The organism is Pseudarthrobacter sp. SORGH_AS 212 (assembly GCF_030818145.1).
In the GTDB taxonomy this organism is placed as follows: Bacteria; Actinomycetota; Actinomycetes; order Actinomycetales; family Micrococcaceae; genus Arthrobacter.
The window spans coordinates 4239176-4296228 of sequence record NZ_JAUTAA010000001.1 but is presented as its reverse complement, the minus strand read 5'-3'; the positions used below and the strand labels follow the sequence as shown (position 1 = coordinate 4296228).

At 64.6% G+C, this 57053-nt stretch carries 55 protein-coding genes (2 of these 55 running past the window's edge); 30 read left to right on the top strand and 25 right to left on the bottom strand.

Annotation, left to right across the window (positions count from 1 at the left end; all coding sequences use genetic code 11):
* The 3 genes in view from QE394_RS19760 to QE394_RS19750 are tightly spaced (at most 11 nt apart) and all read right to left on the bottom strand, a layout consistent with a single transcriptional unit that may run on beyond the window.
* On the bottom strand, positions 1-123 hold the 5' end (the start) of the coding sequence (locus tag QE394_RS19760) for an energy-coupling factor transporter transmembrane protein EcfT (protein ID WP_349035329.1). The gene continues 516 nt to the left of window position 1, outside the view; the window shows 123 of its 639 coding nt (coding positions 1-123); its start codon is at positions 121-123; the stop codon falls past the left edge of the window.
* Positions 120-866, bottom strand: a complete 747-nt coding sequence (locus tag QE394_RS19755; RefSeq protein ID WP_349035328.1) for an ABC transporter ATP-binding protein — start codon at positions 864-866, stop codon at positions 120-122. Before QE394_RS19755 ends, QE394_RS19760 begins: the two co-directional genes overlap by 4 nt.
* Before the next feature lie 11 nt (positions 867-877).
* The gene (locus QE394_RS19750) at positions 878-1528 is read right to left on the bottom strand and encodes a biotin transporter BioY (RefSeq protein ID WP_349035327.1); all 651 of its coding nucleotides are present in this window, start codon (positions 1526-1528) and stop codon (positions 878-880) included.
* Between the two features lie 354 nt (positions 1529-1882).
* On the opposite strand from QE394_RS19750, the gene QE394_RS19745 reads away from it, so the two are divergent.
* Positions 1883-2989, top strand: a complete 1107-nt coding sequence (locus QE394_RS19745; RefSeq protein ID WP_349035326.1) for an IS110 family transposase — start codon at positions 1883-1885, stop codon at positions 2987-2989.
* Positions 2990-3288: 299 nt separating this feature from the next.
* Here QE394_RS19745 and QE394_RS19740 read toward each other — a convergent pair whose 3' ends face one another.
* The gene (locus QE394_RS19740) at positions 3289-4068 is read right to left on the bottom strand and encodes an isocitrate lyase/phosphoenolpyruvate mutase family protein (RefSeq protein ID WP_261619778.1); all 780 of its coding nucleotides are present in this window, start codon (positions 4066-4068) and stop codon (positions 3289-3291) included.
* A 151-nt stretch (positions 4069-4219) separates the two neighbouring features.
* On the opposite strand from QE394_RS19740, the gene QE394_RS19735 reads away from it, so the two are divergent.
* The 7 genes from QE394_RS19735 to QE394_RS19705 all read left to right on the top strand — a co-directional run bounded on the left by QE394_RS19735 (position 4220) and on the right by QE394_RS19705 (position 11915).
* Positions 4220-4777, top strand: coding sequence for a GNAT family protein (locus tag QE394_RS19735; protein ID WP_261619779.1), 558 nt, complete (start codon positions 4220-4222; stop codon positions 4775-4777).
* 53 nt (positions 4778-4830) lie between these two features.
* Positions 4831-4998: a hypothetical protein gene (locus tag QE394_RS19730; RefSeq protein WP_235501487.1), complete on the top strand. Its 168-nt coding sequence runs from the start codon at positions 4831-4833 to the stop codon at positions 4996-4998.
* A 45-nt stretch (positions 4999-5043) separates the two neighbouring features.
* Complete coding sequence (locus QE394_RS19725) at positions 5044-6108, top strand: spore photoproduct lyase family protein (protein ID WP_349035325.1); 1065 nt, start codon at positions 5044-5046, stop codon at positions 6106-6108.
* Positions 6109-6251: 143 nt separating this feature from the next.
* The gene (locus tag QE394_RS19720) at positions 6252-7850 is read left to right on the top strand and encodes an ABC-F family ATP-binding cassette domain-containing protein (RefSeq protein WP_056079041.1); all 1599 of its coding nucleotides are present in this window, start codon (positions 6252-6254) and stop codon (positions 7848-7850) included.
* 759 nt (positions 7851-8609) lie between these two features.
* On the top strand, positions 8610-10352 hold the full coding sequence (locus QE394_RS19715) for an IS30 family transposase (RefSeq protein ID WP_349035324.1): 1743 nt from the start codon (positions 8610-8612) through the stop codon (positions 10350-10352).
* Positions 10353-10411: 59 nt separating this feature from the next.
* Positions 10412-10876 carry a hypothetical protein gene (locus tag QE394_RS19710; protein ID WP_349035323.1) on the top strand — a complete coding sequence of 155 codons (465 nt, stop codon included), beginning with the start codon at positions 10412-10414 and terminating at the stop codon, positions 10874-10876.
* Between the two features lie 433 nt (positions 10877-11309).
* Positions 11310-11915 carry an SRPBCC family protein gene (locus QE394_RS19705; RefSeq protein ID WP_349035322.1) on the top strand — a complete coding sequence of 202 codons (606 nt, stop codon included), beginning with the start codon at positions 11310-11312 and terminating at the stop codon, positions 11913-11915.
* Positions 11916-12667: 752 nt separating this feature from the next.
* Here the strand turns inward: QE394_RS19705 and QE394_RS19700 are convergent.
* Positions 12668-13195 carry a hypothetical protein gene (locus QE394_RS19700; RefSeq protein WP_349035321.1) on the bottom strand — a complete coding sequence of 176 codons (528 nt, stop codon included), beginning with the start codon at positions 13193-13195 and terminating at the stop codon, positions 12668-12670.
* A 2252-nt stretch (positions 13196-15447) separates the two neighbouring features.
* On the opposite strand from QE394_RS19700, the gene QE394_RS19695 reads away from it, so the two are divergent.
* On the top strand, positions 15448-15711 hold the full coding sequence (locus QE394_RS19695; protein WP_349035320.1) for a hypothetical protein: 264 nt from the start codon (positions 15448-15450) through the stop codon (positions 15709-15711).
* Between the two features lie 92 nt (positions 15712-15803).
* Positions 15804-16511, top strand: coding sequence for a hypothetical protein (locus QE394_RS19690; RefSeq protein ID WP_349035319.1), 708 nt, complete (start codon positions 15804-15806; stop codon positions 16509-16511).
* Positions 16512-16759: 248 nt separating this feature from the next.
* On the opposite strand, the gene QE394_RS19685 is transcribed toward QE394_RS19690, so the two are convergent.
* On the bottom strand, positions 16760-16993 hold the full coding sequence (locus QE394_RS19685; protein ID WP_156368381.1) for a hypothetical protein: 234 nt from the start codon (positions 16991-16993) through the stop codon (positions 16760-16762).
* Positions 16994-17204: 211 nt separating this feature from the next.
* Complete coding sequence (locus QE394_RS19680) at positions 17205-17960, bottom strand: alpha/beta fold hydrolase (protein WP_349035318.1); 756 nt, start codon at positions 17958-17960, stop codon at positions 17205-17207.
* Positions 17961-18033: 73 nt separating this feature from the next.
* On the opposite strand from QE394_RS19680, the gene QE394_RS19675 reads away from it, so the two are divergent.
* Positions 18034-18732, top strand: a complete 699-nt coding sequence (locus QE394_RS19675; protein ID WP_349035317.1) for a YafY family protein — start codon at positions 18034-18036, stop codon at positions 18730-18732.
* Between the two features lie 39 nt (positions 18733-18771).
* Here the strand turns inward: QE394_RS19675 and QE394_RS19670 are convergent, their stop codons facing one another.
* Genes QE394_RS19670 through QE394_RS19655 form a run of 4 tightly spaced genes read right to left on the bottom strand, consistent with a single transcriptional unit; the run spans position 18772 to position 20822 of the window.
* The gene (locus QE394_RS19670; protein WP_349035316.1) at positions 18772-19248 is read right to left on the bottom strand and encodes a YbaK/EbsC family protein; all 477 of its coding nucleotides are present in this window, start codon (positions 19246-19248) and stop codon (positions 18772-18774) included.
* A gap of 3 nt (positions 19249-19251) precedes the next feature.
* Complete coding sequence (locus tag QE394_RS19665; protein ID WP_349035315.1) at positions 19252-20124, bottom strand: SURF1 family protein; 873 nt, start codon at positions 20122-20124, stop codon at positions 19252-19254.
* On the bottom strand, positions 20125-20391 hold the full coding sequence (locus tag QE394_RS19660) for a hypothetical protein (RefSeq protein ID WP_261620362.1): 267 nt from the start codon (positions 20389-20391) through the stop codon (positions 20125-20127).
* A complete protein-coding gene (locus tag QE394_RS19655) occupies positions 20388-20822 on the bottom strand; it encodes a DUF3099 domain-containing protein (protein WP_349035314.1) in 435 nt (144 codons plus the stop codon). Before QE394_RS19655 ends, QE394_RS19660 begins: the two co-directional genes overlap by 4 nt.
* Before the next feature lie 152 nt (positions 20823-20974).
* Here QE394_RS19655 and QE394_RS19650 point away from each other — a divergent pair, with 152 nt between their 5' ends.
* Together QE394_RS19650 and QE394_RS19645 are read left to right on the top strand one after the other, a co-directional pair.
* Positions 20975-21700 carry a beta-ketoacyl-ACP reductase gene (locus QE394_RS19650; protein ID WP_056079076.1) on the top strand — a complete coding sequence of 242 codons (726 nt, stop codon included), beginning with the start codon at positions 20975-20977 and terminating at the stop codon, positions 21698-21700.
* 136 nt (positions 21701-21836) lie between these two features.
* Complete coding sequence (locus tag QE394_RS19645; RefSeq protein ID WP_056079079.1) at positions 21837-22589, top strand: SDR family oxidoreductase; 753 nt, start codon at positions 21837-21839, stop codon at positions 22587-22589.
* A gap of 72 nt (positions 22590-22661) precedes the next feature.
* On the opposite strand, the gene serB is transcribed toward QE394_RS19645, so the two are convergent.
* Positions 22662-23555 (bottom strand): phosphoserine phosphatase SerB, encoded by an 894-nt coding sequence (gene serB / locus QE394_RS19640; protein WP_268157664.1) that lies wholly within the window; start codon positions 23553-23555, stop codon positions 22662-22664.
* A gap of 155 nt (positions 23556-23710) precedes the next feature.
* Here serB and QE394_RS19635 point away from each other — a divergent pair, with 155 nt between their 5' ends.
* The 5 genes from QE394_RS19635 (at position 23711) to QE394_RS19615 (ending at position 27744) form a co-directional block, all read left to right on the top strand.
* The gene (locus QE394_RS19635) at positions 23711-24496 is read left to right on the top strand and encodes an ABC transporter ATP-binding protein (RefSeq protein ID WP_261620360.1); all 786 of its coding nucleotides are present in this window, start codon (positions 23711-23713) and stop codon (positions 24494-24496) included.
* A 21-nt stretch (positions 24497-24517) separates the two neighbouring features.
* Entirely contained in the window at positions 24518-25303 is a 786-nt protein-coding gene (locus QE394_RS19630) for a sulfite exporter TauE/SafE family protein (protein WP_056079089.1), read from the top strand.
* Positions 25304-25310: 7 nt separating this feature from the next.
* Positions 25311-26120, top strand: a complete 810-nt coding sequence (locus tag QE394_RS19625) for an RNA methyltransferase (protein WP_261620359.1) — start codon at positions 25311-25313, stop codon at positions 26118-26120.
* Between the two features lie 170 nt (positions 26121-26290).
* Complete coding sequence (locus tag QE394_RS19620) at positions 26291-26548, top strand: type B 50S ribosomal protein L31 (RefSeq protein ID WP_056079094.1); 258 nt, start codon at positions 26291-26293, stop codon at positions 26546-26548.
* A gap of 98 nt (positions 26549-26646) precedes the next feature.
* Complete coding sequence (locus QE394_RS19615; protein ID WP_349035313.1) at positions 26647-27744, top strand: biotin/lipoate A/B protein ligase family protein; 1098 nt, start codon at positions 26647-26649, stop codon at positions 27742-27744.
* A 67-nt stretch (positions 27745-27811) separates the two neighbouring features.
* On the opposite strand, the gene pepN is transcribed toward QE394_RS19615, so the two are convergent.
* The gene (gene pepN, locus QE394_RS19610; protein ID WP_349035312.1) at positions 27812-30460 is read right to left on the bottom strand and encodes an aminopeptidase N; all 2649 of its coding nucleotides are present in this window, start codon (positions 30458-30460) and stop codon (positions 27812-27814) included.
* Between the two features lie 52 nt (positions 30461-30512).
* Positions 30513-31556, bottom strand: coding sequence for a putative sulfate exporter family transporter (locus QE394_RS19605; protein ID WP_056079104.1), 1044 nt, complete (start codon positions 31554-31556; stop codon positions 30513-30515).
* Between the two features lie 113 nt (positions 31557-31669).
* On the opposite strand from QE394_RS19605, the gene QE394_RS19600 reads away from it, so the two are divergent.
* The 3 genes from QE394_RS19600 to QE394_RS19590 are packed head-to-tail and all read left to right on the top strand — an operon-like array spanning position 31670 to position 35058.
* Positions 31670-33226 carry a circularly permuted type 2 ATP-grasp protein gene (locus QE394_RS19600; RefSeq protein ID WP_015937077.1) on the top strand — a complete coding sequence of 519 codons (1557 nt, stop codon included), beginning with the start codon at positions 31670-31672 and terminating at the stop codon, positions 33224-33226.
* A 57-nt stretch (positions 33227-33283) separates the two neighbouring features.
* Positions 33284-34210 carry an alpha-E domain-containing protein gene (locus QE394_RS19595; RefSeq protein WP_056079109.1) on the top strand — a complete coding sequence of 309 codons (927 nt, stop codon included), beginning with the start codon at positions 33284-33286 and terminating at the stop codon, positions 34208-34210.
* A complete protein-coding gene (locus QE394_RS19590; protein ID WP_056079112.1) occupies positions 34207-35058 on the top strand; it encodes a transglutaminase family protein in 852 nt (283 codons plus the stop codon). The genes QE394_RS19595 and QE394_RS19590 overlap by 4 nt, the downstream gene beginning before the upstream one ends.
* 36 nt (positions 35059-35094) lie before the next feature.
* On the opposite strand, the gene QE394_RS19585 is transcribed toward QE394_RS19590, so the two are convergent.
* The 3 genes from QE394_RS19585 to glgC all read right to left on the bottom strand — a co-directional run bounded on the left by QE394_RS19585 (position 35095) and on the right by glgC (position 38537).
* Positions 35095-35562, bottom strand: coding sequence for a pyridoxamine 5'-phosphate oxidase family protein (locus QE394_RS19585; protein WP_056079115.1), 468 nt, complete (start codon positions 35560-35562; stop codon positions 35095-35097).
* Positions 35563-35580: 18 nt separating this feature from the next.
* Positions 35581-37032, bottom strand: a complete 1452-nt coding sequence (locus QE394_RS19580) for an SDR family NAD(P)-dependent oxidoreductase (protein ID WP_056079119.1) — start codon at positions 37030-37032, stop codon at positions 35581-35583.
* Between the two features lie 98 nt (positions 37033-37130).
* Positions 37131-38537 (bottom strand): glucose-1-phosphate adenylyltransferase, encoded by a 1407-nt coding sequence (gene glgC / locus QE394_RS19575; RefSeq protein WP_056079122.1) that lies wholly within the window; start codon positions 38535-38537, stop codon positions 37131-37133.
* Positions 38538-38639: 102 nt separating this feature from the next.
* Between glgC and glgA the strand changes: the two genes are divergently transcribed.
* Positions 38640-39845, top strand: a complete 1206-nt coding sequence (gene glgA / locus QE394_RS19570; protein WP_349035311.1) for a glycogen synthase — start codon at positions 38640-38642, stop codon at positions 39843-39845.
* Positions 39846-39960: 115 nt separating this feature from the next.
* On the opposite strand, the gene QE394_RS19565 is transcribed toward glgA, so the two are convergent.
* Both QE394_RS19565 and QE394_RS19560 read right to left on the bottom strand, forming a co-directional pair.
* Positions 39961-42075 (bottom strand): acyl-CoA dehydrogenase, encoded by a 2115-nt coding sequence (locus tag QE394_RS19565; RefSeq protein WP_349035310.1) that lies wholly within the window; start codon positions 42073-42075, stop codon positions 39961-39963.
* Between the two features lies 1 nt (position 42076).
* On the bottom strand, positions 42077-42859 hold the full coding sequence (locus QE394_RS19560) for a TetR/AcrR family transcriptional regulator (RefSeq protein ID WP_261620374.1): 783 nt from the start codon (positions 42857-42859) through the stop codon (positions 42077-42079).
* Between QE394_RS19560 and QE394_RS19555 the strand changes: the two genes are divergently transcribed.
* The 3 genes from QE394_RS19555 to QE394_RS19545 are packed head-to-tail and all read left to right on the top strand — an operon-like array spanning position 42858 to position 46576.
* Positions 42858-44219: an acetyl-CoA C-acetyltransferase gene (locus QE394_RS19555; protein WP_261620355.1), complete on the top strand. Its 1362-nt coding sequence runs from the start codon at positions 42858-42860 to the stop codon at positions 44217-44219. The two genes, QE394_RS19560 and QE394_RS19555, sit on opposite strands and share 2 nt — an antisense overlap.
* A gap of 9 nt (positions 44220-44228) precedes the next feature.
* Complete coding sequence (locus tag QE394_RS19550; RefSeq protein WP_349035309.1) at positions 44229-45569, top strand: 3-oxoacyl-ACP reductase; 1341 nt, start codon at positions 44229-44231, stop codon at positions 45567-45569.
* Positions 45569-46576 carry a MaoC/PaaZ C-terminal domain-containing protein gene (locus QE394_RS19545; RefSeq protein ID WP_349035308.1) on the top strand — a complete coding sequence of 336 codons (1008 nt, stop codon included), beginning with the start codon at positions 45569-45571 and terminating at the stop codon, positions 46574-46576. Before QE394_RS19550 ends, QE394_RS19545 begins: the two co-directional genes overlap by 1 nt.
* A gap of 9 nt (positions 46577-46585) precedes the next feature.
* On the opposite strand, the gene QE394_RS19540 is transcribed toward QE394_RS19545, so the two are convergent.
* The 5 genes from QE394_RS19540 to QE394_RS19520 form a co-directional block, all read right to left on the bottom strand.
* Positions 46586-47704 carry an FUSC family protein gene (locus QE394_RS19540; protein ID WP_349035307.1) on the bottom strand — a complete coding sequence of 373 codons (1119 nt, stop codon included), beginning with the start codon at positions 47702-47704 and terminating at the stop codon, positions 46586-46588.
* A 72-nt stretch (positions 47705-47776) separates the two neighbouring features.
* The gene (locus tag QE394_RS19535; RefSeq protein WP_349035306.1) at positions 47777-48886 is read right to left on the bottom strand and encodes a serine hydrolase domain-containing protein; all 1110 of its coding nucleotides are present in this window, start codon (positions 48884-48886) and stop codon (positions 47777-47779) included.
* Positions 48887-48916: 30 nt separating this feature from the next.
* On the bottom strand, positions 48917-50002 hold the full coding sequence (locus QE394_RS19530; RefSeq protein WP_349035305.1) for a glutathione S-transferase family protein: 1086 nt from the start codon (positions 50000-50002) through the stop codon (positions 48917-48919).
* Between the two features lie 9 nt (positions 50003-50011).
* The gene (locus QE394_RS19525; protein WP_261620350.1) at positions 50012-50752 is read right to left on the bottom strand and encodes a M50 family metallopeptidase; all 741 of its coding nucleotides are present in this window, start codon (positions 50750-50752) and stop codon (positions 50012-50014) included.
* A gap of 150 nt (positions 50753-50902) precedes the next feature.
* Positions 50903-51205, bottom strand: coding sequence for a DUF4193 domain-containing protein (locus tag QE394_RS19520; RefSeq protein WP_015937093.1), 303 nt, complete (start codon positions 51203-51205; stop codon positions 50903-50905).
* A 206-nt stretch (positions 51206-51411) separates the two neighbouring features.
* On the opposite strand from QE394_RS19520, the gene QE394_RS19515 reads away from it, so the two are divergent.
* The 5 genes from QE394_RS19515 to QE394_RS19495 all read left to right on the top strand — a co-directional run bounded on the left by QE394_RS19515 (position 51412) and on the right by QE394_RS19495 (position 55421).
* Entirely contained in the window at positions 51412-52557 is a 1146-nt protein-coding gene (locus QE394_RS19515) for a glycosyltransferase family 9 protein (protein WP_349035304.1), read from the top strand.
* Positions 52558-52574: 17 nt separating this feature from the next.
* Complete coding sequence (locus QE394_RS19510) at positions 52575-53528, top strand: glycosyltransferase family 9 protein (protein WP_349035442.1); 954 nt, start codon at positions 52575-52577, stop codon at positions 53526-53528.
* A 57-nt stretch (positions 53529-53585) separates the two neighbouring features.
* A complete protein-coding gene (locus QE394_RS19505) occupies positions 53586-53822 on the top strand; it encodes a hypothetical protein (RefSeq protein WP_349035303.1) in 237 nt (78 codons plus the stop codon).
* A gap of 163 nt (positions 53823-53985) precedes the next feature.
* Positions 53986-54486, top strand: a complete 501-nt coding sequence (locus QE394_RS19500; protein WP_349035302.1) for a DUF805 domain-containing protein — start codon at positions 53986-53988, stop codon at positions 54484-54486.
* 122 nt (positions 54487-54608) lie between these two features.
* Positions 54609-55421, top strand: coding sequence for an alpha/beta hydrolase (locus QE394_RS19495; RefSeq protein ID WP_082497376.1), 813 nt, complete (start codon positions 54609-54611; stop codon positions 55419-55421).
* Positions 55422-55424: 3 nt separating this feature from the next.
* Here the strand turns inward: QE394_RS19495 and uvrA are convergent, their stop codons facing one another.
* Positions 55425-57053: the 3' portion of an excinuclease ABC subunit UvrA gene (gene uvrA, locus QE394_RS19490; protein ID WP_349035301.1), read on the bottom strand. The gene runs 903 nt beyond the window's last position; the window shows 1629 of its 2532 coding nt (coding positions 904-2532); its start codon lies off the right edge, out of view; it ends in the stop codon at positions 55425-55427.

Sequence of the window (57053 nt, the reverse complement as noted above, 5' to 3'; positions counted from 1 at the left end):
GACAACCAGGAACGATGCCAGGCCGCAGGCGAACACCAGCAGGAATTTGAGGGCCAGGGGCGACCGGTGGATGAAGGAGTTGCCCGGCACATAGTTGGCCAGCAGGAACCCGTGGCCCCTCATGGCGTGCCCGGACCGGTGGCCGGGCCGGTGGGGTGCCGCATGCCGTCCAGGCACAGGGCACGGTAGAAGGCGACGGCGTCTGCCGGAGCGCCGTCGAACGCCACCGTTCCGTTCTCGATCACCAGGACCCGGTCCATGTCCAGGGCCAGCTCGAGGTCATGGGTGGACATGATGACCTGCTGCTCCAGTCCTCCAAGGGTATGGCGCAGCAGTTCCCGGTTCCTGAGATCCAGGAGCGTGGACGGTTCGTCCAGGACCAGCACCGAGGGGTTGACGGCCAGGACCGCCGCGAGTGCCATCAACTGGCGTTCCCCGCCGGAGAGTTCGTAGATGCTTTGGTCGGCCAGGGGCAGCAGGCCGAGGTGGTCGAGTGCGGCTTCGGCCATGGCTTGCCGTTCGCGGCCGTTCCGGACAGAGCGGCGCAGCGACAGCTCAACGTCCTCCCGGCCGGTGGGCATGACCAGCTGGGAAAGCGGGTCGGTGAAGACGAAGCCGACGCTCCGGCGGACTTTCCGGACCGCGCGGACTGTATCGTCGCCGTCGACCGCTACTTTGCCCGCCGTTGGCTGAATGAGTCCGTTTACCAGGCGCAGCAGCGTGGACTTGCCGGAACCGTTGGCGCCGATGACGCCCACGCGACGTTCCGCCAGGCGGAGGTTCACCCCGTCGAGGAGGACCTTGGGCGTGGGGGAGTGGTCAGTTTCTACGGTGACCGTTACCTGGTCAAAGGCGACAACTGGCACTGACGTTCTTCCTAGGCCTTGGCGCGCTGGACAGGCGACTGGCTGCGGCGCGAGCGGCGGACCAGAATGTCCGGGAAGGCGCGGTGCAGGGCGACGGCGATCCCGGCGGCGAGGACGTTCTTGATGATGTCCCCCGGGTAGAAGACGACGTCGCTCAGGAAGGCCTGGCCAAGGGTGGTTTTGGCGTTGATCGCGATGCCGGCGACACCCAGGGTGTGGACGGTGACGATGCTGGTTACCGTGGCCGCGAGGAAGAACCACAGCGCGCGGGCCTTGGTGGTGCGGCGGATCACCACCGTTGCCAGCCAGCCGACAAGTGCGGCAGCTATGGGAAAAGCGATGATGTAGCCCGCGGACGGGCCGGCAAGGATGCCCAAGCCGCTGCGGCCCTGGCTGAAGATGGGCAGCCCGGCAAGGCCCAGGAGGGTGTAGAGGCCGACGGCGGCGAAGCCCCTTCCGGGTCCGAGCACGAGCCCGGTCAGCATGACGGCGAGGGTCTGGAAGGTGATGGGGACGCCAAAGCCGTTCACCGCCAGGCCCGGCACGAGCGCGGCGCCGGCCACCAGTGCGGCGAAGACGCCGATGAGTCCAAGGTCGGTGGCGTTCCAGCGGCGGCGCCCTGATGGAAGGTCTGAGGTGACGGCAGTGTCGGTGTTGCTCATGGCGGTCCTGTCGGGGTTGTACAAGCGGAATCTAATGTACAGCCGACGTTACTTGGACGGAACAGGGCCCATTTTGTAGGGGACCTACTAAGCGGCAGGCCCGGAGATTGGGGGCAAGGCACAACGGCGGGCGCAACCGGCTGGTTGGCTCGCCGTTGCGGAGGGACGGCATCTGGCATGCCGTCTCTCCCGCCCTTCCCTCGCTAGACAATATGAGCGCGGGGGCCGCTGGCGTAGGACTGGAACCTCGGGGTTCAAAGCGGTTCGTGGGTTACCAGCCCCTCGGGTCTTTCCGCAGTTGACTGCGGGGTGTGGACTGGCAGAGCCACATTTGAACGTTTGGAGGTTCCAGCCATGAATAAGCGTACTTACGTCGGTTTGGATGTCCATGCACGCAGTGTGAAAGGCTGTGCGATAGACCGGGAAACCGGGGAGATTCTGAGACAGACCCTGGCGGCCAACGATGCCGGGATTGCCGAGTGGGTGACCGGTCTGCCTGGTCCGATGCTGGTGGTTTATGAGGCTGGCCCCACCGGGTTCGGGTTAGCCCGCCTGCTCACAGATGCCGGGATCGAGTGCCTGGTCGCGGCGCCTTCAAAGCTGCAACGGCCTGCCGGGGACCGAGTAAAGACTGACGCCCGCGATGCCGAGCATCTGGCCCGTTTAGCCATACTCGGACAAATCACCGCCGTGCGGGTCCCTGGCAGCGCTGACGAAGCTGCCCGGGATTTAGTGCGGGCACGCGAGGACATCCGTGCGGATCTTATGAGGGCCAGACACCGGGTCTCCAAACTGTTGCTGCGTCATGGTCTGGTCTACTCTGCCGGGAAGGCCTGGACCGGAGCTCACCTCATCTGGCTGCACCGGCAACACTTCGAGAACCCGGCCCTTCAAACGGCCTACGAGGCCAGTCTCGAAGCGGCCGAACTGACCTTGGACCGCAGGAACCGTCTGGACGCGAAGATCACCGCACTGGCCGCGACCGAGCGCTACGCGCCAGTGGTCCGGGCGTTGATGTGTTTGCGTGGAATCTCCGTGCTCACCGCCTTTGGCTTGGCAGTGGAAATTGGTGACTGGACCCGATTCACCGGCAGCACCATCGGCGCCTATCTGGGACTGGTGCCTTCCGAGCATTCCTCCGGAGCTTCGAGGTCCTTGGGCGGCATCACTAAAACGGGCAACACCCACGCCCGCCGCCTGCTGGTCGAGGCCGCATGGCACCACCACCGGCCCTATCACAACGTCAGCCGTGAGATGCGTGCCCGCTGGGATGCAGCCGACGAACGCTCCAGGGTCCGTGGTCACCAAGGCAACCAACGCCTGCACTACAAATGGGATCAGTTCGAAGCCCGTCACAAGCGTCGAATTATTGCCAACGTCGCCGTCGCCCGGGAACTGGCCGGCTGGTGCTGGTCCCTTGCTTCAGCGGTCCAACAGGAACAGCCATGGACGGATGAATAGACGTGTGCCGTTCCCGGCCCCGGCCTGAGGGCTCGGCAGCGTGGAGGAGACCCGCGATTGACCTATGGACAACCGGCCCATAACCGGTGACGCCCGACGTTGCTAGACCAGCGGCACCCCTCCAGCCGAACACCTTGTCCTGCGGTACCAACCCGCGCATATCAGTCTGACAGCGCCCCCTCGTCGATCAAGACGCGCCAGCCACCTCTACGGACCCCGAACGAACACAAACGAGCGGTCCACGACAAACCAGCCGCGGACCGCTCACCCTTGCCCTCTTGACAAGCAACCCCTACATATCAGTTCAGCGCCGGAGTATCAGTGGGAATGACACCGGCTCCGTACAGATCCGTGGCAAGGTCGCGCAGTGCCCGGAGTGCCACCCTTTGGGTGAAGGGGCCGTACGACACCCTCGCCACGCCAAGTTCCTGGAGTTGGGCTGCCGGGAGCGCACCGGGGGCGCCAATAATGGACAGCTTTCCGCGGCCGAGGCCGTCGACGAGGGGTTCGATGACGTCCCGGGTCAGGGCGCCAGGGACAAAGACCAATGCCGCACCGGCGTCGAGGAAGGCACGGCCCCGGGCAATGGCATCCTCGATGCTGTCCTGTACGGGCCGGTCCCCGCCGCGGACCAGCGCATCCGTGCGGGCATTGAGCTGGAAGGGGACGCCTTCCGCCTCGGCGGCACGGACGATCGCCGCTACGCGGGAGACTGCTTCATCGAACGGCCGTAGCCTGTCCTCGACGTTGGCACCGGCAATACCGAGTCCGATGGCCCGCCGGATGGTCTCGGCAGGGTCCTGGTAGCCGTCGTCGAGGTCCGCGGTGACGGGCAGGTCGACGGCGTCGACGATGCGCTTTGCGCCTTCGAGGGCAACGTCCAACGGCATGGCGCCATCCGCGTAGCCAAGCGCGGCTGCGATCGAGTGGCCCGCCGTCGCGATCGCTTTAGTCTCAGGGAGGCCCGCGATGGTTGCCGCGCTGATAGCGTCCCACACGTTGACTACCTGGAGGATCTCGGGTGCTTCGTGGAGGGTTTTCAGCTGCTGTGCACGCTCTGCTGTGGTCGTTTCAGTCATTCGTGTTTCTTCCTCATCCATGGGTAGGCACCATAACGTCATTGCAGTTCCTACCTACACACATGCAGCGCCCTCGAGGCAAGGCAAGTTCGCGCAGGGCGGGAGTACCGCTTACCACCGCCTGCTGCCGTTACGGGGCAGGATGGGAGGCATGATTGTTGAACTTCGCCCGTGGACGACTGAGGACGCCGCTGCACTGTGCACCGCCAATGGGGGAGATCAGGATTTGCAGGCCCAATTTGGTGGAGCCGATCTGGGAAGCCTGGGTAGCTCGCAGAAATACATAAATGAGTATTTGGTGATGAGTGAAACTCGGAGGAACTGGGCAATATGCGTCGACTACGTGGCGATCGGCAACGTCGGGCTTTCGGGAGTTGAACGGCGTCACGGGACTGCCTGGGCTTCATACTGGCTGGCATCGCCCTATCGGGGGCGCGGTCTGGCCGCCCGGGCCCTTGCCACGGTTGCTTCGGTCGCGTTCCAGGAGGGGTTGTTCCGGCTTGAGCTGGGGCATCGCGTTAACAATCCCGCATCCTGCAATGTCGCTACCCGCGCGGGCTTTGTTCCTGAAGGCATAGAACGCAAGAAACTCAGGTACGGCAGCCAACGGTTCGACGTGGAGACCCATGCGCGGCTGCTGACGGATCCAGCTCCGGACGTTGCGCCACTTCCAATACAGGCCTACAAGGCAACTACCGTCGTCGAGTAACAGGACGTACGCTGGCAAGGCCGTTCCTGGCAGTTGCATGTTTGGGGGAAGTTTTGGAAATTGTCGTATTCGTGGTGCTGCCGCTTGTCTTCTTTTACATTCTTTACGGCGTTATCAGGGCAGCGGTGCGGGACGGAATCCTCGCTGCTGACCGGGTCCGGAGCGCGGGCAGCATCGAAGAAGCTGGTGCGCTGGAGGTAGCCGAACAGCGTGAGCCCTAGGCTTAACCGCCCGCAGCGGCTGCAGCGGTTCGGAAGAATAGCCTCATGGAATTTAACCGGCTCCTGCAGATCCGGCGCATCTTCGCCCAGCCGGAGGCGCTGGAATTGCCCCGTGGCCGCGAGATCGTCGAGCGCTGGCCGGACGCCGACGTCGTACCTGTCGAGAACCACTGGAACATCCCGGAGCTGCACGGCGACGAGACCAACGTGCCGCGGTGGTCCAGGATCAAGACCGAGGCGCTGGTCCTCGGAGTGAAAAAGTCCTTGACCGTGAAGCCCAACGGGCGATCGGCAGACTTCATCGCCCCCTCCACGGCGAACGGGTGCGCCATGGCCTGCGCCTATTGCTACGTCCCCCGCCATAAGGGTTACAGCAACCCGGTTACCGTTTTTGCCAACATCAACCAGATCGCTGCGACGCTTGAACGGCACGTCATGAAGCAGGGCATCAAGCTCGAACCCAACCAATGCGATCCCGAACTCTGGGTCTATGACATCGGTGAAAACAGTGACTGCTCCGTGGATGCGCTGATCAGTGACAACGTAGAGGACCTGGTTGGGCTATTCCGGGAACTGCCCACCGCCAAGCTGTCATTCGCTACGAAGTACGTCAACAGGGACATGCTCACGTGGGACCACGGCGGGCACAGCCGGATTCGCTTTTCGCTGATGCCCGCGCACCTGGCGAAGTCCATAGATGTCCGGACGTCCCCGGTAGCCGAACGCATTGCCGCGATCAACGATTTCGTCGACGCCGGGTACGAGGTGCACGTCAATTTCTCCCCGGTGGTGGTCACCGAGACCTGGCTTGAGGACTGGCGTGAACTGCTTCAACAGCTCGACGCCAACCTGACGTCCGCAGCCAAAGCGCAGCTTGCAGCGGAAGTGATCTTCCTGACCCATAATGAGGGACTCCATAAGGTCAACCTCGGATGGCACCCGCAGGCTGAGAAGGTCCTCTGGCGTCCGGACCTGCAGGAGTCCAAGACCTCCTCTAACGGCTTCAGCAACGTCCGTTACTGCAGCGGAAGCAAGGGCCGCTATGTACGGCAGCTGACGGCACTGATCGAGGAGATCGCCCCCTATTGCCGGGTCCGCTACGCCTTCTGATATTCCGGTCCGCGCCGGAAGGTCCGGTTTCCTTGGCATGGACGGTAGACTTGTCAAGGCCGTTCTCCGGCCACTCTGCCTCCAGCCCCCGCCATATACTGTTGGGGCTGCGGCGTTCCCCGTTGTGAAAGGCCTTACCTTCTGTGATTACTGTCCAGGATCTTGAACTCCGCGCCGGTGCCCGGCTCCTGATGGATCAGGTGAGCTTCCGCATCGATAAGGGCGACAAGATCGGCCTGGTGGGACGCAACGGAGCGGGCAAGACCACCCTCACCCGCGTCCTTGCAGGCGAGGGGCTTCCCGCAGCCGGCAAGGTGACCCGCAGCGGCGAGATCGGCTACCTGCCGCAGGACCCGCGCACCCCGGACATGGAGCAGCTGGCGCGGGACCGGATCCTCTCTGCCCGTGGTTTGGACGTCGTCGTCGGTAAGCTCCGCAAGGCCCATGACGAGATGGCAAGCGAAGACGCTGCCGTGCAGCAGAAGGCCATGAACCGGTACGACCGGCTGGAATCCGAGTTCCTGGCAGCGGGCGGCTACGCCGCGGAGGCCGAAGCCGCATCCATCTGCTCGAACCTGGCACTGCCTGACCGGCTCCTGAACCAGCCGCTCAAAACACTTTCCGGTGGCCAGCGCCGCCGCGTGGAACTGGCCCGGATCCTGTACTCGGATGCCGAGACCATGCTCCTCGACGAGCCCACCAACCACCTCGACGCCGATTCCATTGCCTGGCTTCGCGACTTCCTGAAGAACCACCAGGGCGGGCTCATTGTCATCAGCCACGACACCGAACTCCTCGAAGCCACGGTCAACAAGGTGTTCCTGCTGGACGCCAACCGGGCCCAGATCGATTTCTACAACATGGACTGGAAGCGGTACCTCACCCAGCGCGAAACGGATGAGCGCGCCCGCAAGCGGGAACGTGCCAATGCCGAGAAGAAGGCCCAGGTCCTCTTCGACCAGGCCAACAAGATGCGGGCGAAAGCCACCAAAGCCGTGGCCGCGCAGAATATGGCCAAGCGTGCTGAGCGGCTCCTCAGTGGCCTCGAAGCCGTCCGCGAGAACGACCGTGTGGCCGCCCTCCGGTTCCCGGATCCGTCGCCGTGCGGCAAGACCCCGCTCACCGCAGACGGGCTCAGCAAGTCTTATGGCTCCCTGGAGATCTTCACGGACGTGGACCTCGCCATCGATCGCGGCTCCAAAGTGGTCATCCTCGGCCTCAACGGTGCCGGCAAAACCACGCTGCTGCGCATGCTTGCCGGCGTAGACCAGCCGGACACCGGCGAAATCGTGCCGGGGCACGGGCTTAAAGTGGGCTACTACGCCCAGGAACACGAGACCCTCGACGTCAACCGCACCGTTCTCGAGAACATGCGGTCATCTGCACCTGACATGAAGGACGCCGAGGTCCGCGGCATCCTGGGTTCATTCCTGTTTTCCGGTGACGACGTCGACAAGCCCGCCGGCGTCCTGTCCGGCGGTGAGAAGACCCGACTGGCGCTGGCCACCATCGTGGCGTCCAGCGCCAACGTCCTGCTCCTCGACGAACCCACCAACAACCTGGACCCCGCCAGCCGCGCGGAAATTCTCGGCGCGCTCCGGAACTACACGGGCGCCGTCGTCCTTGTCAGCCATGATGAAGGCGCCGTTGAGGCGCTGAACCCCGAACGCGTTGTGCTGCTGCCCGACGGCGTCGAGGACCACTGGAACGAGGACTACCTGGACCTGATCACGCTGGCTTAGCCAGCGCGAAGGGGCCCGACGCCGGACGGGGACCTGCCGGCATTGTTCACGGCCATTGGAAGACCTGAGTGGATGGACCGCCAATGCTCCCCATGTAGGGGAAGCGGGGTTAACACGGACCCCAAACGGCTCCCGCTGGACGCCGCATTAGCCCAAGGTATCGAACGAGTGCGCCTGAAGGCCGACGTGTTGAATATCCGTTCACGAGCGGCCATAAAGCGGATTGGTGCCTAGCCGGAGGCGGTGGGTGTGCTCAGGCACGTTCAACGACGAGCGGACAGTAGTTGGCGTGATACGGCCCTATACCCGATCTTGCGTGAGGAATGGCCCGAGGTGTGCCGTCGGCTTGAACAGCGCCTGGCGGTGCCGCCAAGGGGCTGGCTTCAGTGTGCTCAAGCGTAGGTCATGAGTAATTTTGGTTCCGGTTGGCGTCAGCGGGCGGCGGCCGTCTCCGCGCTTGTCTGATCCGGCGCCGAACGTTCCGTCTGGGTGATTCGCCCACGCCCGTCCTGTGTGGGGATGACTCGCGGGCCACTTCGCGTGAGAACACCGGATGCTATGACCGGAAAAGGACGCGAAGCATGGTCTTCCGAGCGTCCTGTGTCGGTCTCTAAGGAACAGGGTTCGCCGCCTTTGCAAGAGCCTGGTTGGCCGGAGATGTCGAGTACGTCACCGCTCTCGGTACACATTGTTGTGTAGCGTATAGGGCACCCCGGATTCTGTCGGTCGAAGCAACACCCGATCCAGGGAGTTTCTTCGATGTATCAACAGTTCGATTCGCCCACCGGTGTCAGATTTCTTGCCCTCATCAAGGAGGGCAAGAGTTTCAGAGAATCAGTACGAGTGACCGGAGTCGGTAAGGAGACCGGTTACCGGTGGTTGCGTGATGAGTACCTCCGATTCCGCAGCAATGGCCGTGATCATGGGGCAGCCCAGGCTGAACTTGGGTTCACCTCGCGCAAGGCCGAGAAATGGAATGAACGCTTCCTAAGCGGAACCGGGCGCCATCACTTCCAAGTAGACCCAGCTGTTGAGGAAGCGTTCTGGTCCTCCTACTCCAGCGGCGTGAGTGTATTGGCTGCTGCAATATCGGCAGGCGTGAAGCATACGACTGGGTACCGGTGGGTCTACCGTCGTTTCATCGCTCTGCGAAGTGGACTTCCGCTGGCAGAGGTTGTCGATGCGTTACGACTGTCCCCGGGGACAACCGTTAGATGGGAAGCCCAACGGAGAAAAGAACTGGAAGCCGAGAAAGCGCGGCTGCAGAAACTTGAGCGGGACGCAATCCGGACCGCGAGGATCGTTGCCGAGAGGGTTGCGGCTCCTTTGTCTCCAGCACAAAAGCGACGCATTTTACGGGAGACACGATATTGGGAGTTGGTGAGCTCCGGTGCTTCCAATGCTGCCGCCTGCAGGATGTTGGGCGTGAGCAGGGTTATCGGGACACGGCTTCGGAACCAGAGGGCGCAACAGCCACGGGCCAGCCTCAAACCACCATCGGGCAGGTACTTGTGCCTGCGCGAAAGGCTTCATATGGCGGACCTGCTCCGCATGGGATGTTCTCTACGGCAAATTGGAAGGGAGCTGGGGAGGCATGCGTCGACCATCAAACGGGAGCTTGACCGGCACCGCGATCCCCGGGGGCGCTACTTGCCCCATATCGCCGATCACGATGCGCGAAGCCAGCGACGTCGGCCGAGGGAGCGGAAATTGCAGGCCAATCCACGCCTGCTCGCACTGGTGCAAACAAAGCTAACCAGCCACTGGTCCCCGGAGCAGATCTGCGGATGGTTAGCCCTGGAATTTCCCGCTGAACCGAGGCTGAGGCTCTGTCCGGAGACAATCTACCAAGCACTACTGTTTGGTGACCATGGCGGATTGAGAACGGACGGCAAGCCACGGCTGCGCACGGGGCGAAAGATCCGCAAGCACCGGTGGCGGACAGGATCCGGCCACGGATCGGTCGTGAAGAACATGACCATGATTAGTGAAAGACCGCCCGAGGTCGAGACCAAAGAAGAGGCCGGTCACTGGGAAGGTGATCTCATCGTGGGGGTTGGTTCGGCCTCGGCCATGGTGACCCTACGCGAACGCAAGACCCACTATGGGATCATTATCAACCTTCCGCACGGACACACCGCAGCGCAGACTAACCAAGCGATCATCGCTGCCTTCTCCGCCTTGCCGGCTCACCTGAAGCAGACACTGACCTGGGACCTGGGGGTTGAAATGGCCCGTCACCAGGAATTAGCGGCCGCTACCGGGCTGCGGATCTACTTCGCGGAGCGGTCCAGCCCCTGGCAACGGGGGGCGAATGAAAACTTCAATGGACTCGCTCGCCAATACTTCCCCAAGGGAACAGATTTATCCATCCATTCACAGGACCACGTCAAACAGGTGTGCTTCGAGCTGAACAACAGGCCGCGAAAAAGCCTCGGTTATGTCGCCCCACAGGCACTGTTTGAGGCCAAAAACAAGCTCATTACCGTGGACTGCCCATAAACTCTATACAAACCGGTCAGCCCCTGGCTTGCCCTCTGCAACCTGACGATAGAAGACCTGTGGTAAAAAGCCGATCTGCTTTCAGCAAAATTCTCCTGATCCTGGTGGTCAGCATCCTGAGCGCGATGTCTATGTCCTGCAGTCCAACTGCAACACCGACACGCGAAGACATTATCGGAACGTGGACCTACGCGGCTAACGACAGCACTTACAAGACACAAGCGCTCAATGGCACGCTAGTGTTCCATGAAGATGGCACATTCCAGCTCGACCGAATACCTGCAAAAGTAGTGTCTTTCATTGGTCCTGATGTGCCTACTTCCGAACACGGAACGTGGACCATCGTCAAGGAGGCCCGCGGAATAGACAAACCCTTTGTTGATATCACTACGTCAGGGTCAGAAGTCTTGAACGGTAAATGGCGTGGAGAGTTTCTCGTCGAAGGCAACGGCAATTCCCGCCAGCTGGTGAGTATTATCGGAGACCGAGACGCGAATATGAACTACGTACTGCGACGACACTAGAAAGTGATGCCACCGCTCGCGTCGCTTTCATAAAGTTCTCATGAACGGAACTGGTTCACCACCAGTCTCCACATGGGCATCCGCGAAGCAAGCTCACGTGTCGCGCCGGTCCCTTTAACAACGAATCGAGACCACCAAGTAGGCTGCCAGAAAGCAAAGTGTTGCGTCGACAACTAAAATCCGCCCACCCTCACCGGGCAATTTTGCGGGCAGGGTATACGGGACACCCTGAACGTCGGGTTTACGAAGCCGCAGGTCAGCGTTGGGTTGTCCCGATAGGGGACCGGCTAACGGGCGCCTGCCGTCGGCCCAGCGGCGAGCCGAAGGGCTCCAGATAGCGCGAGACTGAATAATACTTCGAGTGATGGTTTTCCTTAGATTTCTCCCTGCTGTCGTTATTGTCGGCGTCGCTGGAATCCTTATTCTTGCGACCATGGCTGACGCAGTCGGCAATCCGCAGCTTGCATTCGGATTGATCGCCGGACTGCTGGTTCTGTTGATTGTCCTATCGGCTGCGGGATTGTTTTTTAGATTCAAGATTCGGCAGGCCGCCAGGCAGTACCACCTGGCAGCGTCGCAGGGATTCCCTGCTCCCGGCCGCACCCTCCGGGCTGAAGAGTCGGAAAGCTACGCCTGCGATGCAGAGACAGTGTGGTCGTTGATCCGCGCAGCTGAGAGCGCTGTCCTCCTGGAAAATGCGGCGCGTGCCTACACGGAGCCCGGAACCCCGACAGGGGTCGGTGAGCAACAGACCTTCATCCGGGCGGATGGGTCAGCCTCCACAATCGAGGTTGTTGAAGAAGAGGCGCCGTATTGGGCCAAGACAGTATTTGTCGCGCCTTCCAACGCCGATATGGTGCAGACTTACCGAATCGAGCCATCGGAGAGCGGTTGCACTCTCAGGATGGGCATGACGGTGACGGTCCCGGCAATTCCCGGCTACTCCAGACTGTACGAAAAGGAGTGGCGAAAAAACACGCGGTGCTACCTGAACCGTGTCAAGGAAAACCTTGCTTCAGAGACTCCGCGTCACGCATGACCATCCTTTACCGGGCTGAGCGAGCAGTCGAACTAACGTGACTGCCCACTCACCCTGGCCCTGGCCGCGGAACCTTAGGAGTGCGGTGTCTCCACAAGGTTGGCCGTGCCGTAAGTCGTCTTTTCAGCAAAGTTATATATAACGACGCTGCGAACGGGTTCGGGCATGGCTTCCCACATCCTGGGGTCCATGTCGATGCGCTGACTACTCGATCGGCCGAGCGGTAGCGGCCCCAGCTCAATGAGTGTCGACGATGACAGCTCTAGTTCACCACTGGGTCCTGGACGCACAGTCCCAGGGCTCAGCACGAGACGGACTCCGTCTCCGGGACCGGTGGCAAAGTCTTCGAGCTGCACGAATGCACTGGACTCTGTGACATGAATGGTTGCAGTCCCGGTGGTGGTCGCTCGTTGGGACTGAAACTGCCCTTGGAGGGTGACGGGAACGGCCGCACCCGTTGCGATAGAGGTCGGTGACGGCCGGCCCGGCTCGCTCACTTTGTCCGGCGCCGGCTCAGCATAGGTGCAGCCGGCGAGGCTTGAAACCAGCAGGCTCGCGAGCAGGGTTGATCGAAGAAGCTTCATTATTCCCCCAATGATTTTCGTCCATACGCACCCTACCCGAGAGGTATCTCCCTGTTCGTGTTCGTGTTCGTAAAGGTGATCCCTGACCGCGCGTCGCGTAGTTGTGTTGGGCAGAGTCAGTAGCTCAGGAGTGCTTACGTGTTGAACGTGTAGAGGCGACGCGCCGGTCTATTTTGATGCGTTCACGTACCATCCCAAAGTGGGTACAAAGTCCATACCCCATCCCGCTACAAGGCCGGTGACATTCTTATGTTCGGTGTAATCCGGAATGCCGTCCGTTAACGTGGGAATGACGCCCGCGTAGAACTCGGCCTTCAACGCCGTGAAATTCAGCGTCATACCTTCAATGACACCCATTTGAAGGCCAAGTTCAAAGCGGCCGCCCTCAAGCTGGGTCAAGACCCTATAGACCGGCCACGCATAGTTGCCTTCCTTGGCAGTTAGATCGCTCGTCCACCGAAGATCCGTGGCCCGACGCAGGTTGAGAGCGCCACAATTGATCGATTCGTCGCCCACATACATGGGCAGCGTCCCTGATCGAAGTTCAAAGAGAACACCCACCACCAGACGCAGAGCGTCGATACGTACATCGAGGATCTGGGCATCTTCGAAGACTTCCTCGACAAAGAATGGGTTCTCCTCGGCCTTGCCAGGAAGACCTGGAACATCGTCGTGGAACAGATCGATGAGTTTCATTTTCCCATTTCCATGTGCGTGATCGATTAAGGTCCCACAGGTATAAGCTACTTCATCAGGCACGACTACGAGCCTCGACCGCAAGGGCATGTCTGTCTGCCCTGCGGTGCCCGGTGAGGATAGTCTTACGGACACCATCACATCGCGCATGCCTCGATCGGTTACAGTGCCTGCTTCAGTCACCAGGGCCGATGCAAAATGGTTTCCTTCCGACCGCCAAGGAAACCAGTCAACGTAGATGTAGCGAACTTATGGTCCGCACCCGCATAGTTGATTCGCGCTACCGTACGAACCACGCCGTTCTTACGAACCCATAGATGTTCCTCGTACCCATCGAAAATGATTGCACGGAGAATTTGGCTAGCCTCGCTCAGAGATGCTTTGGCGGAGCGCTCATCCGTCAGCCCGAGTTCGATCCGCAGGTTAACTCCGAACAGAATTATCAGCTCTTCCCTGCTCTCAACCAGCTCTACGGCTTCTAGGGCTTCAGGACTTGGGCGTAAAACTATGATTCGGAGAGGCTGCTGAGTGGCAGATTGACGACTACTGACCTCCAAGTCCGAAAAGTCAGCCTTCAAAAGCCCTATCAACGCATCAACGCGCTTGTTCCACTTCAGCTTGTCCGTGGGAACCTCCGAAAAAAGAAGGACTGGCAGCCGTTAGGCAACCCTCTCGTCAAGAATTTAGCTCATGGATTCGTCGCTGCAGGACGCCGTAGGCTTCGAAGTGCGGAATTGTCGCTGACCGAACACGAGTAGCCCTTCAGTGTCCAGTAAAGGATCCTTTACCGAACACCCGCCGGAACCAGACCAGCGTTGAGATCTAGCCCATTACCGCTTTGTTGATTTCGGCCAGCCGATGAAGCGAGATTCCGGAGGCTTGTTCTCTAACCAAAGGGTGGTCCGTGGACGGATCCAGCTCGATGTAGGGGACCACTCCTGGCTCCCTATTGTGCACGTGCGTCGCGATTGAGGTCGTGGGCTGGTCGTAGGGCAGCTCGTTACATAGCCAACCGAACACCGGGGGCATGGAGGCTCGTGCAGGCTCATCCCAGTGGTCAATGATCTTTTGGATACTTTCTTGGCTGAGTGAGACCCAAGCAGACCAGCTAAAGACCTCACCGGGGGCATCAATGAGAGGGATCTCAACGTGTCCCCTGAGGAAGTAGTGTCGTTCTCCTCCGACTTCAAGCACGCACATGTCGCCCGTCAGTTCGCCGGCTTCCCGTTCGGTTGAGGTGGCCTGCAGCCAAACATCCGGAGCTTGGGCTCCGAAAACCGTAGCGAGCCCTTGATGTTGGTGTCCGCACGTCTCGCACTGCCATTCGTTCCCGCGCTGGCCAACCATTTATTCCCCCGATTTTTCGTGATCACTCTGGCTCCCCGAAGCCTACCTGCGAGGGAGGCCCTTTCCTCGCGTCCGGTGAAGGATCCCTCCCCGGGCACCCCTTGTCAGACCTCGGCGCAAGCTCCGCTAGGTACTGATGGGTGTCCAAACAGGACGGAGGTTGTGCCGTCATCTTCCAAGATCGAGACATATTTTGGGCCGAAAAGGGTTACGACTGACTCACAGATAGCAACCGCGCTCTTCGCCTCCTCGCCACCGCTGGCGCCGCGGGGGTCCACAAGTTTGGTTTCTACGCGAATCCTGCCCGGCTCAGTTTCTGCCACTGACTTGATCGTGTTCAGCCATGGCGCATTCTTTTTAGCTGTCTTGAAGTCAGCTGTTTTGTCTCGGCTGTAGGTCGTGCTGGGAACGGAGCTAGGCGGTGCTGCGGCCTGACTGGCGATCTGGGTCGACGTCGAGGGCTCGGAGGTCGCTTGGGGAGCGGACGCTGAGCACCCACAGAGCAACAGGGAAACCGCACTAGCGATCAACGCGGGCACCCGGAAAGCAAGCCGGTGCGAACCTGATTGTTTTATGAAACCCGACTTTTTGCCTGCCACGGTGTTCCCCCAATTTTTGCATTGTCTATAGAAGCTACTCGCCATCAGAATGGCATCTGAGTATTCGCCTGTGAAGATCTTGGGTGAGCGAGGCGCGGCATCTAACCTCCACATGGTGCAATGCGTTCGGTTAAGGATCCCTTACCGGACGCTGGGTAGGTAGACAGACTTCCAGCCAGCAGGATGAGTTTCCGCGATTGGTGGATTGCAGGAGAGACTTCTATGGTGTCGCAGGATCAAAGACGAGAAGCGCTCTATGACCTCATACAGTTGCGTCGTCCATTAGCCTAGTTGTCAGCTCGATTGTTGACGTTTGAATGGTCTTCCCAGGAGGAGTTAGCCACTGCTTTCGCTCAGGCTATTGGCCATGCCCTTGACGAATTTTGGGCCGGGCAGATCAGCGCAGACGATCTTTGCGCGTGGGCGGAGGAGCTGCAGGGCCGCGAAGATATCGCACTGAGTCCGCAGGATCGCGATTTCTTGGCTGATGCACTCTTCCAGCTGTCCACGCCCGAGATTTGTGGTCCCGCCGATGAGGTGGCCGTTGCCCTCAGGCTGCGGCTGCCCTAACGCCCAGGCACTCGGAGCAGAACATTAGAGCGTTTGATGGAGGATCGGCTTATGGTCGGTGTACCTCGTAGTGACGAGGCAGAATGTAGACCATGGGGAATTACGACGCAGCGCCAAGACTAGTTCAGCTCGGGAATTGGGACGTTGAGCTCTCGCTGCTGGAGCGGCCGGGTGCTGCTTGGGACGAAATCGTCTCCGATTGGTTGCCGGCGGAGAACAGGCTTCCACCGAGAGCTCCGGATGACTTTCCGTCGAATGGCTGGAGAGTCGTTCACACCTTTCACCCGGAGTGGGCCCACGAGGCCATGATCCTGGGCGCCCCATCTCAGGTGGAACCCGATAGGTGGGTGCTCGTTCAGCTGTCCCGAGACGACAACGGTTGGCAGTGTGCGGCACCGTTCTCCACCGGTGGTCCGGTTCCCATCAAAGAGGAACGCCGGGCTGGCCTCCGTCTGGACTGGGCAAAAACAACCTATTCAATGGCGACGGGATCTATGCCGGAGATCAACGTCGTCTTAGTCAACGAATCATTGCGGGAGTGGACGCCCACTGCGGAAGACACTTCCCATGTCCAGGGCCTAGTGCTGACACAACACGGCGAGCAAATCGGAAACGGCTGGTACGCGACAGGAAGCACCCCACTGTTACCAACGCTCCAACCAGGGCAGGAAGCAATGCTTCCAGCGTTTCGCAATAATCCCGAGCTCAAGAACCTGTCTGCCGGCGATTACCAAATGGTGGCCTTTCTGGCCGCATTGAACCTTCGGACAGTCATCCCTGCAAAGCTCACCATCGAGTAATTTACGGACCGCAACCCTCATGGTGAAGAGCGTCCGGCAGGGGATCCACGACTGCACACCAGTCGCAGGACTTCAACCCAGAACACGGCGCTTGCGGCGGTGTAATCCCGAGGCCATACGTAAAACTTGGACGGTGGGGTTGGTCCTCACGCTGAACTTTCTGAATGGATTCTGACGTGGACGAAGGCGAAATGAAGATGCTGGCTTTCTTCATCGGGGTGGCAGCGCTGGCATTGGTGCTATTCGTTTCAGGCGAGATCACGCGGCGCCGCCGGCGGGCCTCCAGGGGTTCGGCATCCACCCGTACCGGCGGAGGTCACGGTGACTACGGAGTGGTCGTAGGAGGTGCGGCTGCGTCTTCTGACGAACGTGGCGGCACTGATGCGGATGGTGGCGGTCCTGATGGCAGTGGTGGTGGCGGTCCTGACGGCGGTGGAGGCGGTGGTGGTGACTAAGTATTGGTTCAGCCTGAACCTGGACACAATGAAGCCCTTCCCGGGTGGCCCGGGAAGGGCTTCATTGTGTGGATCTGGGTAAGGCTGCGCAGCACCTCGGCTGTTCGGAGGGGGATAAGGAGATCCCTAACCGGGCGCTCCAGTCATGGCCGCGTCCGGTAGCCCTGCAGGTAGCGTTCGCGAACCTCGAACCAATCGTTGGGTCCGGGCTTCCCGGGATAGGGCAGCGGTGTCATCATCAACCGCGATGAGGGAATGACGCCCACCTGCCTGCCGACTCAATGGCCTTGGCGAGGTCGCGGGGACGGCTCCACATAGGCCAATGCCCCGTCGGGAGGTCAATGACGTCGAGGTGCTCGATGTTCGCGACCTCGGCGAACATGGGATGGCCTGCACGTGCCAGCTCCAGCACTTTCGCGCTGGGGATCGAGCAGCACACCAGGGTGGTCCGGACTTTGCGGCGGGCATTGTTGGTGAGTTCGACCCGCTGGCGAAGCACGGGCCCGGGCTCAGGGACGGCCCGGCCCCTGAAACGCTCAAGGACCTCTGCGCTCAGGCCTTCGAGGCTCGCTTGCTGTGCGAGTACGTCGAAAGAGGGAAGCGGAAGCTCCTCCACGTCCTCCGGTAGGCCCGGGCCGAAGGCGCTTCCCGTTGCCACGGGGCCGGAGTCGACCCACACCACTCGATGGACCAGCTCGGGATGTTGATCAAGGACAAGGCTGACCGGGGCGTTTGCCCCGCTGTGAGCCACCAGGGTTGCCGGCTGATCCTCGGTGACCCCTAGTTGGGTGATGACGTCCAAGACCGCTGCGGATTGATCGTCGAGGGTCCTCGCCGCACGTTGCGGGTCGTCCCCGTCGAGACCAGGCAGCGTCATCGCGATTGCCCGGGCGTTGCCGGGTGCCAGGTGTCCCAGCACTTCATCCCAGGCCCAGGCGCCCAGCCAGTGGCCGGCGATGAGGAGGATGAGCGGGGGATTTGCAGTAGTTGTCATGCCCATACCCTTGCAGGCTCTCCGGACAACGGTATGTCACTATTTATGTCATGAATTTGCCAAGGGCTGAACTTTGAAGCGGGTGGAACGGCTCCATGCCCTTTCCGAGATGTTGCGCCGTAGCGGCCAACGAGGCGTGTCCGCCGAACGCTTGGCGCGAGAGTTTGAGGTGTCTGTGCGCACCATCAAGAGAGACCTCGATGCGTTGGAAAACAGTGGTGCACCTGTATGGTCTCGGCCGGGTCCGGGCGGCGGCTACGGTTTGGCTTCAGGAGCATCTCTTCCGCCTGTGACCCTTTCCCCAGCGCAGGCGATGGCGCTCATGGCGGCCGTGTCCGCTGCACCGGACGCCCCCTACGCCGATCTGGCAGCAGCAGGTATCCAAAAGATCCTGGACGTCCTCGATCCTAAGACCCGGGCACGAGCCGACGAACTGGGCAGCCGGGTCTGGGTCAACGCACTTCCGTCCTCTTCCCGGACCATCAAGTCTGCGCTGGAGGATGGGATGGCCGGGCAGCGAGTGATCCGCATGCGCTACACATCGAAAAACGGGACCACGACCACCCGCGACGTTGAGCCCGTGCTGTTCGCCTCCACTAACGGCCAGTGGTACCTGGTGGGGTGGTGCCGGCTGCGCAACGCTATGCGATGGTTCACCGTCGCGCGCATCGAACGGGCCAGCGTAACCAAGACGGCTTGTAGCGGCCACACCATCCACGAGGTGGGGGAACCCCCAGCAAACGCCAGGCCGGTGCACACCCGGGGCGGGTGAGTCGTGCATTACCCCACCACGCCGGTTTGCCCCGGTGCGTCAGCGCACCGCGGTTTCCTCGGCGCCGGTGATCCGGTGCAGGTCCTGGTAGGTGATGCAGAACATCGACTCGTGATCGCCCGCTCCGGCCCAGAGGAGGTTATGGGACCGCAGGCTCACATCAAGCAGGGTTCTGATGCGGCGAGGATGGCCAACCGGTGCCACTCCGCCCACCTTTTGGCCCGTGTGCTCGAGCACAAAGTCCGGCGAAGCGCGGCGGATGCGGCCTTCACCCAGTCGGTCCGCCACCAGAGCCGTGTCCACCCGGGCCGCACCGCTGGCGAGGATGAGCAGGGGCGCCCCGTTGAGGTCGAAGATGAGGCTGTTGGTGATGGCTGCAACGTCACAGTCCAGCGCCTCAGCCGCGGCAACGGCAGTGGGAACGCCGGCGGGGAAGCGGCGCACCGTGTCGCCGATGCCCGACTCAACCAGTACCGTGCGCACCCGGCTGACCGGCCCGTCGTCGTGCGTTGTCATGCTTCAGTACCCCTGCGCGTCCAGCAGCGCGTCTTCCTCTTCTTCGGCCGTCGCCTTCTTCCGCTTGCGTGCAGGAGGCGTACGACGGCGGGACGGCACCGCAGCGTGCATGGTCCCCGCTTCTTCGGCCTCGTCTTCCTCGGCGTCGATGGCGGCGTTGCGGGCCTGCTGCCGCGCCGCGTAGCCGAAGCCCACGAACATGAGCACTCCGAACGCGAACCACTGCAGCGAATAGGACAGGTGGGTGCCCTCTTCGGTGGACGGTTTCGGGAATGCCACTGGCATCTCAGCGGCCGTGGGCGTCTCCGAGGCCAGCTGGCCGTAGGCTCCAGTAAGCACCGGGTAGCCGAGCTGGGCAGCGTACGTCGGGAGGTCGATGGAGGCGAGCTGGCCCTGCGGGGCGCCGCGCTGCAGCTCCGGTTCCGCATGCTTGAGGCGGACGACGGAGGTCACCTCGCCGGAGGGCGGCGCCGGGACCGAGTCCGGGCTGCCGGGGTTGTTGTTGCCGATGGGCAGCCAACCGCGGTCGATGATGACCGTTTCGCCGGTGGCCAGCTTCAACGGAACCACCACTTCGTAGCCCGGCTGGCCGTTCAGGGGGCGGTTGCGCACGATGCGCTGGCCGTCGGTGTCGTAGGTGCCCTGCAACTCCACCTGCGTCCATTCCTTGGCGGGATCAAGCTGCGTGAACTGGTCCCGGGCTGCCGCGAAAGGAACGGGGGTGGCGGAATAGTTGCTGACGACGCGGTTGATCTCGGCGAGGGTTTCGGCGCGCCTGTCCATCTGCCAACGGCCCAGGAACACGCAGGCCGTGGCAAAGACCGCGGCCAGCAGGAGATAACCCAGCCATTTGCTGGAAAAGAGGAAACGGTACATTCAGTTGTCCTGCTCCGAAAAGCTGTCCGTGCTGCCGGGCTGAAGGGGAAGGGTTTCCTTCCACAGGCCGCGGGTCTGCAGGTAGTCCTCCAGCCAGCCGCGGTGGTCCTCGCATGCCAGCCACGTCTTCCGGCGCTCCGGCGTGTGGATCTTGGGATTGTTCCACAGCAGCTGCCAGGACGCTCCGGCACGGCATGCCTTCCGGGAGCAGAGTGCGGAGTCTGATGCTGCCGGGCTGGTTCCGGCGGCGAAATCGAAAATACTCACGGCCCCTGCCGCCCCTCTCCGGTGTCCGGTTCGTCGTCATCATTAATAAGCTCGCCCTGCAGCACCTCGGAACCCTGTTCCTCGTGGCCCGTTGGCGGCGGCGGAGCTTCCAACTCAGCCAATGGCGCTGAATCCAGGAGCGCGTCACTGTGCTCTTCGGCCATGTCGCTGCCGTTGGCAATGACTACCGCGATCCATGGCAGGAACACTGCACCGGCCACGGCGATGATCTTGAGCCAGCCGTCCAGGACAAAAATCATGACCAGGCACACCATGCGGATGCCCATCGCCAGCGCGTACTTGACCATGCGCCTGCGAATGTCCTCGGAATGGGATTCCGCGGCATCCGTAATGCTGTGGACTTCCGCGTCCTCGGAGAACCGGCCGGGTTCTCCGGGCACCGAACGTCCCGCGTGGTTTTCAAGGGTCACAGTGGTTTCTCACGCTCCAAAGGCTTGCGTCAATTCTCTCACCATCGGCAGTGGCACCCAAACCCGGGCGGGCCCGGGCGCTAAGATCGGAGGCAGCCAAATTCCACCTTCTTACCGCGGCGCATCCTGCCGCAGAATTCCGGAGTTCCTCCATGACTGAAGCAGTTACCGCCCCCCGCAGCGTCCTGATCACCGGCGGCAACCGCGGCATCGGCCTGGCCATCGCCAAAGCATTCCTGGCCAACGGGGACAAGGTGGCTGTTACTTACCGCAGTGAATCGGAACTGCCTGAAGGAATCCTGGGAGTGAAGGCCGACGTCACAGATGAAGCATCCGTGGACGCGGCGTTCAAGGAAGTGGAGGCAGCGCATGGCCCCGTGGAAGTACTGGTGGCCAACGCCGGCATCACCAAGGACACCCTCCTGCTGCGGATGAGTGAAACGGACTTCACCTCCGTCATCGACACGAACCTCACCGGCGCATTCCGCGTCATCAAGCGTGCGTCAAAGGGCATGATCCGGCTGCGCAAGGGCCGCGTGGTCCTGATCTCTTCTGTCTCGGGCCTGTATGGCGCCCCCGGCCAGATCAACTACTCAGCTTCCAAGGCCGGCCTCGTTGGCATCGCGCGGTCGCTGACCCGCGAACTTGGCTCCCGCGGCATCACCGCGAACGTCGTGGCCCCGGGCTTTATCAACACGGACATGACGGCAGAACTCCCGGAAGCCACGCAGAAGGACTACCTGTCCAGCATCCCCGCCGGCCGGTTCGCCGACGCCGACGAGGTGGCCAACGTGGTGCGCTGGATTTCCAGCGACGAAGCGGCCTACATCTCCGGGGCCGTTATCCCGGTTGACGGCGGCCTGGGCATGGGCCACTGACCATCGAACCCCACGTGGCCGCCACCAGCGGTCCGGCCCTTCTTTGTGGGACCCGGACAAGGGAATCACCAGGCCGCGCTGGCATGATGGAGTTCAGAGCCGCTTCACTTTAGACGTTTCAAACAAAGGAGCCCAGATGGGACTGCTGGACAACAAGACCGCCATCGTCACCGGATCATCACGCGGAATCGGCGCTGACGTAGCGAAGATCCTCGCCGGCGAGGGCGCCGCCGTCGTGGTCAACTACCGCCAGAAGGCGCCGCGCGCCAACAAGGTGGTCCAGGGCATCGAGGCCGACGGCGGCCGCGCCGTCGCCGTTGGGGCCGACCTGACCACCCAGGAAGGCGTGCAGGCGCTTGCCTCCGCCGCCATGGAGAACTTCGGTTCCCTGGACATCCTGGTCCTGAACGCCTCGGGCGGCATGGAAACCGGCATGGGGGAGGACTACGCCCTCAAGCTCAACCGCGACGCCCAGCTCAACATGCTCAACGCCGCAGTGCCGCTGATGCCGGAAGGCTCCCGCGTTGTCTTCGTGACCAGCCACCAGGCACACTTCATTAACACCGTTCCCACCATGCCGGCCTACGAGGCCGTGGCCCGCAGCAAGCGCGCCGGTGAGGACGCATTGCGGGAACTCATCCCCAACCTCGCCGAGAAGGGCATCAGCCTGGTGGTGGTCTCCGGCGACATGATTGAAGGCACCGTCACCGCCACGCTGCTGGACCGTTCGACGCCGGGCGCCATCGAGGCCCGCCGCGCCGAAGCCGGCAAGCTGTACTCCGTGGAAGAGTTTGCCCAGGTGGTGGCCGGAATGGCCACCGCTGATGTCGAGTCCGGCCACACGGAATACGCCGGGGGCGCAGACTACTTCGGTAAGAGCGGCCAATAGCCCACTGAGTGAAAAAGAGGTGCCCGGCGCAAACGCGCCGGGCACCTCTTTTTGTCAGCATCCGTGGGCGGTTCAGACCCCGGCGATGTGGCGCACCGCGTCAAGGTAGGGCATGTTGACGGCCGAATCGGCGACCGCGCGCACGGCCGGCTTGGCGTTGAAGGCCACCCCGATCCCCGCTGCGCCCAGCATGTCGAGGTCGTTGGCGCCGTCGCCCACGGCGATGGTGTGTTCCATGGCGATCCCCTCGGCGGCCGCCCACTCGCGCAGGTACTTCTCCTTGGCCGCCCGGTCCACCACCGCGCCCAGGACCTTGCCGGTCAGGGCACCGTCAACGATTTCCAGTTCGTTGGCCTGCCAGTAGTCCAGGCCAAGGTCCGCTGCGATCGGCTCGAGTATCTGGTTGAACCCGCCGGAGACTACGGCTACCGGATGCCCGGCCGCCTTGAACGCAGCCACGAGTTGCGCGGCGCCTTCGCTGAGCTTCACTTCGTGGCGGACGGAATTGACGACGTCGGCCGGCAGCCCGGCGAGGACTGCCACCCGGGCGTGCAGGCTCTGGGCGAAGTCCAGCTCCCCGCGCATGGCCGCCGCGGTGACCGCGGCCACCTCGTCCCGCTTGCCCGCATACGCGGCCAGGAGTTCGATGACCTCCTGCTGGATCAGGGTGGAGTCCACGTCCATGATCAGCAGCTTCCGGCCGGCCGAGCGCAGGCCCGCGGGCACCAAAGCGGTGTCCACGCCGGGGATGGCGGCATCCGCCACGGCGCTGCGGAGCGCAGCCAGGCCGGCCTCGGTGGCATCCGGCAGCTCCAGTTCCGTGATGCGCACCTGGTAGCGGTCGTCGCCGGCGCTGGATTCGGCTCCTGCAGCTGCACCGTGCTCCGCGAGGATGGAACGCAGCTGCTCCAGTCCGGTGTCGGTCAGATTTTGGCCATAGCTGACCGCAGTCACGTTGGAAGTCATGCCTGCAATCTTAGCCAGCGGAAGAATGGTCCCGCGTATTCATTGCGGAGGGCGGCCGGCCCGGCACCGTGGCTGGACATGCGCCGGGCAGGCGCCCCGGGGAGCGGTCACACCGGTTATCAGTCGTCCACTTTTTTGTCCTAGTGTCTATTCCTATGAGTGATGTTCTGGAACTGGACTCCGTTAGCGTTGTCCGAGGCAAAAAGACCCTGCTGGACAAGGTCGACTGGCAGGTCAACGAAGGCGAACGCTGGGTCATCCTCGGTCCCAACGGCGCCGGGAAAACCACGCTCCTCCAGATCGCGGCGGCACGCCTGCACCCCAGCAGCGGCAAGGCCGGAATCCTCGACGAAGTACTCGGCCGCACCGACGTCTTCGAACTGCGTCCCCGCATCGGTCTGTCATCGGCCGCCCTGGCCACCCAGATCCCGGAGCACGAGAACGTCCTCAACGTGGTGGTCACCGCCGCGTACGGCGTCACCGGGCGCTGGCGTGAAGGCTACGAGCGCGACGACGAGCGCCGCGCCTTCCGTCTCCTGAACGACTGGGGGATGGGTCCGCTGCTGAACCGGACGTTCGCCACCCTGTCCGAAGGCGAACGCAAGCGTGTCCAGATTGCCCGCGCCCTCATGACCGATCCGGAGCTGCTGCTGCTGGACGAGCCGGCCGCAGGCCTTGACCTGGGTGGCCGGGAAGAACTGGTCCACAAGCTCGGCGAACTGGCCCGGGACGAGGCCGCGCCCGCGATGGTCCTGGTGACCCACCACCTTGAAGAGGTACCACCGGGCTTCACCCATGCCATGCTGCTGCGCGACGGCGGCGTGGTGGCGGCCGGCCCCATCACCGAGGTCCTCACCGACAAGCACCTCAGCGAAACGTTCGGGCTGGCCCTGGACGTGACGGAAAACGCCGGCCGCTACGCCGCCACCGCCCGCCGCTAAGGGCGGGGTTGAACACCTCCTGTGGAGATCCTTAGCAGCATCCTGGTCTTTTTCGCGGGCCTTTGGGCCGGCACCATCAACGCGGTGGTCGGCTCCGGCACGCTGGTGACCTTCCCGGTCCTCATCGCACTGGGCATCACCCCCGTTGTCGCGTCCATGAGCAACGCCATGGGCCTGGTGGCGGGCACTGCCGCCGGCGCCTGGGGTTACCGCCGCGAACTGGCGGGACGGGGCCGGCAGCTCCTGAAGCTGCTCCCGGCCTCGCTGCTCGGCGGGATCACCGGCGCCTGGCTGCTCCTCCACCTGCCGGAGAAGGTCTTCCATTACGTAGCGCCGGTGCTGCTGGTCCTGGCGCTGCTCATGGTGATGTTCCAGCCCAAGCTGCAGTCCTGGGTGCGCAACCGTGAAGAGAACCCCGAACATGCCGTCCGCGACCGCAGCCACGGCGTGCTGCTGGTGGTGCTCGTTTACCTGGCAGGCGTCTACGGCGGCTACTTCGTGGCCGCCCAGGGCATCCTGCTGGTAGGCATCCTGGGCGTCTTCCTCAGCGGCACCATGCAAAACGCCAACGCCATGAAGAACATCCTGGTCCTGGGCGTCAACATGGTGGCTGCAATCTCCTACCTGCTGTTCGCATTCGACCGGATCAACTGGCTGGTGGTCCTCCTGATCGCCGTCAGCTCCACCATCGGCGGACTCGCCGGTGCCCGGGTGGGCCGCAAGCTTTCCCCGAAAGTCCTCCGCGGCGTGATCTTCACCCTGGGCATTGTGGCGCTCGTCGTCATGGTCGCCAACCTCCTGAAATAATCCTCCGGTGACTTTCCACTACCTTGAATCCGCCAGCGACCCGCGGGTCAGCGATTACACCACGCTGACCGATGTCCATCTCCGCAAGCTCCGCGAACCGCGCGAGGGGATGTACATCGCCGAGTCCTCGCGGGTCCTGCGCCGCGCCCTCGCTGCAGGGCACCAGCCGCGTTCGTTCTTCCTGGCGGAGAAATGGCTCGCGGACCTCGACGACGTCTTCCAGGCGTATCCTGACGTCCCGGTCTTCATCGGAAAAGCCGCCCTCCTCGAGGAAATCACCGGCTTCCACCTCCACCGCGGAGCCATGGCTGCCATGGAGCGGCCCCAGCCCGTGCCCCTTCCGGAGCTCCTGGCCGGCGCCCGCAGGGTTGCCGTGCTTGAAGACATCGTGGACCACACCAATGTGGGCGCAATCTTCCGCTCGGCGGCCGCCCTGGACATCGACGCCGTGCTGGTTTCGCCCCGCTGCGGCGACCCGCTGTACCGGCGCAGCGTCCGCGTCAGCATGGGGACGGTGTTCCAGGTTCCCTGGGCACGCCTGGACAGCTGGCCGGACGACCTGCAGGTCCTCAAGGACCACGGCTTCACCGTGGCCGCACTGGAACTGACCCCCGATGCACTGGACGTAGACGACGTCGCGGCCGGCAACCCGGACCGGCTGGCCCTGGTCCTGGGAACCGAAGGAGCGGGCATGAGCCCGGAGACGCTGGCCGCCGTCGACCTTGCCGTGAAGATTCCCATGCGCAATGGTGTGGACTCGCTCAACGTGGCCGCGGCGTCTGCAGTGGCGTTCTGGGAACTGCGTCCCCGAAGCTGAGCCGGGACCTGCAGGAGAAGGCGGGCAGGTGCCGTGGCGTGGTTCGCGGGTGTCCCCGTGATCCGCTATTATTGACTGCTGGCCCTCTTGTGTCTTTCGACGCGGAACCGGGCCATCCCATTCATACCTGGCAGCTGGCAAAATCCAGCTGCGCGAACAAAGGCCCCATTATGAAGTCTGATACCCACCCGAAGTACGCAGCCGTCGTTTTCAATGACCTGGCCTCCGGTACCAAGTTCCTGACCAAGTCCACCGTGTCTTCCTCGAAGACCATCGAGTGGGAAGACGGCAACACCTACCCGGTCATCGACGTCGAAATCTCCTCCGAGTCCCACCCGTTCTACACGGGCAAGCAGCGCATCATGGACTCCGCAGGCCGCGTCGAGCGCTTCAACGCACGCTTCAAGGGCTTCGGCGGCAAGAAGTAATTCTTCCTCCCATGGCTTTTCGGAAAGCCCGCACCGGCAACGGTGCGGGCTTTCTTTGCGTTGGCGGGGCGGGCACACCGTACGGCAGGATGTAACCCATGAGCCATATGACCTCCCCGGACCAAGACGCAGCAACAAACCCCCGCCGGCACGGCGAGTACAAGGTTCCGGGCGGCAAGCTGGTGGTGGCGGACCTGTCCGTGGCCGGCGGCGTCCTGGCCGACGTCTCGATCAGTGGCGACTTCTTCCTCGAGCCGGACGAGGCCCTCCTCGCCATCAACCGGGCCCTCACCGGGCTTCCGGAGACCACCCCGGCCGCAGACCTCGCAGCGGCAGTCACCGCTGCGCTGCCCGCCGACGCCACCCTGTTCGGATTCTCCGCCGACGCCGTGGCCGTGACCGTACGCCGGGCGCTGGCCAAGGCCACCTCCTGGGCGGACCACCACTGGAACGTCATTGCGCCCAGCGTCCTGCCCACCGAAATCAACGTGGCCCTCGACGAGGTACTCACCGAGGAAGTTGGCGCGGGCCGCCGCAACCCCACCCTGAGGTTCTGGGACTGGCAGGAACCGTCCGTGGTCATCGGCAGCTTCCAGTCGGTCCGGAACGAGGTGGATCCCGACGGCGTGGCCCGGCATGGCATCAAGGTGGTCCGCCGGATCAGCGGCGGGGGAGCGATGTTCATGGAGGCCGGCAACTGCATCACCTATTCCCTGTACCTGCCCCAGACACTGGTGGACGGGCTCAGCTTCGCCGATTCCTACCCGTTCCTCGATTCCTGGGTGATGGCGGCGCTGGAGAAAATCGGCGTGACAGCCTTCTACGTCCCGCTTAATGACATCGCCACGGACCAGGGCAAGATCGGCGGCGCCGCCCAGAAGCGGCTGGCGAACGGCGGCATGCTCCACCACGTCACCATGAGCTACGACATCGACGCCGACAAAATGGTGGACGTCCTGCGCATCGGCAAGGAGAAGCTTTCGGACAAGGGCACCCGGAGCGCCAAGAAGCGGGTGGATCCGCTGCGCCGCCAAACCGGGCTGGCCCGCATGGACATCATCGGGGCCATGATGGACGTGTTTACGGGCCGGTACGGGGCAACGCACTCGGAGCTGACCGATGCCGAGCTCGCTGCGGCGCGGGAACGCGCGGCCAGCAAGTTCGGCACCGGGGAATGGCTGCACCGCGTCCCCTGATCCGCCCCGAACACCAGCCTGCAGCGCCACTGCGCACCGTCTGTCCCGGAGCAGCGGCCCTTGGCTGTTACGGCGCAGGGTGAGCCGGAGGTGAACCAACGACGGCGGCCTGCGCGGTGAGTGCCCGCAGCAGGTGGTTGCGCTGTTCCACGATGATCCGCCGCAGGGCACGGGGCGCGTCGGCGTTCGCCTCAAGCCAGGCGTCGGTCCGGCGCAGCGCCGGGTGGGCGCCGGGCTTCGCGCCGTCGGCCAGGTCCTGGGTTGAGGGGAACAGGCCCCGCACGATCCGGCTGGCGATCTCGATGCTGCGGCTGTCCCAGACCTCCCGCAGGCAGCCGAAGTACGGCTCAACGTAGGGTTCCAGCAGGGCAGCCGGGGCGGTGCCGAACCCGGTGATGGTTGCCGTCAGGAGCTGGTTGGACAGGGCTGTGCCCTGCACGGCTTCGGCCCAGGCCGCAGCCTTCACATCCGCCTCCGGCCGGGCAGCACCGGCCGTGGCATGGCCAGCCCGCCCCGAGGCGGTGGTGTCCGCCGCCAGTTCAGCATCGAGCTCTGCCGCGGATGCCTGGCCGTGGGCAGCGAGGGCGTGCCAGAAGTGCCAGCGGAGTTCGGCGTCGACGGCCAGTCCGGGCACCTGTTCGGAGCCGTCCAGCAACCCGCTCAGCAGCGGCAGCAGCGAAGCGTCATGCCTGCTGAGCGTTCCCAGCGTGCGCGCCCAGGCGAGCTGCTGGTCCGAGCCCGGCTCCGCCCGCCGCAACTCCGCGCCGGCGGTGCCCAGGAAGGAAGCACGGACCGCATCGCGGCGGGACGCGGGTGTGTAGCGTTCGACGGCGGTGCAGGCGTTATCGAGGATGTTCAGGAGCACGCCGATCCCGGTTTCCGACGGACCGAACGCGGCCACCGCGGCCACGTACCGTTCGGCCGGGGTTTCGCCGTCACGGGCCGAGTTCCACAGCGCAGTCCAGCACAGGGCGCGGGCCATGGGGTCGCTGATCCTGTCCAGGGAGGCGAGGACCGTGGTTTCGGAGGCGGGGTCGAGGCGGACCTTGGCGTAGGTCAGGTCGTCGTCGTTGAGCAGCAGGAGAGCTGGCCGTTTCCGGCCTGTAAGTTGGGGGAGCTCCGTACGGGCACCGGCCACATCCGTTTCGATGCTGTCGGTCCGTACCAAAGCGCCGGCTCCGTCGAAGTCGTACAGGCCCACCCGGAGCCGGTGCGGCCGCAGCTCGTCCCGTCCCGTGACGGGGTCCGTGGCCTCCTGGACGATGGCGGCGGAACCAAGCCCGCCGTCGTCGTTCGCGGCCTCTGTGGCGGCCTCCAGGGCCAGCGTGGAAATCCCCGATGTCTGCAGCCACTGGCGTGCCCATTCCGAGAGGTCGCGTCCGGAAGCGGAGCTGAGGGCTTCCAGCAGGTCTGCCAGGGTGGTGTTGCCGTAGGCGTGCTTGCGGAAGTACTCCCGGGAACCGGCGATGAAGGCATCAAAGCCCACATAGGCCACCAGCTGCTTGAGCACTGAGGCGCCCTTGGCGTAGGTGATGCCGTCAAAGTTCTGCTTGGCCGCTTCCAGGTCCGGGATGTCCGCCACGATGGGGTGCGTGGTGGGCAGCTGGTCCTGGACGTAGGCCCAGGCCTTGCGCTTGTTGGCGAAGTTGACCCAGGCGGTGTCCCAGCCCGTGGCCCGGTCCACGGCGAGGGTGCCCATGTAGTCGGCGAAGGATTCCTTGAGCCAGAGATCGTCCCACCACTGCATGGTGACGAGGTCGCCAAACCACATGTGCGCCATCTCGTGCATCAGCGTGTTGGCCCGCGCCTGGTACTGGGCGTCCGTGGCCCGGGAGGTGAAGACGTAGCTCTCGGTGAACGTCACCAGCCCCGGGTTTTCCATGGCGCCCAGGTTGTATTCGGGCACGAAGGCCTGATCGTACTTGCCCCAGGGGTAGGGGTAGTCGAAGAGCCGGTTGAAGAAGTCCAGGCCGGCTTTGGTGAGCCGGAACAATTCGGCGGTGCCGAAGGATCCGGCCATGGAGGCGCGGCAGTAGAGCGCCAGCGGAACGTCCAGGTGCGTGCCGTCCTCCAGCGTTCCCTGCCAGCGGTCTTCAGCTTTGAAGTAGGGGCCGGCCAGCACGGTGGTGATGTACGTGGACATCGGCAGGGTGGTGGCGAAATCCCAGCGTGCGGTGGCGGGATCGCTGGTGAGCAGGGTCCTGGCGGTTTCCACGCCGTTGGATGCCACGTGCCAGGAAGCCGGGGCCATCAGGTGGAAGGTGTAGGTGGCTTTGAGGTCCGGCTGTTCGAAGTTGGCGAAGACCCTGCGCGCGTCTGCGGGTTCGTATTGCGTGTAGAGGTAGGTCTGGCCGTCGGCGGGGTCGACGAACCGGTGCATGCCCTCACCGGAGCGGCTGTACAGGGCTGTTCCGGTGACCGTGACCTGGTTTTCCAACTGCAGGTTGTCCAGCCTGATGCGTGCACCGTCCACCACGTCCTCCACCGGCAGGCCCTTGCCGTTGAGGAACACGCTGTGCACGCCGCTGCCAATGAAGTCCAGGAACGTGGAAGTGCCCGCTTCCGCGGCGGTAAAGGTGATGACGCTGCGGGTGGTGTAGCCGGCAGTATCCGGGTTCTCGGCCTGGCGGACGTCGAGGGAGACGTCGTAGCTGGCGGTGCTGATCAGGGCCGAGCGGCCGGCAGCTTCATCGCGGTGCAGATTCTCATGTGACACCCAGCTATCTAATCACGCTGCAACGGCCGCCATCGCCTGCCTCACGGGCAGGTCAGCCGGCGATGAGCAGGGCGGCCGCGAGGCCCAGGACCGCAATCAGCAGCCACGATGCCAGCGCGGCCAGCAGGGCACGCCCGCCGGTCAGGAGCAGCGTTCGGATCCGCACCGCGGACCCCAGTCCGAAGAGGGCCGCCCCCAGGAGCACGTCCTGCAGCAGGGCCCCTGCCTCCAGCCACCCGTCGGCCAGCCACCCGGTGGAGCGCAACGCCACCATCGCCACGAATCCCAGCACGAACAGCGGCACCACAGGCGGCAGGCCGGCGTCGTCACCGGAAGGACGGAGGGAAATCCGGTGGTGTGCCCCCGCCAGCGCCGTCACGGGCGCCAGGAGCAGCACCCTGGTGAGTTTGACGACGACGGCGATCGCCAGGGCCGCGGGGCCTGCGGTTTGCGCCGTGGCCACCACCTGTCCCACATCGTGCACGGACGCGCCTGTCCATGCGCCGAAGACCTCGGCGCTGAGCTGGAGCGGGTGGACCAGCAGCGGCAGGACGCCGATGGCCAGTGTTCCGCACAGGGTCACCAGCGCCACCGGCAGTACGGTGTCCACATGCCGGATGCGCCGCACCGCTGCCATCGCGCCGATGGCTGAGGCCCCGCAGATAGAGAACCCGGTGGCCACCAGCAGCGACGTCACCGGCGGCAACCTGAACAGCCGGGAGATCAGGTACGTGCCGCCGAAACTGGCCGCGACCACGGCGGTGATCAGCACCAGTGCCAGCCACCCCAGGTCCAGGACGTCGCCGATGCCCACTTTCAGGCCCAGCAGCACGATTCCGCCGCGCATCAGGTGCTTGCCGGCGAAGTCCAGGCCGGGGCGGGCACGTCCGGCCGTCCATCCTCCGGTCACCGGCAGGTTGGCGGCAAGGACCCCCATCACCACGGCCAGGGTCATCGCCGGAAGGGACGGCACCAGTGCGTGGATGAGGAAGGCGAGCACCAGCGCCACTGCCGCAGCGGCAAGGCCGGGCAGCAGCCGTGTGGCTCCCCGCGGGCGTCCCGGGCCGGGAGTGGGGGAGCTTCTGCTGACTGGCACTCACCCACTTTGCCGGACGGAGCCCGGAATGTCCGAACCGGCTGCGCGCACCAACACGCCACAATGGAAGGCCGTTTATGAATTCGAAACAAAAAGGTGGTTGGCTATTGGGCATGTCAGACCTCTTCCAGGATTACTCCGAGGCCGCGGGCCGGACCGGAGCCTACGACGAAATGTTCGCCCCCGGGCAACAGGCCCGCCCCTCCTATGAGCAGGTGGCGGATGCGCTCCGCAAGCTCTCGCTGGCCGATGTCAGCGCCCGTGCCGATTCCATGGCACGGACCTTCCTGGACCGCGGCGTCACCTTCGACTTTGCGGGGGAGGAAAGGCCCTTCCCCCTGGACATCGTGCCCAGGGTCATTCCCGCTGCCGAATGGGACGTCATGGAGCGCGGTGTCGCGCAGCGCGTCCGCGCCCTCGAGGCCTTCCTCAACGACGTGTACGACAAGATGACGGTGGTGTCCGACGGCGTGATCCCCCGCCAGCTGGTGACCACCAGCGCCCACTTCCACCGCCAGGTGCACGGGTTTGAACCCGCCGGCGGCGTCCGCGTCCACATTTCCGGCATCGACGTGGTCCGCGACGCCGCCGGAACCTTCCGAGTCCTCGAGGACAACGTCCGTGTTCCCTCCGGCGTCAGCTACGTCCTTGAGAACCGCCGTGCCATGGCCAAGGGCCTGCCGGAGGCCTTCGGCCAGCAGCTCATCCGCCCGGTCGAGGAGTACCCGCGCCGGCTTCTCTCGGCCCTGCGCAAGACCGCACCTTCGGGCGTGGACGATCCCACCGTCGTCGTGCTGACGCCCGGCGTATTCAACAGCGCCTACTTTGAGCACACACTGTTGGCCGGGCTGATGGGCGTGGAACTGGTTGAGGGACGCGACCTCATCTGCCGCGGCAACCGCGTATACATGCGCACCACCGCAGGTGAACAGCGCGTGGACGTCATCTACAAGCGCATCGACGACGACTTCCTGGACCCACTCCAGTTCAGGGCCGATTCCATGCTCGGCTGCCCCGGACTGGTCAACGCGGCCCGCGCCGGCGGGGTCACCATCGCCAACGCCGTGGGCAACGGCGTCGCGGACGACAAACTGGTTTACAGTTACGTTCCTGACCTGATCCGCTACTACTTGAGCGAGGAGCCCATCATCGCGAACGTGGACACGTTCCGCCTCGAGGAGAAGGAAGCCCGGGAATACACCCTGGACAACCTCGCCGAACTCGTGGTCAAGCCGGTGGACGGCTCCGGCGGCAAGGGCCTGGTCATCGGCCCGGACGCCTCCAACGACGAACTGGACGCCCTGCGGCAGCGGATCATCGCCGATCCCCGCGGCTGGATCGCCCAGCCGGTCCTGCAGCTCTCCACGGTGCCCACGCTGAGCGGCGACAAGTTCGGTCCGCGCCACGTGGACCTGCGCCCGTTTGCCGTGAACGACGGCGACAACGTCTGGGTGCTGCCCGGCGGACTCACCCGCGTGGCGCTGAAGGAGGGCTCGCTGATCGTGAACTCCAGCCAGGGCGGCGGTTCCAAGGACACATGGGTCCTGGCCGATTCGCCGCAGATGCCCGTCGAGTCCGTGCCGAGGCAATCCATCTCGGTCCGCGAGCGGGTCTCGGTGTGGCCCGTGGAAAGCAACTGGCGCGACCGCCAGTCGGAGCAGCAGCAGTGACCCGCCCCGCCCGGCACCGTTTCTTGTCCGTTTCGGCCCCGCAGGAGGTAGCCGCGAATGCTTAGCCGTATTGCCGAATCCCTATTCTGGATCGGCCGCTATGTGGAGCGGGCCGACGGCACCGCCCGTATCCTCGACGTGCACCTGGAGCGGCTCAACCACCTCCCCATGGACGAACGCAAAAGCGTGGCCCAGGAGCTGTTGGCTGTGATGGGAGCACGGCCCCAAAGCGACGACTTCGGCCTGCCCGAGCTGCTGCACGCCCTGGCCTACGACAAGACCAGCGCCACGTCCATTGCCGGGTCCCTGGGCGCTGCCCGCGAGAACGCCCGGCGTGCCCGCGAAACGGTCTCCTCCGGGCTGTGGGAGAGCCTCAACACCACCTATTACGGGCTCAGCCAGCACCGCAAGGACGTGGTGGGCACCTACCGGTTCTGCAACTGGACCCTGGAGCGCACCGCCATGGTCAGCGGCCTGGCGGACACCACCGTCAGCCACGACGAAAGCTGGCTGTTCCTCGTCCTGGGCCGGTCACTTGAGCGGGCCGACATGACAGCCCGCATGCTGTCCACCAGGGATGTCCTGTCCGCAGGCATGTCCTGGGTGAACATGCTCCGGTGCGCCGGCGCCTACGAATCCTTCCTGCGGACCCGCCGGGCAGCCTTCGGTGACCAGCACGCGGCTGAGTTCCTGCTGCTGGACCGGCTGTTCCCGCGCTCCATCGTGTACGCACTGCGTGACGCCGACGAATGCCTCGCCAAGCTGGACCCCTCAGCCCAGCGCGTGGGCTTCATCAACGACGCCCGCCGCATTGTGGGCCAGGCCCGCACCTTCCTCGAGTTCCACCGTACGGACGACCTCATGTCCGAACTGCCCGAACACATGGAACGCGTGCAGAAGGCTGTGTCCCAGGCCTCGGACGCCATTTCCCGTAAGTACTTCAATCAGGCGGACGAACTGGCCTGGGTGGGAGAAGTTTCATGACCCGGCTGAGCATCGTCCACCGGACGGCGTACAAGTACAACAAGCGCGTCACCCTCTCCTACAACGAGGCACGGATGACGCCGCTGACGGACTCCCAGCAGGTGGTCCTCGAATCAGTGGTTAAGGTGTCCCCGTCGCAGGCGGCCGTGAGCACCTACCGCGACTACTGGGGCACCAGGGTGACGGCCTTCGACATGCAGATGCCGCACGACCACCTGGAGGTCATCTCCAACATCACCGTCGAGGTCCACCGTGCCGGGAAAATCCCGTCCGAGTCCGATATCGCCGGCTGGGATGTGCTGGCGTCGCCGGAAACCCTCAACACCCACAGCGACTGGCTGCCGCAGTCACGGCTCAGCGGACCGGGTGACGAAGTCCTGGGCATCATCCCCGGCGTTGTTGCCGGCAAGAACCCGCACGAGGCCGCCATGGCCATCTTCGCCTGGATGCGCGGCGAGATGACCTACATGTCAGGGTCCACCGCCGTCACCACGAACGCGGAAGAGGCGTGGACGCAGCGGCAGGGCGTCTGCCAGGACCTCGCGCACCTGGCCATCGGTGCGCTGCGCAGCTGCGGCATCCCCGCACGCTACGTCTCGGGTTACCTGCACCCGCGCTCCAGCGCCGGCGTGGGAGAGACAGTTGCCGGCCAGTCACACGCCTGGCTGGAGTGGTGGGACGGGGACTGGCGCAGCTGGGACCCCACCAACCACAAACCTGCCGGCGATTTCCACGTTACCGTGGCACGCGGAAGGGACTACCGGGACGTCACGCCACTCAAGGGCATCCTGTCCGGCGGCGGCGGATCGGCACTGAACGTCAGCGTGGAGATTACCCAGCTCGCCTGACCGGTGGCGTGCGCACTGCGCGCACGCGGCCGGTGCCTACTCGTGGGCGGACTTGGCCGAGCTGCTGATCTGGGTCCACCAGGTCATCGGCTCGGTGACCTTGAACCGGCGGCCAGTGACGGAGTCGGGGGTAATCCGGACGAATGCGTCCTTGCGGCCCGCCTGCCAGGGAAAGAGGTAGAGCCGGGAGGTGTCCAGGACCTCCTCGGCCCCCTTCACCACTTCGGCGGTTCCCTTGACCACCACGCTCCAGGCGAGTCCGCTCTCCGGATCCACGCCGTCGGCCTCAACCGCCACGGCCGCGTCTCCGGACGCGGCCGATAACTTGCTGCCCTGGCCGGTGCGGAAGACCACCGTGCCGCCGTCCACCGTGTAATTGACGGGGAAGATATCCGGGCGGCCGTCAGCAAGGACGGCCAGCCGGCCAACGGAGACGGTGCGCAGCATGGCCCAGCACTCATGGTGCTCGAGGTTCTGGACGTCAGGTGATGACTCGTTGCTCATGCCGTGAGCATACGCCTTTCACCAGGGGCTGGGCTTGTAATCCTTCAGGAAGACACCGTACTGGTCTTCGCCGTTTTCACCCATGACAATGGGGTCGTAGACCCGGGCCGCACCGTCCACCAGGTCCAGCGGCGCGTGGAAGCCCTCCTCCATGAGCCGGACCTTCGTGTAGTGCGGCCGCTCGTCGGTGATCCAGCCGGTATCCACGGCGGTCATCAGGATGCCGTCGGTATCGAGCATTTCCTGCGCGCTGGTCCTTGTCATCATGTTCAGCGCGGCTTTGGCCATGTTGGTGTGCGGGTGTCCGGCTCCCTTGTAGGCGCGGGAGAACTGGCCTTCCATGGCGGAGACATTGACGATGTATTTGCGGTGTGCCGTGGAACGCTGCATGGCCCCGCGGAGGCGGCTGACCAGCAGGAACGGTGCCGTCACGTTGCAGAGCTGGACTTCAAGCATCTCCAGCGGGTCCACCTCGTCCACCACCTGCGTCCAGCTGTTGATGGTGGCCAGGTCCGGGACCAGGCCGCCGGCGTCGATGGCCGTTCCCGCCGCGATGCGTTCCAGTGAGGCGGAACCGGTGGACAATGCCAACGACGTCACGGCATCCCCGGCGAGGACGGGGTGCTCGGTGACGGTGCCTGCGAGTGCCAGCGGATGCTTGTCATGGGCGTGGCCGAACGTCAGCAGCTCCGGCCCGCCGTTTGCCTGCTCCAGCGCTGCGGGCAGCGGTTCGTCCTCGGCATCCACCAGCGGCTTGTAGGCATTGCCGGAGCGGCGGACGGTCTGGGCAGCGTTGTTGATGATGATGTCCAGCGGCCCGGCGTCGTTCAGGGAGTCGGTCAGTGCCATGACCTGGGACGGGTCGCGGAGGTCGATGCCCACAATCCGCAGCCGGTGCAGCCAGTCGGCGCTGTCCTCCATGGCAGCGAACCGCCGCGCTGCGTCCTTGGGGAACCGCGTGGTGATGGTGGTGTGGGCGCCGTCCCGCAGCAGCCGGAGCGCGATGTACATGCCGATCTTGGCGCGGCCGCCGGTCAGCAGGGCGCTGCGGCCGGTGAGATCGGTCCGGGCATCGCGCTTACTGTGGCTGAACGCCGCGCATTCCGGGCAGAGCTGGTGGTAAAAGGCGTCCACCTGGGTGTAGTGCTGTTTGCAGATGTAGCACGGCCGGGACCGGATGAGGTGGCCGGCCACTTCGCCGGTGGCCGAGGGAGCGAGCTTGTTTCCGCGCGTCTCGTCGTCGATCCGGTCCGGGGCGGCCGTGGCCGTCAGGGCAATAACGGCGCGGTCGGCGTCCGCAATCAGGTCGCGCTTGGTGACCCTGCGGTGGCGCTTGACCGCCTTGAACATCTTGCCGGTGGCCCGGCGCACCGAGATGTAGTCGGGGTGCTCCTCGTCGTAGACGTGGATGGTGTTCAGGACCTTGAGGCAGGCCTGGATTTCCTCAGGGGTCAGGTCGGGGGAGCTCATTGGGTCAATTTTACAGCGTGGACACAGGGCATCATGACTGAAGGACCGGAGGCGCCGTGCAGGCGCCGCCGGTCCTTCCACCGGATGTCAGCGGCGGGTCAGGACACGCGTGCCCCGGGGGAGGCTTCGGCTGCGGCGGCATGGGTCCGGGCCACCTTGTCCACCGACTCGCGCACCTCCGGGTACTGGTCCGCGGCGGCCTTCACGGCGTTGGGGACCAGATGCAGGTTCTTGGCGGCCAGCTGGCGTTCGTGTTCGCCGGGCTCCGGGACTTCCTGGTACTTGGACAGGACGGTGATGCCTGATTCGGTAACCTTGAAGCCGCGTGCACGGTCGAGGTCCGGGTCCAAACCGATGGCGGCGCCGGCCGGCACCTTGACGTTCTTGTCAATGATGGCCCGGTTGATCACGGCGCCCTCGCCGACCTGTACCTTGTCCATCAGGACGGAGTCGATGACCCTGCTGCTGGTCGCCACGTACACGTCGTTGGAGAGGACGGACCCCTCCACCACGCCGCCGGAGATCACCACGCCGCTGGAGACGATCGAGTCCAGGGCGGTGCCCACCGTGTTGTTGAGGCCGCGGACGAACTTGGCGGGCGGGGAGATGCTTTGCCGCGTGTAGATGGGCCACTCGGAGTTGTAGAGGTTGAACACCGGCAGCGGCGAGATGAGGTCCATGTGGGCGTCGTAGAAGGAGTCGATGGTGCCGACGTCGCGCCAGTAGGTGCGGTCGCGTTCGGTGGAGCCGGGGATTTCGTTGAGCGTGAAGTCGTAGACCCCTGCCTCGCCCTGGTTGACGAAGTAGGGGATGATGTCACCGCCCATGTCGTGCTTGGTGTCGAGGCGTTCGGCGTCCACGTGCAGGGCCGCCACCAGGGCGTCGGCGTCGAACACGTAGTTGCCCATGGAGGCGAGGAACTGGGACGGATCCGCGGCGAGGCCGGGCGTGGTGGCGGGTTTCTCCACGAATGCCGCAATCTTCTGCGGATCGTTCTGGTCCACCTCGATGACACCGAACTGGTCGGCCATGCTCAGTGGCTGGCGGACGGCGGCAACCGTTGCCTTGGCCCCGCTGTGGACGTGCTGTTCCACCATCTGGGCGAAGTCCATGCGGTAGACGTGGTCTGCACCGACCACGACGACGATGTCGGGGTTGGCGTCATGGATCAGGTTCAGGGACTGGTAGATGGCGTTGGCGCTGCCCAGGAACCAGCTCTTGCCTACGCGCTGCTGTGCGGGGACGGAGGCGACATAGTTCCCGAGCTGGGTGGACATGCGCCAGGCTTCGGAAATATGCCGGTCAAGGCTGTGGGATTTGTACTGCGTGAGGACCACGATTTGCAGGTAGCGAGAATTCACCAGGTTGGAAATCGCAAAATCGATAAGGCGGTAGCTGCCGGCGAAAGGCACCGCGGGCTTCGCCCGGTCTGCCGTCAGTGGCATCAGTCTGTTTCCCTCGCCACCTGCGAGGACAATGGCCAGGACTTTTTTATTCAACGGCATAGTGGTCGCTCCTGTACGCCTTCGTAACTCCCCAAGACAATCCGGTACGCCCGGACTCCTTCACACTAGAACAGTTATGCGTGAAGGACTACCTTGGGTCTTGTGCGAATAGACATTGTGACTAAAGAGTTCCCGCCGGAAATTTATGGTGGCGCCGGGGTGCACGTCGCCGAATTGAGCAGGGTGCTTAGTAAGCACGTTGACCTGCAGGTTCGTGCCTTCGGTGCCCCCCGCGACGCCGACTATCACGGTGCTGTGGTGACTTCCTACGCTGTACCGGAGGACCTCGGCTCCGCCAACGCCGCTGTGCAGACGTTGGGTGTGGACCTGAGGATCGTCCCGGACATCGCCGGCGCCGACCTGGTCCACTCGCATACCTGGTACGCCAATATGGCCGGCCACCTGGCCTCACTGCTGCACGGAATTCCGCATGTTTTGAGTGCCCACAGCCTTGAACCCCTGCGCCCGTGGAAAGCGGAGCAGCTGGGTGGCGGCTACGCTCTGTCCTCCTGGGTCGAGAAGACCGCTTATGAGGCTGCCGCCGCCATCATCGCCGTGTCCGAGGGCATGCGGCAGGACATCCTGCGCAGTTACCCCGACGTGGACCCGGAGAAGGTCCGGGTGGTGCACAACGGGATCGACGTCGAGATGTGGAAGCGTGACGAAAACGGCGACGCCATCCGTGCGCTCGGCATTGATTCCGCCAGGCCAAGTGTCGTCTTTGTGGGAAGAAACACGCGGCAGAAGGGAGTTCCGTACCTTCTTCGGGCAGCCGCGAAGCTTCCTGACGACGTCCAGCTCGTCCTGTGCCTGGGCGCGGCCGACACCCCGGAACTGGCCGCCGAGACCGCCGCGCTGATCGAGGACCTGCAGAAGCAGCGGACCGGTGTGGTGCTGATCGAGCGGATGTTGCCCCGCCACGAGCTGATCCAGGTCCTGAGCCACGCCACCGCCTTCGCCTGCCCGTCCATTTACGAGCCGCTGGGCATCGTCAACCTCGAGGCCATGGCCTGCGGCGCCGCAGTGGTGGCCAGCGCCACCGGTGGCATTCCCGAGGTGGTGGAGCACGGCCGGACCGGGCTGCTGGTGGACCTTGAGCAGGTCACGGACGGTACCGGGACGCCGCTGGACCCGGAGAAGTTCGTCAGTGAGTTTGCGGCCGCCCTCACGGAAGTCGTGTCCGATCCGGACCGCGCGAGGGCCATGGGACAGGCGGGCCGTGAGCGCGCCGAGAAGCACTTCTCGTGGGAGTCCATCACGGAGACCACCCTTGAGGTGTACCGCTCGGTGCTGCCCGCCAGCAGCTGACGTCCCCTAAGCAGTACGACGACGGCGCCGCTCCCCGTGGAAGGGAAGCGGCGCCGTCGTCGTACCAGGACTTTGCGCTATGCCGGTGCTGAGCCGCTGGCGGGTTAAGGGTTTTTTAGGCCTTGCGGCCGCCGGCCTTCCGCGCCAGCAGCACCTTTTCGTCCACGGGGGTCTGTCCGCTGGCACGCTGGCTGCGGAAGTAGGCGCGGGCCTGGTCCTGGCGTTCCTTCTCGGCGCCGGTGGCGATGGTGGCGCGCACGTGTTCATCGCCGTACCCGAACGCGTCCACCAGGTCCAATGCGTGCGGCCTGATCTTCTCGAGCAGCCTGTTGATGTAGCCGCCCACGGTACGCGCCCGCTGCATGGAAAGCCTGCCGTTCATGAGGTACCAGGAGAGGTTCTTTTCGATCAGGGAAAGCCCGAAAAGGTCACGCAGCCAGGTCAGGACCTTCCTGGTGCCGGGATCGGTGACGTCTGCGAGCGCCTCGGTGAAGGCCTCCCACTGCAGCAGTTCGGCGTGGGCCTGTGCAGCGTCGATCAGTTCGTTCTGGTGGCGGTTGAAGAGGGCCGCGCCCTTGTCCTGCGGGAGCCGGTTGCTGCCCTTGAGCGCGGTGGCAGCCTCAGCGACCATGGTCTGCACCCGGTCGGTGAGGAGGGCCCGCTGTCCTTCCTCGTCCCGCAGGGCGATCGCAGCCTTCTGCACGGAGCCGGTGTCGGTGATGAACTGTGCAACCTGGCGCAGGCCGGTGCGGTGGATGGCCGCGCCGGTGGCCTGCCCCACCACGTAGCGGGCCAGCACGCCGAAGTCCACGTTGCGGAACTCCTTGGCGTAGTCGGCCAGCAGCCGCTTGGCAACGAGCTGCAGCAGCACGGTGTTGTCGCCTTCGAACGTGGCGTAGACGTCAAGATCCGCCCGAAGGGAGGCGAACCGGTTTTCGATCAGGAACCCGGCGCCGCCGCAGGCTTCCCGGCATTCCTGCAGGGTGTCCAGGGCATGCCAGGTGCTGAGGGGCTTGAGGGCCGCCGCAAGGGTTTCGAGGTCCTGGCGGTCGGCATCGGTGTCCGCGGCGCCGGAAAAGACGTCGTCGAACTTCTGCAGCAGCTGTTCGTGCGCAAACCCGGCGGCGTAGGTGGTGGCGAGCCGGGTGAACAGGCGGCGCTGGTGCCGCTGGTAGTCCAGCAGCACTTCCTCGTCCGTGTGGGAGGAGGCGTTGAACTGCCGGCGTTCGGTGGCGTACTGGATGGCGGCTTTCAGCGCCACCTTGGATGCTGCCACCGCTGCACCGTCCAGGGATACCCGGCCCTGGACCAGGGTTCCCAGCATGGTGAAGAAGCGCCGTCCGGGGCTGGCGATGGGGGAGCTGTAGGCGCCGTCGGCAGCGACGTCGCCGTAGCGGTTGAGGAGGTTGGTGCGCGGGACCCTGACATTGGTGAAGTGCAGCCGTCCGTTGTCGATCCCGTTGAGGCCGCCCTTGATTCCATCGTCCTCACCGCCGATGCCCGGCAGGAATTCCTTGGTGTCCGGGTCGCGGAGGTCCACATAGAAGGCGTGGACCCCGTGGTTCACGCCCTGCGTCACCAGCTGGGCGAACACCACAGCGCCGAGTCCGTCCGTTGCGGCGTTTCCGATGTAGTCCTTCCAGGCAGCGCGGAAGGGCGTGTGGATGACGAATTCCGCGGTGGCGGGATCGTAGGTGGCGGTGGTGGCGATGCTGGCAACGTCGGAGCCGTGCCCGGTTTCCGTCATGGCGAAGCAGCCGGGGATGGCCAGGTTCATGATGCCCGGCAGCCACTTGGCGTGGTGCTCTGCTGTGCCAAGGTGCATGATGGCTGAGCCGAACAGCCCCCACTGGACCCCGGCCTTGATCTGCAGCGACGGGTCCGCAACCACCAGCTCCTCGAAGCCGGCGATGTTGCCGCCGTGGTCGTCGGACCCGCCAAGCGCGGAGGGGAAGGCGCGGTGGACCGCCCCGTTGTCAACGAGGTACTGCAACTGCCCGAAGACCCTGGCACGGTGGTCCGTGTGGGTCTGGCCCTCGACCTTGTGCAGTTCGGGACGGGCGGCGAGGTCCCGCGCCTGGCGGCGGACATCCGCCCACTTGCCCAGGAGTTGCCTGCCCAGCGCTTCGGTGTCGACGGCAGGCTGGGGTCGGTCTGTGCCGGCAGCGACCCGGGCGGGGCCGGCCGGGCGGGAACCCTTGGCGGCGGGGCGGTCCACTACTTCAGTCATGTCAATGTCCTTCGTTGGTGCTGACAGGTTGCTTGGTGGTGCTGGGAGTAGACAGTTCGGGTGCTATGCCGACGCAGAGCCAGTCGGTGATTTGGCGGGCCATGGCGTCCTGGCCCGGTTTGGCGGCGGATTCAGGGGTACTGAGCCACTGTTCGCCGGCATTCCGCACCAGCCCGATGGCGGCCTTGGGCCAGAATCCGATGACCGCTTCCTTCCCGCCGCCCAGGTGGGAGCGCATGGGGGTGGCGATCATCTCGGCGACTGCGTCGAAGAAGTGCCCCAGGGCGCCGGAGACGGCCGCGGCGCCGGACGCCTCGGCGTGGCGTGTCACGAAGGTGTAGACGTTCGGGCTGGTGGACGCCATCTGCAGGTAGGCGGAGACCATTGCGAACAACCCTTCCCGCGGCGTCACGGCGCTCTGTGCGGCCTCGCGGATGCGCCGCTGCATCTGGTCCAGGACCACCTCGCCCACCGCCTGCTGCAGCCCGGCCTTGTCGCCGAAGTAGCGGTAGAACACCGACTTGGACGTTCCGGCAGCTGCGGCGATGTCCTCCATGGGGGCGTCGCTGCCAAGGGCGTGTACCGCGCGCCGGGCCTGCTTGATGAGCTGCCGCCGGCGTTCTTCACGGTGGGACTCCCAGCGGGACGATCTGCCGTCCGGACTGGCGGCATGGGAGTGCCCGTCGGCGTGTGCTTCAGTTCGTGCTTCGGGGATGTTCACGATACCCAGCGTATCAGGTACGCTGGGTATCGGTAACCGCATGCGACCAGAGGAGACACCCATGTCCATTGACGGACAGTCGGCCACCGGCCCCGACGAGACAGCCCGCCCAACCGCGGGGGCCACCGCGCTCCGCCGGGCAGTCGTGGTGGGCGGCAACAGGATTCCCTTCGCCCGCGCCGGAGGTGCCTACGCAAAGTCCTCCAACCAGGACATGCTGACGGCAGCCCTGGACGGCCTCATTGCCCGCTTCGGCCTCCAGGACGAACGCGTGGGAGAGGTGGCAGCCGGCGCTGTGCTCAAGCATTCCCGTGACTTCAACCTCACCCGCGAAGCGGTCCTCGGCTCGGCGTTGTCTGCCGAAACGCCGGCCTATGACCTCCAGCAGGCCTGCGCCACGGGCCTGGAAACCGTGGTGGGCCTGTCCAACAAGATCAAGCTCGGCCAGATTGACTCCGCCATCGCCGGTGGCGTCGACTCCGCCTCCGACGCCCCGGTGGTGGTCAGCGAAGGGCTCAGGGAGGTCATCCTCGACCTCAACCGGGCAAAGACGCTGCCGCAGCGGCTGCAGATCCTCAGCCGGCTGCGGCCCAAGGACCTGGCTCCGCTGGCTCCGGGTACGGCAGAACCGCGCACCGGCCTCTCCATGGGCGAGCACCAGGCCCTGACGACCGCCCAATGGAAGGTTTCCCGGGAAGCCCAGGATGAGCTTGCCCTCAACAGCCACCGCAACCTTGCCGCCGCTTACGGGGCCGGGTTCTTTGACGACCTCGTCACCCCCTACCGGGGCCTGTCCCGCGACGGCAACATGCGCGCCGATACCTCGGCGGAAAAGCTCGCGTCGCTGAAGCCCGTCTTCGGCAGGAACCTTGGCGCCGACGCCACCATGACCGCCGGAAACTCGACGCCGCTGACAGACGGCGCCTCGACGGTCCTGCTGGCCTCGGACGAATGGGCCGACGCACGCGACCTGCCGAAGCTGGCTGCCGTGGTGGATGCGGAGGCCGCGGCAGTGGACTTCGTCCACGGCAAGGACGGGCTCCTGATGGCTCCGGTCTTCGCGGTTCCCCGGCTGCTGGCACGCCACAACCTGACCTTGGCGGACATCGACTACTTCGAGATCCACGAGGCCTTCGCGGCCACTGTACTGAGCACGCTTGCTGCCTGGGAGGACGAAGACTTCGGCCGCACCCGGTTGGGCCTGGACGGTGCCCTCGGCAAGGTGGACCGCTCACGTTTGAATGTGAACGGCTCGTCGCTGGCAGCGGGACACCCGTTTGCGGCCACCGGCGGACGCATCGTGGCTTCGCTGGCCAAGCTGCTGCACGCCAAGGGCAGCACGGACGGGCGGCCGGCCCGCGGACTGGTGTCGGTGTGTGCTGCAGGCGGCCAGGGCGTCGTCGCAATCCTGGAATCGGTATAGGAGGCCGGCATGGCAGACAAATACACGCAACTGGTCAACCAGGGGCTCGGCAAGAACGTCGCCAAGAGGCTTGGGCTGCCCCAGCCGGCACTCCTGCGCCGGTACCGCCCGGGCCAGCCCCTGATAGCGGGGCCGGTCGTCATCCAGGGTGATTCCGCTGCGGCCGACAAACTGGGCGCAGAGCTGTTGTCCTGGGACCTGGACGTCCGCCGGCACGCGGTTCCGGGCGAGAAGCTCGGGGCCATCATCCTGGTGCTGGACGAGGTGGAGCGGCCGGAGGATCTCGGCAGGACAGTCCTGAGCGCGGCCGCCTCCCTGAGGGACCTCGCGCCAAGCGGCAGGGTCCTGACAGTTTCCCGTCCCGCCGCTGAAGCCGGTTCGCCTGCAGCTGCAGCGGCCCGTCAGGGAATCGACGGGCTCCTGCGGTCCCTGGCCAAGGAACTGCGTGCCGGGGCAACCGGAAACGGCATCCATCTGGCGGAGGGCGTGGACATCACGAGCCCCAGCGCCCTGGGTGCGGTGCGCTTCTTCCTCTCCGGGCGTTCAGCGTTCGTGGACGGCCAGTTCCTGAAGATTTCCGACGCCGGAGGCACGCTGCCCGAAGACCCTGACCTCCCGCTGGCAGGAAGGATCGCCGTCGTCACCGGCGCAGCCAGGGGGATCGGCGCGCAGATTGCCCGTACCCTGCACAGGGACGGCGCCACTCTGGTGGTGGTGGATCTCCCCGCAGCTGGGGACCACCTGGCGGCCGTGGCCAACGAGGTCAGGGGAACAGCCCTGCAGTTGGACATCAGCCGTGTGGACGCCGGGCAGAGGATCATCGACCATGCCGTCCAACGCCACGGCCGGCTCGATATCGTCATCCACAACGCCGGCATCACCCGCGACAAACTCCTCGCCAATATGGATCCCGCCCGCTGGGACTCGGTCATCAACATCAACATCGCTGCCCAGCTTCGGATCAACGAGGCCCTCCTGGCCTCGGAGCACTTCAGTCAGTCACCGCGTATCGTCACTGTTGCGTCCACCAGCGGGATCGCCGGAAACAGGGGGCAGACCAACTATGCGGCCTCCAAGGGAGGAGTCATGGGCATGGTCAGGGCAACAGCGCCACTGCTGGCAGAAGCCGGCGGAACCATCAACGCAGTGGCGCCGGGGTTCATCGAAACAGAGATGACCGCACGGATCCCCCTGGCCCTCCGGGAAACAGCAAGGCGCCTGAACTCGCTCAAACAGGGCGGCCAGCCCGCGGACGTGGCTGAAACCATCGCCTTCCTTGCCAGCGACTCCGCCGGAGGCATCACCGGGGAAGTGCTCCGGATATGCGGACAGAACCTGGTCGGCGCGTAATGGCGGTGCAACCCCTCATCCTGGGGGAGATGCCGTCACTGTCCAAGCTCTATATTAACGCCGCCGCGCAGGCTGCCCGGCGGCGGCTCCTCGGGACAGGCGATTCCTCCCACCTGCCCGACGAAAGCCACGAGGTGCGGGCAGTCGCGGTGGATGTCGCAAACCTCACCGCCTACCAGCACCTGTTGGGCGAGACCGCCAGTGATGTGCTGCCCGCAGGTTTCGTCCACGCCTTGGCGTTTCCGCTGGCCATGAGCGTGATGAACCGGGACGACTTTCCGCTTCCACTGCTGGGCATGATCCACCTGGGCAACCGGGTGGAACAGCGCGTGCCGCTGCTCTTCACCGAGGCACTCGACATCACGGCGCGGGTAGAGAACCTGCGGGGGCACCGGTCCGGCACGCAGGTGGACGTTGTGGCGGAGGTCCGCAAATCCGGCAGTAATGCCGTTTGCTGGCTGGGAGTCTCCACTTACCTGGCAAAGGGGATCTTCCTGCCGGGAATCGACAAGCCCTCGGCCCAACACGGCAAGCCCGACTTCCGTGCGCCCGATCCGACTGCACTCTGGCAGTTGGGTGTGGATGCGGGCCGGGCTTACGCGGCCGTTTCCGGTGACTTCAACCCCATCCACCTCAGCGTGTTGTCTGCGAAGGCGTTGGGCATGCGCCGGTCGATAGCCCACGGCATGTATTTGGCTTCCAAGGCGCTCGCCGATGTCGGCCCTGCCCGCGGCGATTCCTTTATTTGGGAGGTCGGGTTCGAGGCACCGGTGTTCCTGCCGGCCCGGGTTGCCCTGGACATCACCACTGAACAGGAAGGCACAGGCGCCTGGCACCGTTCGGATTTCGTTGCGTGGAACCCGCGGTCCGGGCGGCGCCACTTCAGCGGTTCAGTTGCGGCGCTTGAAGACGCGGCTTCGGGCAATGGTGACGAAAGGGCCGGAAAGGACACACCCGGCCTCACCGAAACCGGCGTTTCCGGGCCGGTGCAGGAAAAGCGAATCTAGGAACGCCCGCTAGTCTGCCGGACGGACGGCACGAAGAATGCGGTGCAGGCTGAGCAGGATTGATTCCGAAGCGGGCACCGTTCCCTGCTCGGATTCCCGGGTGGAGGTGGCAGCCATGCACGCGTCCACCGCTGCCTTCGCGGCATCGAAGCGGTCCTGGTGCCCCTGCCTGTCATCATTCCCGTAAGACGTCAGCAGATCTCCGGCGGCCGTCATCGCCTGGGACAGAGGTTTGCTGTCCTGCACCGGCACCTCGTAGGGGACTTCGCTCTCCCAAATGACATCGGAGAGGACATCGGTCATGTCCTGGATGTGGAACGTCACCCGCTCCAGCTCGCGCAGGTGGCGGTAGTCCTCGTCCACGTCGCGGGGATGGAATCGCCGCCTTGGATTGCCCCGGCGGCTGGCGTCGGCTTCCCTGACGAGGTGGCGTACGGAACGTGTGGCAGCTGCCAGTTCATCGGACCGGCGGGACCATTCGGCATGGGCGGGCGGCCACTCTTCCCGGAGCGCCTTCCCCATGTCGGTGAGCTGGGTGCCGAGGGCGCGTCGCAGTTCATCGAGGCTGGCTGCTGCTGCGTTGAAGTGCAGGGGCGGAAAAATCACGAAATTGACGCCAATGCCCACGGCCACCCCCACGCCCATCTGCACCAGGTACCCGAACGAAAAATCATCGGGATGGCTGTTGCCCACCAGCAACACGAGGAGGGCCGCCGTCGGAATCCAATCGCTGCCGGACCCGATGCCGGGCAGGCCGCCCAGGAGGACGCCGATGCCCATGAAGATCGCCACGGTAAGCGGCGAGGGATCGGTGTACGCCACCAGGACGAATGCCAGGCCTATGCCGACGGCGAGGCCGGCAAGTGCCTGCAGTCCCTGGCGGACCGAGCCGGCGATGTTGTGGTACATCACCACCAAAGCTCCCAGGGGAGCGTAGTAGGGGTAGTCTGCAGCTGCCCCGGGCATCAGGGGCGCGATCAGGAAGGCAAGCCCGGCCGCGATGGCCGCTTTGGCGGCCAACTGGAGCCGCTGGGCGGCGAAGGCGGCCGAGAGACCGGACACCGCCCGTTTCAGGATCTCGGTTCCCCGGCCCCATATGACTTGCGTTCTGGCTTGCGGCGTGCTCATCCGCCCAACCTTAGGGTGGTTTTCCCTCAACCCCAAAAGGCGCAGGTCAGAGCGCCCGATGGTTTGGGAGCACTATGCCAGCGCGGCCGCCGAGCGCCGTACTGCGGCCGCCAGCCGGTGGGCCCGGCCGGGCGTCCGCCCGTCCTCGGCCCGCCGCGGAATGTAACCGAACCCGAGGGCGTATGAGGGGTCGGCAAAGCCAAGGGCGGCGTTGGCGCCCTCATGGCCGAAGGCCCGGTGGCTGCCAAAGTTGCGGGATGGATGAGGCTTCATGAAGACCACAGCGAAAGCGTTGTCCAGGCCTGAAGAACGGTCCAGCCCCCAGACCTGTTCGGCGGACATCCGGCGGACCGTGTCCTTGCCAAGGAACGGTTCTGAGCCGTCCGCGCCGGTGGTGGCCGCAGCGTACAGGCGGGCAAGGCCGTCCGCTGAGCCCACGCCTCCGGCGGCTGACATTCCGGCTGCGCGGACGGCCTTGATGTTCGGTAGTTCCATGATGGTGCTGACCGGCGAGTTCGAGTTGAGCCCGTCCAGGCTCAACGGATCAAGCCACGGCTGGTCCGCTTCAGTCGTATACAGGACGTCCCTGTAACGGTGTTCCTCCTCCTCGGGCAGCCCCAGGAAGAATTCCACACCATACGGGATCCGGATCCGCCGATCGTAGAGGTCCTGCAATGACTCTCCCGACGTACGCCGGCAAAGCTCCTCCATCAGGATGCCTATGGTGAGCGCGTGGTAGCCGAATTGCCGTCCGGGTTGCCACAAAGGCCGGGCTGAGGCCAGCCTGGCCGCAGCCCCGGGTGTTGTGAACTCGCCCAGCCCAAAGCCGCCCGCGATGCCCGGCAGCCCGGCCTGGTGCGACAGGGCCTCACGTACCAGCAACCGGTCCTTGCCGTGCACCCCAAACTCCGGCCAATAGAAGGCCACCGGCCGGTCGAGGTCAAGGACGTTGTCCTGCACAAGCAGTGAAATGACCATGGCGGCGACACCCTTGGAGCATGAATAAGCTCCGGTAACGGTATCGGCGGCGATGTCCGGGCCGCCGGCCAGGCCCACAACGCGGACGCCGCCGTGGTACGCAGCGAGCTGGGCGCTGTAACCAGGATCCTCGGCCAGGAAAGACTCAAACAGGTCGAGGACGTTTTCGAAGCCGGCCGCTACTGCGCCGCGGGAAATCTGCATCCCCACATTTTAGAGGAAACCGCTTTCCGCCTAGTGTGCCGCTCCGTGCCCCGGGGATATTTCCTCGCCCTTCCTGACTGGCCCTGGTGGCGTTCCGTCCCCGAAAGGCCGGCCGCCGAGGGCTTCCCGGCCGTGCGCTTCGAGCCACCCGGACAGATCCGGCCCGGCCGGAACGATGCCGGTGGGATTGATGTCCTCGTGAACGATGTAATAGTGCTGCTTGATCTGCACGAAGTCTGTGGTGTCGCCGAAACCGGGAGTTTGGAAGAGGTCGCGGGCATAGGCCCACAGGGCCGGCATTTCGCTAAGCTTTTGCCGGTTGCATTTGAAGTGGCCGTGGTAGACCGCGTCAAAGCGTGCCAGCGTCGTGAACAGGCGGACATCCGCCTCCGTGATGGTGTCACCAACCAGGTAACGCCGGGCGGTGAGGCGGTCCTCCAGCCAGTCCAGGGCTGTCCAGAGCCGGTCGTAGGCGGCCAGGTACGCGTCCTGGGATCCTGCAAACCCGCACCGGTACACGCCGTTGTTCACTTCGGTGAACACCCGCTTGTTCACCTCATCGATTTCGTCCCGCAACCGTTCCGGATAAAGGTCAGGGGCGCCCGGCCGGTGGAATTCAGTCCACTCCGTAGAGAAATCCAGCGTGATTTGGGGGAAGTTGTTTGTCACGACAGCGCCGGTGGGCACGTCCACCAGGGCAGGAACGGTGATGCCCCGCGGGTAGTCAGGAAAACGCCTGAAGTAGGCTTCCTGCAACCGCTCGATGCCCAGGACCGGATCCTTTCCCCCGGGATCAAGGTCGAATGTCCAGGACCGGGCATCATGCGTTGGTCCGGGCTGCCCAAGGGAGATTGCTTCCTCGAGGCCCAGCAGCCTGCGCACGATGACTGTCCGGTTGGCCCAGGGGCACGCCCGCGCTGCAACCAGCCGGTAGCGTCCCGCTTCGGCGGGCCAGCCTGGCTCGCCGTGGTCCCCGGGCCTGCCATCCCGGGTCACCCGGTCCTCAATGTAGTTGGTGTCCCGCTTAAATTCGTGGCCGCCGGTAACGTAGGCGCCCCGGGTGCTGTGCTCCCCGGTTCCGCCGGCCGTCGGGGTGCTCTCAGTGTCGTGGCTCATCTGCCCAGCCTATGCGCCAGCAGACAGGACTGCGGTGACAGGCTGCAACGCGACGATCCACGAGCCGGCCACAATAGCCGAAAAAAGGACAATCCATACGCCCGAGGGAACATGGGTGGCCCTGTACAGCAGGTAGGCGTCCGAGGTCGCAAGCTGGCTCCGCCTGCGGAGGTGTACATGGGCTAGTTTGATGAGGTCCCTCACCGCCCCAACCAGCAAGGCCAGCCCCAGGATCACGGCGACGTGGCCAGTGAATTCCCTGGGAACAACGAGGATCATGGCCAGTGCAGCGCAAATCGCTGCCACCGTGATGAGGAATCCGGCAAGGTTGCGCAGGAACAGCAGGGTGGCCACCAGGGCAAGGCCTCCCGCGGCGATGGCGGCCGGACCCCAGCCCCTGAATCCGCACACCACCAACACGGCGCCGGCCACCGCCGGAACAGGATACCCCCAGAAGCATGACCACACAGTGGCGAGCCTGCTGCGGCTGTAAGTGGTGGTAGTGCCGGAATGATCGAGCCGCAAGTGGATGCCGGAGAGCCGCTGTCCGCTGGTGACGGCAGCAAAAGCATGGCCGAGCTCATGCGTGGCCGTGGTCAGGAGACCAAAGTACTTCCAGGAGCGCCGCGGTACGGACAGCGCAGTCGCGGCCATTAGCGCCAGCACAAGTTCGGTCAAGGTGATGAGGGGCGGTGCCGTGCGGGTGAAGGATGCCAACAGGACCTGCCACAGGTCGGCGGGGCCGTTCATCCGGGCGTGCCATGTCTCATGATCAGGGTGCCGTCCATGGCTCCAACGCTCCCGGGCCACGCTGGACGTCCCCTTAAAGCCGGAAGGCACGCCGGGTGGCGTGCCTTCCGTTGCGGCCGGATCGGGGAGGATCCGAAGGGTTCCTGGTGCCTAGCCTTCGCACTCGGTGCAGTAGCTGTGACCATCCTTCTGGCGGGCTATCTGGGACCGGTGCCGGACCAGGAAGCAGGAGTAGCAGGTGAATTCGTCGTCAGCCTGCGGAATGACCTGCACCACGAGCTCTTCGGCAACGAATTCGCCACCCGGTACGCCCGCGCTGTCGAGCCCATCAGCCTCATCCAGCTCAAGGACGACACTTCGCGCATCGGGAGCATTCGCTGACTGGAGCTGCTCGAGCGAGTTGTCCTGCGACTCCTTGACGTCGGAGCGCAGTTCATCATAATCGGTTGCCAATTTAGGTGCTTCTCTTTTCTTTGGTTGGCCTGTCGCGTATGAAACGTACAGCATCAAGGGGGTATTCCCCAAGAGAGGGAGTATATTTACCGCCGCCTGGGTACAGGTTCCATGAGGCGGCCGGGCCATGACCACTGGATGGTTTCCGCGCCGGAAACGGTGGGCGCAACGGCAGTTGTGCGTCCAAAGGATCCGAAAGGACGTACGTGGAACTACTCACTGCAGGATTTGGCGGTGCCGCCCAGGTAGCAACGGGCGTTGGCCCCGTCCTGGAGAAATTCGACGGCATCTCGCGGATTGCCGTCCTGCGCGGCGGTGGACTGGGTGACCTGATCTTCGCTATTCCCGCGATGGCGGCGCTTAAAGCGGCCTATCCGGAGGCAGCCCTGACGCTCCTCGGCACGCCCGTTCAGCAGGCGCTTTTGGCTGCCGTGGAAAGTCCGGTTGACGAATTCTGCCTGCTGCCGTTTGCGGAAGGCGTTCGGCCCGGTGGTGAAGATCACTCAGAGCTGGAAGGTTTTTTCGATCGGCAGCGGGCACGACCCTTTGATCTCGCCGTACAGCTTCATGGCGGCGGACGGTACTCGAACCCTTTCCTGCTCCGCTTGGGCGCACGGCACACGGTCGGCACCCAGACGTCGGATGCCGTGGGCCTGGAGCGGACCGTTCCCTACATCTACTACCAGCATGAACCCCTGCGTGCCCTGGAGGTGGCAGGGTTCGCCGGCGCCACGCCTGTGGACCTTGAAGCGAGGCTTGTCCCCGCGGCGGAGGTGCGGGCGATACGCCACGCAGCCAACGACGACGGTGCGCCGCCCCTCGTGGTGATCCACCCGGGGGCAACCGACCCACGCCGTCGTTGGCCCGTTGAGCGCTTTGCACAGCTTGCCGGCACATGCGCCGCGGACGGCTGCCGCGTCGCGGTCATCGGCGATGGCAGCGAACAGGAGCTGGGAAAACAGATCGCAGGCACTGCCGCCTCAAAGTCCGTGGAGTCCCTGGCGGGCAAGCTCACTATGGCCGAACTGGTAGGCCTGCTGGCCGACGCCTCCGTGGTGGTGGGAAACGACAGCGGCCCCCGCCATCTTGCCCAGGCGCTTGGTGTGCCAACTGTGGGCATTTTCTGGGTGGGGAATGTCATCAACGCCGGGGCCCTGGGAAGGGCAATGCACCGTGTGCACATGTCCTGGCTCACGGAGTGCCCAACCTGCGGGATCGACATAACGCAGGTGGGCTGGACGGCACCGCGTTGTGCGCACGACGATTCAATCGTCGCCGGGGTAGAGGTCAGGGAGGTCTACGAGGATGTTCGGAACCTGGTGGCCACAGCCGTGAGGAGGTCACCGGCGTGAACGGGGGAGCTGTGCCCATGGACGCTTTGGGCAGCGGAACAGCCGACAAGCCCGAATTGCTGGTGCTCAGGGCGCTGAAACTCGGCGACCTGTTGGTGGCCGTTCCGGCGTTGAAGGCCATCCGTCGGGCCTACCCGGAGCACAGGCTCCGATATGCAGCCCAGGGTTGGCTGTCCGAGATGCTGGGCCTGGTGGGCGGGTATGAGCTGCTGCCCACGCACGGGCTCGACGAGCCGTTGGCCCTTCGGCCCGGAGTGGTGGACGTGGCCGTGAACCTCCACGGAAACGGTCCGGAAAGTGCTGCCCGGATCGAGGCGCTGGAGGCCCGGCGAACCATTGCCTACCGCAGTGGCAACCTTGATGGTCCACCATGGCGGGCAGAACTGCATGAGCGCGAACGCTGGGCACATCTGCTGTCCTGGCACGGCATCGAAACCGATCCAACAGATCTTCGGCTTGAACATCCGAGGGTTCCCAACCCTGTGCCGGTAGCAACGGTGGTGCACGTTGGTGCCGCGTATGGCAGCCGGCTCTGGCCGGCCGAGAGGTTTGGCGCCGTTGCCGCGGAACTCGCACAGGCCGGTCACCACGTGGTCTTCACCGGTGCGGAGGGGGAAAGAAGCCGCGCCCATGCTGTCTGCCGGCTGGCTGGTCTCCCGGCGGAATCCGTTCTCGCCGGCAGCCTGGGTTTGGCCGGGTTCGCCGCCATCATTGCCGGCGCCAGGCTCGTAATCTCCGCCGACACCGGCGCCGCCCACCTGGCATCGGCCTATGGCACGCCCTCCGTGGTGCTCTTCGGCCCGGCGCCACCGGAAATCTGGGGTCCCCCGCCGGGCCCGCACGTTGTGCTCACAAAGGCAAAGCTCCGCCGCGGCGACACCTTTTCCGACGTTCCGGACCCGGCTCTGCTGGGAGTAGAGGTTGACGATGTCCTGTCAGCGGTAAGCGGCCTCGGTCTGCTCCCGGCTTGAGCAAAATTTGTGGATTGGGAAAGCGCCGGGCGGCGGCGTCGATCCTAAAATGGAGACATGGGCACCGAGATTGGCATTGCCTTGGTATTGCTGACAGCGTTCCTCTGGATGGCCGGGACGCTGGTAATCCTCTCCGCCATCGACCGGCCGGAACGCAAAGCCCGCCGCCAGGAGCGGCGCGACACCCGGGCTGGAGACCACAGGCGGAGAGTAGAGTACCGTCCCGTCGCGGCGGGTTCCCGCCCGGAGGGCCGCAGGCGACATTCCCGGACGAGGACGCTGCGTCCGCACTGAGGCGCCCTGTGGGCTGCGGCATCAACGTCACCGCAGTCCACCTTGAGTCACGAAAGAACACTTCGTAGTAATCCGGTGAAGTTTATCCATCGAACGGAGTTTTGGCCCCGTTTAGCCCTACGATGGTCTCGCATCACTCTGTCTACCATTCCGGGGGGAATCAATGAGCTATCCGCAATACCCAAACCAGCAGCAGCAACAGGCAACGTCCTACCAGCCTGGCGGGGAGCCGCCGCTGTGGGCTCCGTACTACGGTGCCACGCTGCCCATTGCCGCCAAGCGGTTCTTCAAGAAGTACGCCACCTTCTCGGGCCGGGCCAGCCGGAGCGAGTACTGGTGGTGGGCGCTGATCGGCTTTGCCGTCAGCGTCGTCCTGAACATCATCATGCAGGTCGGCGGCACAGCAGGTGCCACCGTCGCCGCGAACGGTTCCAGTGTTCCCGGGCCGGGTTTCCTGGTGGGCTCCATCATTGCCTTCGTGTGGGGCCTGGCAGTGCTCGTGCCGTCACTGGCACTCCTGGTCCGCCGCCTGCACGATGTCAACATCAGCGGCTGGCTGGTGCTGATCATCCTGGTGCCGTTCCTGGGGGCCTTGGCGCTCATCGTCATTGCCATCCTGCCGTCCAATCCGGCCGGGCAGCGGTTCGACCAGCCCGCGGGCTGATAGCCGCACGGCCTTGACGAAAGGGAGCCCGATCATATCGATCGGGCTCCCTTTTGCTTTGCATCAAACATTGGGTTCCGCAGCGTCACGCCGCGGCCTAGGCTGACGCTGTGGAGTGTGAGGTGAGCGGTGTTCCGGTGCATTACGCGGCATTCGGCGACGGCGACCCGGTCCTGGTCCTGCACGGCGCCGGCGTGGACCATCGGGAGGTGGCAGCCGTTTTTGAGCCAATATTCGGCAGGCTGCCCGGCTATCGGAGGATCTACCCTGACCTCCCGGGCATGGGCCGCACGCCGGCGGCCGCAACGCTTGCGGGTGCCGATGACGTGCTCGACCTTTTGCTTGGTTTCGTTGACGCCATCGTCGGCCCGGAACCCTTCCGGCTCATCGGCCACTCTGCGGGCGCGTACTTTGCCCGTGCGATGGCGGGCAAGAGGGTGCGGCAGGTCGCAGGGCTCGCCCTGGTCTGTCCACTGGGCGGGAGCGCCAAGGACGTTCCGGAACACAAGGTCCTGGTTGCTTCCGTCGATCCGGACAAGCTGTTGGGCACCGAAGAGGCCGCATCGTTCGGGGAGTACTTTGTGGTCCAGACGCAGGCAACGCTGGACCGATTCCTGGAAGCGGTGGCTCCCTCCCTGGGCCTGGCAGACGAGGCAGCGCTGGAACGGATTGCGCGGCAGTGGGAGTTCCGCGGCACCGCTCCCGACAGCCAGTCGTATGTGGGTCCTACGCTCATCCTTGCCGGCCGGCAGGACGCCGCGGTGGGCTACGCCGGTGCCTGGGACCTCCTTCAGCTCTACCCCCGGGCCACTTTCGCCGTGCTAGACCAGGCAGGACACGCGCTCCCGCATGAGCAGCCGGACCTCCTCGAAGCTTTGGTTACCGAGTGGCTGGGCCGCTCAGTCAGCCAAAGGCCGGTCCCACCCGGCGCCTAGTTATTAACGGCCGAGCGCTGCCGCCAAATACGGCGCGGTGCGGCTCCCTGCGGCCTGCGCCACGTCTTCCGGCGAGCCGCTTGCCATGATCCGCCCGCCCTGGTCCCCTCCGGACGGTCCCAGGTCAATGACCCAGTCCGCGGCGGCAACAACCGACATCTCATGTTCGACCACCACCACCGTGTTCCCCGCGTCCACGAGGCCGTGCAACTGGGCAATCAGGAGCTGGACGTCCGCCGGGTGGAGGCCCGTGGTGGGTTCGTCCAGCAGGTACAGGGTGTGCCCGCGCTGGGCGCGCTGCAGCTCGGTGGCCAGTTTGATGCGCTGGGCCTCACCGCCGGAAAGTTCCGTGGCCGGTTGTCCCAAGCGAAGGTAGCCCAGCCCCACATCCTGCAGGCATTTGAGGCTGCGGGCCGCAGCGGGGATCCCTGCCAGGAATTCTGCAGCGAGGTCCACAGTCATCCCCAGGACGTCGGCCACATTCCGGCCGAGGTACTCCACCTCCAGCGTGGCGGGGTTGAAGCGGGATCCTTCGCACTCGGGGCAGGGTCCGTAGCTCCCCGGGAGGAACAGGAGCTCCACCGCCACAAAGCCCTCGCCCTGGCACGTCTCACAACGGCCTCCCGCGACGTTGAACGAAAACCTGCCGGCGCCGAACCCCTTGGCTTTGGCGGCTTCAGTACCGGCAAACACTTTGCGGACAGCGTCGAAGAGACCCGTGTAGGTTGCCAGGTTGGAACGGGGCGTCCGGCCGATGGGTTTCTGGTCCACCGTGACCAGCCGGTCGATGTTGTTGCTCCCTTGGACAGCACCTACATGAAGCTGCTCCGCCGGCTTGTCCCGTTCCCCTGCTGTTCTGTCCGTCGTGAGTGAGGCAGCCACCACATCGCCCAGAACGCGGCCAACAAGGGTGGACTTGCCGGAGCCTGACACGCCGGTCACGGCCGTCAGGACTCCCAGGGGGAAACGGGCGTCCAGCCCTTGCAGGTTGTGCTGCCGGACATCTTCCAGCTCCACCCACCCGGCCGGTTCGCGCGGTTCACCGTTACGGGACGGAGAAGGGGGTGCGGATAGCCGTGGCGCATCGAAGAGGAACGGGCGGGTCACGGATGCTTCAACCTCGGCCAGTCCTTCCACCGGGCCGCTGTACAGCACTTCGCCGCCACCTTCTCCGGCGCGGGGGCCAACGTCCACCAGCCAGTCTGCCCTGCGGACAACGTCCATGTTGTGCTCCACCACGAAGACGGAGTTGCCGGAGGACTTCAGTTGCTCCAGAACTTCCAGCAGCGGTTCCGCGTCTGCGGGATGGAGTCCTGCTGACGGTTCGTCGAGCACATAGATCACTCCGAACAGTCCGGAGCGCAGCTGGGTGGCGATCCGGAGCCGCTGCATCTCGCCCGGCGAGAGGGTGGGGGTTCCCCGGCCCAAGGCCAGGTATCCCAGCCCTAGGTCCAGGAGGACGTTGATCCGCTGGAGCAGGTCCCGTGTGATGGTTACGGCCACTTCGTTGGACTCACCGGAACGCTGGGTGCGTGATGCTGTGCCGGCCTGTGCCAGTTCGCTGGTTGGACGGACTGTGTCCGCCAGGTCTGCCAGCGGGAGTGCGTTGAACTCCGCAATGGTCCTGCCGGC

Coding starts and splice junctions, on each gene's coding strand:
- QE394_RS19565 (WP_349035310.1), bottom strand. CDS start 42,075: ATGACTGAAGTAGTGGACCGCCCCGCCGCCAAGGGTTCCCGCCCGGCC.
- QE394_RS19715 (WP_349035324.1), top strand. CDS start 8,610: ATGTATCAACAGTTCGATTCGCCCACCGGTGTCAGATTTCTTGCCCTC.
- QE394_RS19680 (WP_349035318.1), bottom strand. CDS start 17,960: ATGACAACTACTGCAAATCCCCCGCTCATCCTCCTCATCGCCGGCCAC.
- QE394_RS19620 (WP_056079094.1), top strand. CDS start 26,291: ATGAAGTCTGATACCCACCCGAAGTACGCAGCCGTCGTTTTCAATGAC.
- QE394_RS19645 (WP_056079079.1), top strand. CDS start 21,837: ATGGGACTGCTGGACAACAAGACCGCCATCGTCACCGGATCATCACGC.
- serB (WP_268157664.1), bottom strand. CDS start 23,555: ATGACTTCCAACGTGACTGCGGTCAGCTATGGCCAAAATCTGACCGAC.
- QE394_RS19705 (WP_349035322.1), top strand. CDS start 11,310: ATGGCTGACGCAGTCGGCAATCCGCAGCTTGCATTCGGATTGATCGCC.
- QE394_RS19535 (WP_349035306.1), bottom strand. CDS start 48,886: ATGCAGATTTCCCGCGGCGCAGTAGCGGCCGGCTTCGAAAACGTCCTC.
- QE394_RS19595 (WP_056079109.1), top strand. CDS start 33,284: ATGCTTAGCCGTATTGCCGAATCCCTATTCTGGATCGGCCGCTATGTG.
- QE394_RS19745 (WP_349035326.1), top strand. CDS start 1,883: ATGAATAAGCGTACTTACGTCGGTTTGGATGTCCATGCACGCAGTGTG.
- QE394_RS19510 (WP_349035442.1), top strand. CDS start 52,575: ATGGACGCTTTGGGCAGCGGAACAGCCGACAAGCCCGAATTGCTGGTG.
- QE394_RS19590 (WP_056079112.1), top strand. CDS start 34,207: ATGACCCGGCTGAGCATCGTCCACCGGACGGCGTACAAGTACAACAAG.
- QE394_RS19690 (WP_349035319.1), top strand. CDS start 15,804: ATGGGGAATTACGACGCAGCGCCAAGACTAGTTCAGCTCGGGAATTGG.
- QE394_RS19670 (WP_349035316.1), bottom strand. CDS start 19,248: ATGACAACGCACGACGACGGGCCGGTCAGCCGGGTGCGCACGGTACTG.
- QE394_RS19650 (WP_056079076.1), top strand. CDS start 20,975: ATGACTGAAGCAGTTACCGCCCCCCGCAGCGTCCTGATCACCGGCGGC.
- QE394_RS19585 (WP_056079115.1), bottom strand. CDS start 35,562: ATGAGCAACGAGTCATCACCTGACGTCCAGAACCTCGAGCACCATGAG.
- QE394_RS19525 (WP_261620350.1), bottom strand. CDS start 50,752: ATGAACGGCCCCGCCGACCTGTGGCAGGTCCTGTTGGCATCCTTCACC.
- QE394_RS19740 (WP_261619778.1), bottom strand. CDS start 4,068: ATGACTGAAACGACCACAGCAGAGCGTGCACAGCAGCTGAAAACCCTC.
- QE394_RS19500 (WP_349035302.1), top strand. CDS start 53,986: ATGAGCTATCCGCAATACCCAAACCAGCAGCAGCAACAGGCAACGTCC.
- QE394_RS19560 (WP_261620374.1), bottom strand. CDS start 42,859: ATGGGTGTCTCCTCTGGTCGCATGCGGTTACCGATACCCAGCGTACCT.
- QE394_RS19545 (WP_349035308.1), top strand. CDS start 45,569: ATGGCGGTGCAACCCCTCATCCTGGGGGAGATGCCGTCACTGTCCAAG.
- QE394_RS19750 (WP_349035327.1), bottom strand. CDS start 1,528: ATGAGCAACACCGACACTGCCGTCACCTCAGACCTTCCATCAGGGCGC.
- QE394_RS19530 (WP_349035305.1), bottom strand. CDS start 50,002: ATGAGCCACGACACTGAGAGCACCCCGACGGCCGGCGGAACCGGGGAG.
- QE394_RS19540 (WP_349035307.1), bottom strand. CDS start 47,704: ATGAGCACGCCGCAAGCCAGAACGCAAGTCATATGGGGCCGGGGAACC.
- QE394_RS19700 (WP_349035321.1), bottom strand. CDS start 13,195: ATGAAACTCATCGATCTGTTCCACGACGATGTTCCAGGTCTTCCTGGC.
- QE394_RS19550 (WP_349035309.1), top strand. CDS start 44,229: ATGGCAGACAAATACACGCAACTGGTCAACCAGGGGCTCGGCAAGAAC.
- QE394_RS19600 (WP_015937077.1), top strand. CDS start 31,670: ATGTCAGACCTCTTCCAGGATTACTCCGAGGCCGCGGGCCGGACCGGA.
- QE394_RS19555 (WP_261620355.1), top strand. CDS start 42,858: ATGTCCATTGACGGACAGTCGGCCACCGGCCCCGACGAGACAGCCCGC.
- QE394_RS19635 (WP_261620360.1), top strand. CDS start 23,711: ATGAGTGATGTTCTGGAACTGGACTCCGTTAGCGTTGTCCGAGGCAAA.
- QE394_RS19505 (WP_349035303.1), top strand. CDS start 53,586: ATGGGCACCGAGATTGGCATTGCCTTGGTATTGCTGACAGCGTTCCTC.
- QE394_RS19615 (WP_349035313.1), top strand. CDS start 26,647: ATGAGCCATATGACCTCCCCGGACCAAGACGCAGCAACAAACCCCCGC.
- QE394_RS19725 (WP_349035325.1), top strand. CDS start 5,044: ATGGAATTTAACCGGCTCCTGCAGATCCGGCGCATCTTCGCCCAGCCG.
- glgC (WP_056079122.1), bottom strand. CDS start 38,537: ATGCCGTTGAATAAAAAAGTCCTGGCCATTGTCCTCGCAGGTGGCGAG.
- QE394_RS19580 (WP_056079119.1), bottom strand. CDS start 37,032: ATGAGCTCCCCCGACCTGACCCCTGAGGAAATCCAGGCCTGCCTCAAG.
- QE394_RS19665 (WP_349035315.1), bottom strand. CDS start 20,124: ATGTACCGTTTCCTCTTTTCCAGCAAATGGCTGGGTTATCTCCTGCTG.
- QE394_RS19735 (WP_261619779.1), top strand. CDS start 4,220: ATGATTGTTGAACTTCGCCCGTGGACGACTGAGGACGCCGCTGCACTG.